40 protein-coding genes (1 of these 40 running past the window's edge) are annotated in these 57671 nt (G+C 66.4%); 4 read left to right on the plus strand and 36 right to left on the minus strand.

All coding sequences use genetic code 11. The features are described 5' to 3' along the window. Nucleotides 1-603: 603 nt before the first annotated feature. From RF650_RS05465 to RF650_RS05550, 18 genes are all read right to left on the minus strand, one after another. The gene (locus RF650_RS05465) at nucleotides 604-828 is read right to left on the minus strand and encodes a hypothetical protein (RefSeq protein ID WP_368814319.1); all 225 of its coding nucleotides are present in this window, start codon (nucleotides 826-828) and stop codon (nucleotides 604-606) included. A gap of 392 nt (nucleotides 829-1220) precedes the next feature. After that, nucleotides 1221-3332 (minus strand): glycosyltransferase family 2 protein, encoded by a 2112-nt coding sequence (locus RF650_RS05470; protein WP_368814320.1) that lies wholly within the window; start codon nucleotides 3330-3332, stop codon nucleotides 1221-1223. Between the two features lie 1319 nt (nucleotides 3333-4651). Further along, entirely contained in the window at nucleotides 4652-5902 is a 1251-nt protein-coding gene (locus RF650_RS05475) for a hypothetical protein (RefSeq protein WP_368814322.1), read from the minus strand. 11 nt (nucleotides 5903-5913) lie between these two features. Next, nucleotides 5914-7122, minus strand: a complete 1209-nt coding sequence (locus tag RF650_RS05480) for a hypothetical protein (protein WP_368814324.1) — start codon at nucleotides 7120-7122, stop codon at nucleotides 5914-5916. Next, entirely contained in the window at nucleotides 7119-8228 is a 1110-nt protein-coding gene (locus RF650_RS05485; protein WP_368814325.1) for a heparinase II/III family protein, read from the minus strand. Before RF650_RS05485 ends, RF650_RS05480 begins: the two co-directional genes overlap by 4 nt. A gap of 117 nt (nucleotides 8229-8345) precedes the next feature. Then, entirely contained in the window at nucleotides 8346-9047 is a 702-nt protein-coding gene (locus RF650_RS05490) for a heparinase II/III family protein (RefSeq protein ID WP_368814327.1), read from the minus strand. Between the two features lie 5 nt (nucleotides 9048-9052). Further along, nucleotides 9053-11767: a glycosyltransferase gene (locus tag RF650_RS05495; RefSeq protein ID WP_368814329.1), complete on the minus strand. Its 2715-nt coding sequence runs from the start codon at nucleotides 11765-11767 to the stop codon at nucleotides 9053-9055. After that, the gene (locus tag RF650_RS05500; RefSeq protein WP_312918583.1) at nucleotides 11758-12114 is read right to left on the minus strand and encodes a hypothetical protein; all 357 of its coding nucleotides are present in this window, start codon (nucleotides 12112-12114) and stop codon (nucleotides 11758-11760) included. Before RF650_RS05500 ends, RF650_RS05495 begins: the two co-directional genes overlap by 10 nt. Next, nucleotides 12111-16544, minus strand: a complete 4434-nt coding sequence (locus RF650_RS05505) for a glycosyltransferase (protein ID WP_368814331.1) — start codon at nucleotides 16542-16544, stop codon at nucleotides 12111-12113. The genes RF650_RS05500 and RF650_RS05505 overlap by 4 nt, the downstream gene beginning before the upstream one ends. Before the next feature lie 98 nt (nucleotides 16545-16642). Beyond that, the gene (gene wecC, locus RF650_RS05510; RefSeq protein WP_368814333.1) at nucleotides 16643-17890 is read right to left on the minus strand and encodes a UDP-N-acetyl-D-mannosamine dehydrogenase; all 1248 of its coding nucleotides are present in this window, start codon (nucleotides 17888-17890) and stop codon (nucleotides 16643-16645) included. An 88-nt stretch (nucleotides 17891-17978) separates the two neighbouring features. Beyond that, nucleotides 17979-19904, minus strand: a complete 1926-nt coding sequence (locus RF650_RS05515; RefSeq protein WP_368814335.1) for a glycosyltransferase — start codon at nucleotides 19902-19904, stop codon at nucleotides 17979-17981. After that, on the minus strand, nucleotides 19901-20863 hold the full coding sequence (locus RF650_RS05520) for an ABC transporter ATP-binding protein (RefSeq protein WP_368814337.1): 963 nt from the start codon (nucleotides 20861-20863) through the stop codon (nucleotides 19901-19903). The genes RF650_RS05515 and RF650_RS05520 overlap by 4 nt, the downstream gene beginning before the upstream one ends. Beyond that, nucleotides 20853-21755, minus strand: a complete 903-nt coding sequence (locus tag RF650_RS05525; protein ID WP_368814338.1) for an ABC transporter permease — start codon at nucleotides 21753-21755, stop codon at nucleotides 20853-20855. Before RF650_RS05525 ends, RF650_RS05520 begins: the two co-directional genes overlap by 11 nt. Further along, nucleotides 21748-23724: a glycosyltransferase family 4 protein gene (locus RF650_RS05530; RefSeq protein WP_368814340.1), complete on the minus strand. Its 1977-nt coding sequence runs from the start codon at nucleotides 23722-23724 to the stop codon at nucleotides 21748-21750. The genes RF650_RS05525 and RF650_RS05530 overlap by 8 nt, the downstream gene beginning before the upstream one ends. Then, a complete protein-coding gene (locus RF650_RS05535) occupies nucleotides 23721-25004 on the minus strand; it encodes a glycosyltransferase family 4 protein (protein ID WP_368814342.1) in 1284 nt (427 codons plus the stop codon). The genes RF650_RS05530 and RF650_RS05535 overlap by 4 nt, the downstream gene beginning before the upstream one ends. Before the next feature lie 122 nt (nucleotides 25005-25126). Then, nucleotides 25127-26149, minus strand: a complete 1023-nt coding sequence (locus RF650_RS05540) for an LCP family protein (protein ID WP_368814451.1) — start codon at nucleotides 26147-26149, stop codon at nucleotides 25127-25129. A 143-nt stretch (nucleotides 26150-26292) separates the two neighbouring features. Next, nucleotides 26293-27357 (minus strand): lipoate--protein ligase family protein, encoded by a 1065-nt coding sequence (locus tag RF650_RS05545; RefSeq protein WP_145004617.1) that lies wholly within the window; start codon nucleotides 27355-27357, stop codon nucleotides 26293-26295. Next, the gene (locus RF650_RS05550; RefSeq protein WP_368814345.1) at nucleotides 27358-29292 is read right to left on the minus strand and encodes a hypothetical protein; all 1935 of its coding nucleotides are present in this window, start codon (nucleotides 29290-29292) and stop codon (nucleotides 27358-27360) included. It abuts the gene before it with no gap. A gap of 150 nt (nucleotides 29293-29442) precedes the next feature. On the opposite strand from RF650_RS05550, the gene RF650_RS05555 reads away from it, so the two are divergent. After that, nucleotides 29443-29703 carry a type B 50S ribosomal protein L31 gene (locus RF650_RS05555; protein ID WP_035962003.1) on the plus strand — a complete coding sequence of 87 codons (261 nt, stop codon included), beginning with the start codon at nucleotides 29443-29445 and terminating at the stop codon, nucleotides 29701-29703. Between the two features lie 259 nt (nucleotides 29704-29962). Continuing rightward, entirely contained in the window at nucleotides 29963-31900 is a 1938-nt protein-coding gene (locus RF650_RS05560) for a S8 family serine peptidase (RefSeq protein ID WP_368814347.1), read from the plus strand. A 353-nt stretch (nucleotides 31901-32253) separates the two neighbouring features. Here the strand turns inward: RF650_RS05560 and RF650_RS05565 are convergent, their stop codons facing one another. The 5 genes from RF650_RS05565 to RF650_RS05585 form a co-directional block, all read right to left on the minus strand. After that, nucleotides 32254-33084, minus strand: coding sequence for an RNA methyltransferase (locus RF650_RS05565; protein WP_338136579.1), 831 nt, complete (start codon nucleotides 33082-33084; stop codon nucleotides 32254-32256). Nucleotides 33085-33179: 95 nt separating this feature from the next. Then, nucleotides 33180-34085, minus strand: a complete 906-nt coding sequence (locus RF650_RS05570) for a sulfite exporter TauE/SafE family protein (protein ID WP_368814349.1) — start codon at nucleotides 34083-34085, stop codon at nucleotides 33180-33182. Between the two features lie 9 nt (nucleotides 34086-34094). Next, nucleotides 34095-34877, minus strand: a complete 783-nt coding sequence (locus RF650_RS05575) for an ABC transporter ATP-binding protein (protein WP_131332912.1) — start codon at nucleotides 34875-34877, stop codon at nucleotides 34095-34097. Between the two features lie 66 nt (nucleotides 34878-34943). Next, nucleotides 34944-35873, minus strand: a complete 930-nt coding sequence (gene serB / locus RF650_RS05580) for a phosphoserine phosphatase SerB (RefSeq protein ID WP_368814351.1) — start codon at nucleotides 35871-35873, stop codon at nucleotides 34944-34946. Nucleotides 35874-36027: 154 nt separating this feature from the next. Beyond that, complete coding sequence (locus RF650_RS05585) at nucleotides 36028-38259, minus strand: MMPL family transporter (protein ID WP_368814352.1); 2232 nt, start codon at nucleotides 38257-38259, stop codon at nucleotides 36028-36030. 178 nt (nucleotides 38260-38437) lie between these two features. Here RF650_RS05585 and RF650_RS05590 point away from each other — a divergent pair, with 178 nt between their 5' ends. Beyond that, a complete protein-coding gene (locus RF650_RS05590; protein ID WP_368814353.1) occupies nucleotides 38438-39193 on the plus strand; it encodes a TVP38/TMEM64 family protein in 756 nt (251 codons plus the stop codon). 412 nt (nucleotides 39194-39605) lie between these two features. On the opposite strand, the gene RF650_RS05595 is transcribed toward RF650_RS05590, so the two are convergent. The 5 genes from RF650_RS05595 to RF650_RS05615 are packed head-to-tail and all read right to left on the minus strand — an operon-like array spanning nucleotide 39606 to nucleotide 42593. Continuing rightward, the gene (locus RF650_RS05595) at nucleotides 39606-40019 is read right to left on the minus strand and encodes a hypothetical protein (RefSeq protein WP_368814354.1); all 414 of its coding nucleotides are present in this window, start codon (nucleotides 40017-40019) and stop codon (nucleotides 39606-39608) included. A 2-nt stretch (nucleotides 40020-40021) separates the two neighbouring features. After that, nucleotides 40022-40237, minus strand: a complete 216-nt coding sequence (locus tag RF650_RS05600) for a hypothetical protein (protein WP_368814355.1) — start codon at nucleotides 40235-40237, stop codon at nucleotides 40022-40024. A gap of 1 nt (nucleotide 40238) precedes the next feature. After that, on the minus strand, nucleotides 40239-41624 hold the full coding sequence (locus RF650_RS05605; RefSeq protein ID WP_368814452.1) for a M23 family metallopeptidase: 1386 nt from the start codon (nucleotides 41622-41624) through the stop codon (nucleotides 40239-40241). A 58-nt stretch (nucleotides 41625-41682) separates the two neighbouring features. Then, the gene (locus tag RF650_RS05610) at nucleotides 41683-42063 is read right to left on the minus strand and encodes a hypothetical protein (RefSeq protein WP_368814356.1); all 381 of its coding nucleotides are present in this window, start codon (nucleotides 42061-42063) and stop codon (nucleotides 41683-41685) included. Further along, nucleotides 42060-42593 carry a hypothetical protein gene (locus tag RF650_RS05615; protein ID WP_368814357.1) on the minus strand — a complete coding sequence of 178 codons (534 nt, stop codon included), beginning with the start codon at nucleotides 42591-42593 and terminating at the stop codon, nucleotides 42060-42062. The genes RF650_RS05610 and RF650_RS05615 overlap by 4 nt, the downstream gene beginning before the upstream one ends. A 72-nt stretch (nucleotides 42594-42665) precedes the next feature. Here RF650_RS05615 and RF650_RS05620 point away from each other — a divergent pair, with 72 nt between their 5' ends. Further along, nucleotides 42666-43841 carry a hypothetical protein gene (locus RF650_RS05620; RefSeq protein WP_368814358.1) on the plus strand — a complete coding sequence of 392 codons (1176 nt, stop codon included), beginning with the start codon at nucleotides 42666-42668 and terminating at the stop codon, nucleotides 43839-43841. Nucleotides 43842-43847: 6 nt separating this feature from the next. On the opposite strand, the gene RF650_RS05625 is transcribed toward RF650_RS05620, so the two are convergent. The 8 genes from RF650_RS05625 to RF650_RS05660 all read right to left on the minus strand — a co-directional run. Then, on the minus strand, nucleotides 43848-46217 hold the full coding sequence (locus RF650_RS05625; protein ID WP_368814453.1) for a glycosyl hydrolase family 28-related protein: 2370 nt from the start codon (nucleotides 46215-46217) through the stop codon (nucleotides 43848-43850). A gap of 133 nt (nucleotides 46218-46350) precedes the next feature. Beyond that, entirely contained in the window at nucleotides 46351-48372 is a 2022-nt protein-coding gene (locus RF650_RS05630) for a glycosyl hydrolase family 28-related protein (protein WP_368814359.1), read from the minus strand. 9 nt (nucleotides 48373-48381) lie between these two features. Further along, complete coding sequence (locus tag RF650_RS05635) at nucleotides 48382-50256, minus strand: hypothetical protein (RefSeq protein WP_368814360.1); 1875 nt, start codon at nucleotides 50254-50256, stop codon at nucleotides 48382-48384. Between the two features lie 439 nt (nucleotides 50257-50695). After that, nucleotides 50696-51520 (minus strand): hypothetical protein, encoded by an 825-nt coding sequence (locus RF650_RS05640; RefSeq protein ID WP_145012306.1) that lies wholly within the window; start codon nucleotides 51518-51520, stop codon nucleotides 50696-50698. A gap of 3 nt (nucleotides 51521-51523) precedes the next feature. Beyond that, a complete protein-coding gene (locus tag RF650_RS05645; RefSeq protein WP_368814361.1) occupies nucleotides 51524-56254 on the minus strand; it encodes a hypothetical protein in 4731 nt (1576 codons plus the stop codon). A gap of 60 nt (nucleotides 56255-56314) precedes the next feature. Further along, on the minus strand, nucleotides 56315-56611 hold the full coding sequence (locus RF650_RS05650) for a hypothetical protein (RefSeq protein ID WP_368814362.1): 297 nt from the start codon (nucleotides 56609-56611) through the stop codon (nucleotides 56315-56317). A 62-nt stretch (nucleotides 56612-56673) separates the two neighbouring features. After that, nucleotides 56674-57081, minus strand: coding sequence for a hypothetical protein (locus RF650_RS05655; protein ID WP_368814363.1), 408 nt, complete (start codon nucleotides 57079-57081; stop codon nucleotides 56674-56676). 104 nt (nucleotides 57082-57185) lie between these two features. Then, nucleotides 57186-57671 carry the 3' portion of a hypothetical protein gene (locus RF650_RS05660; protein ID WP_368814364.1) on the minus strand. Its footprint extends 90 nt past the window's final position, so the window shows 486 of its 576 coding nt (coding positions 91-576); the start codon falls outside the window, past its right edge; it ends in the stop codon at nucleotides 57186-57188.

A 57671-nucleotide genomic window follows, 5' to 3' on the forward strand; every position in this document is an offset into this window, starting at 1 on the left:
ACTACATAGCCCGCGCACTCCTCGAAGCCGGCGGATTCAGACCACACCTACACCCCGAATTGTGAAGAGCCCCATTACGCGCCGCCAGCAGTGCGGCGAGAAAGTGCGCAGCTGGGAACATAACGCGGGAACGGATTCTCGTGTACGGGAGGCCGCAAGGCCATGCGGCCTCTAGTGCTCGAACCCCCGCTGATACGTATGCGGCCAGCACGCTCCAATTCGAAAACGTGGGCGGTACCTGCACCGAGAATCGATGCCGCACATAGGGTCGAACAGCCTCCCATAAAGAATCATCTAAGTCACGGATGGAGGAGAGGTCTTGAACCACGACATCCACGAGTTCACCCGCAGCTATAATCCGTTTCATTGCTGTGACGGCGCTGGCATCATTGAATGGGGGAAAATTCACTGCTACGACTAGGGTGTGAACTGGTAGAGACTTGACAATGTCATCAGCAAGAGATGGGTTGACTGCCATTAGTCTGCTCTGCACCTGCGCGGCCAGAATTGCATCGTCGCCTACTGCTTCAACGACGCTATTCATCGCATCGGCGGACCCAGATATCAACGCGACATCGACGAGCTCTTTCAGGGCCCCGGATATCATACGATTTCCACCCCTATTCCCCCACAAGCCAGCAGATCCTGAAGGCGATGCTGTTCACATTCTCGGAGATTAATCCCAGAAATGCGAAATGTATCCACACCCAATTGTTCCGAAAACAGCACTCCCAGGGCCAGGTGCGGAGCCCAAGAAAACAGCGAATCAGATTTCCCTGTCTCGAGCATCCAAGCGTTCGAAGCCAGTTCGACCGTGTTTTCGTGCATGGCTGAGGTAGGCTGTATCGCAGCGGGGACAGATCTGATAACTGGTGCGTCCGGGTCTCGACGAGGTGTAGTGCCTCGTTCAAGGTTAAATACGTTGGTCCCCCGGGGAATGGGTAAATTGGCAGGATGCACGGGAAATGCATGCAGCCAGCGATCTGGAGCCCACGTTGACAATCTCTGAGCAGTAAGCGGAGACACTTGATCTGGGAAGGTCAGTTGCCCACTGCACCACCGTCCGAATGCCAGGATCGAGGCAATAGCAATGCGATCGGACGACACGTCGCCTACTTTGCGATCAGATCGCAAGGCCGCACTAACAGGCCAAGCGTCCAAGTTCTCTGGAACCGCTCTGAGCTCAGTGCTGTCGTTCTCGGTATGCATAATGTTGAACTTCACTTCTCGACCGCTTTCGACCGGGTGTTCAGCACCGCTATTTCCTTTTCCAACTGTCCTGGCAGGCTTGACTGGGAGATGATTTGGACCAGTTCCAAGCGAGACCCCGGTGTATTGCGACGACGTACGAGCTCCGTCCAGCTTTCTTTTACTGCCGACACTGCCGATCCAGGCACCAGCAAAACATGCAACTTGATTTCATCGGTGACTATCGTCAAAGCTCGCACGGTTTGGCCCTCGAGGGTCAGCATCAAATCCTCTAGGTCTTCACGCTCCTGGGACGCGGCCACGAGCACCTGATGAGTAACAGAGGCGCGAAATATTTCGGATACGAGAGATCCGATTATCTCCGTGATAGGGCGACGGCGAGAGACGGAATCACCTCTTTCATTGGCTGCCCATTCTATCAATGGCTCGAACCCGGGAACGACTTGCCGAATCTGGGCCAAGTCCCGTCGCGAGAGGTCATCAAAACGAAGGGTAGTCTGGCTTTGCCCGGCTCGCCAGTCCTGCTCGGTCCAGATTCTAACCTTAGCGGAGATTCCCGACAGCCAGGCATCTGGGTCCACCCCGGGTGGAAGTTGGACAGCGCCGCTGCGCCTAACTTCCGATGCTGGGGACAATTCAAGCAATTCACGTCTGCCCGCAGGAAATTGTTCATCGTCACCCTGAGTTCTGCCGGCCCATGTGGCCCTAAGGCTTGCGATGGAAGCATGTGAGACGACCTCAGCTTCGACAGACTCATCGACCGTGGCAGCCCAGACTCCGACTAACGCTTGCTGGGCACGGCTTAGGTTGAGGCCCGCTGCCGCGACTACTTCACCAAACTGCGCGAGTGCAACTTTGCCTCCCAGGGGTTCCAATGCGCGACGAAGTAAGTCGGTTCGAAGAAACAGAGACGCTGCGGCCATACCGTCGACCCAGCTTCGCGAGGAGCCCTCTAAGGGAGACCGTGGCAGTACCCTTTGCCCGGCTCTAGCTTCAACGTCAATGACGGCGATTCCAGACCAAGCGCCGGCCTCGCCACCTCGAATTATTCCTAGCAAGGTTTCAACACGGTCGCTCATGGAGGTCGTCCCCGGTGGTTGCATAGCTACCCAACGACCACGTGCACGTTTTATGGCCTCGGCATACATAACCTCGACGGGTGTCCCGGCTGGCACCACGACATCGACGATGCCAGAGATATTCGCGAATACAAGATCAAGAGGGACGTTGTCCGGATGCACAATGAGGCATTCCACACTGTCTACTGTTTGCCCCAAGGCTGAAAAGACTGTGTCAGGCAAACCTGCTGCGGGAGCGTCCATGACCGTGACAAAACTTGCCAATGGCTCCGTTATCGATCTGGTGGACCCTCGAGTGACGTTACGAACCCAGCTCTGGTCTTCCTTGAGAATGAGCTGGTTTTCTCTAACTGCCTCATTGCCGCCTGTCTGCCTTTTTATGACTGCATGAGTCGAAGGATGCCAGACGTGATACATCCTGACGCGTCGATCCTCGATCCAGGTCACGGGTGCGCCAGAGCGACGCACGCGGAGTGCGAAATCCAAGTCCTCTCCCCCGTAGGTATGCATTCGTTCGTCATATCCGCCGACGTCATTGAGGGTGTACCGGGACACTCCGAACAGGCCGCCCATTCCCCACCGAGGACGCAACTTTGCACGCCGTTCGAACTCGTCCCAAAGCAGACCACGGTCTCTTACGACTTCGTGTGAGTGGCCTGCGGGGAGGTCCCGGCACTGCAAGACAGCTGCGTGCCCAGGATGGCTCTCCAGCCACTCAACCAAGGCGGGAAACGTCTCCGGGGTGAACAGCATGTCAGCGTCCGTAGTGAAAACCCATCGTCCCGAAGAAGATCGGATTCCAGCATTAAGCGCTCGTGACCTGGACCATTCCCCGTCGGTCTCGGTCCGAATGCACCGTGCGTTCAATCGCTCCGCGACTTGCCGAACCGACTCGCCATCCACAGACCCGTAGTCCGACACGATTACCTCGCCACGGAGTTTACCAGACAAAGACTTCTGAATCGTCTTTATGGACAATTCGAGTCGCTCGAGGCCCCAGTCCTTAAATCCAATGATTATCGACAGATCCAAAGAATCATCCATTATTGATCGTCAACCTTTCGTGACGCTCGCTCCATTACCGCCCATAGCTCCCGACCACCAGTCGAAGTCGTGAATGGCTCGATCCACCGAACCCATGGGTCTAGCGATTCAAGACTCGATGTTTTAGAAGCCTGAGGCAATGCATAAACGAGAATTTCGATTCCCGCCACCGGTGTATCAAATTTTATCGTGGGTGCAATCCATCGTGCCCCGTTGGCGATATCCCCCAAATAGACGTAGTAACCATCCAACATATTTGAATAACGCCAGGTAGACTCGGGACGAGGTTCTGTTCTGGACCCATCCGGTTCTAGGGCATGTACCACGACCGCGTACTCTTTCAGCCCTAGTGCACGCCCTCGTAGGTCAAACGCTATGTCAAAGGCCATTGCCATGCCATGACAAGCGACGGACCAGCGGCATCCACTGGCGACGGGAGCCCAGTCGTCATGCACATCTAATCGTTTCGGGACTTCAGCGGGAACAGAGGATGTCATTTGCTCGCTCCCGTTGACGGGGTTGTACTTTCATGCGTCCAGTCATTTGGAACCATGAGGGAACCTCCGATTTTCTGTTGAAGCCTTTGAAGATCATTGCCCCCGCTTTCGACGACAAGCCACGAGTCACCAGCCAATACCCTGCGCCCGTCGTTGAAGAATTCCCCCCGTTTGCGTTCGAAGAGTGCTGGATCATCATAGAGTGCAATCGACATAGTTCCGGAGCAGGTAATCGAGGTCGCTGCCTCCGATTTGACCACTCGGTTTCGATTGCAGTTCAAACCTGCATCCTCTACGGCTTTTCGAAAGGCCCCTTCATCACTGAAGTGAGTCGGCTCCGGACCGGGTTCGGCGGAGTCGCTTGGCGATGAACATCCGACCAGTCCTATGGCTACCAGGGATGCAATTGTCAATAGTGATTGCTTTGATTGCATGGCACACTCTCCGATATTGCGCGCGCTTAGCAGCGCGAACGCAGGTGATGGGGGATGGGGTATGGTTTAATCAAACGCCTATTCGTAGACACCCGGGGTGTTCAAGTGATGATTGAGGGTCTCAACATGAGTATGCAGTTTATACTGTAGTGGTTTGTTCGGTTAGATTCGGTGCGGGTTACACACTTTGATCCCTGATTGGGTGCAGAGTGGCGGGCGGTGCCTCGTGATGTCGTGGTAGCGAGGCTTGCGAATGACTGACGCATTTGTGCATACTTGCTATGCATTATGTCGTGTTTCAGATGATGCTTACCTCCTTAAGACAGCGGGCGCTTCGGGCGAACGGGGAATTCTTGGCCACTCGTTCTCGTAGCGGTCGCGGTGTAGCTCATGGGCCATGAAAAAATGTGGTGGTGAAGAGCGGGTTGCCGAACCCGTCGCCCACGCTGACTTCGACGTCACTCCAGTCTGGAAGGGCAGACAGGACAAGGCGACTCCCGAGGAGCGCGGAAGTTTCCTTTAGCGTGCGTTGGCCTGCGCGCACTCGATAGCGAAACATGAAGGCTTTGGATTTTGCAGGAACACCTGGGATGGCCGGGCACAGAGATCCACCATCTCCACTACCCCAGTCTAGGGCGCGAGCCACCGCAGCTTCCCGTCCCAAACCCCAGAAGGGGAACGAGCTGATGTCTTTCTCGGCAGTCAGTCCGAGATCCTCCAGCGTGCCGACCGTCTGCCGCAGGGTCCCGCCCTCCGCCCACAGTGCCCCTAGGAGCTCAACGATGTGCGCCGGGGTGGGCGGCACATGGCCTTCGCCCAAGTTGCGGATCCAGAACGCATGCTCGGGCCCCGCCTCATAGAGATTGCGACGGACGGGAGAGGCTCCGTATGCACGCATGAGTGGTGCCAGATGAGCCTCCACATGCCAGTCGTTCCAGTTCTGCAGTACCAGCATGCGACGCGGCCGGTGCCCCTTGCGTACCTGCGCCATGATGGAATGCTGCACGCCGGCTCGTTCCAGCGCGCCTGCCCATCCCCGTGGATGGTCAGCTGGCTCGCCGGTGGCCACCAGTTGTGGGAACGCCTGTTCGAGGTAGGGCCTGACGAGTGGGGGCGAGTACTCCAGAAAATCCGTTTGGGGGTTCCAGACGAGGACCGAGGCGTCGTCGCCGAGAAGATGACCGTAATACAGGGCGGCGAAACCGCCGGCCGAGCCCCCGACCAACCACAGGTGCTTGCCGGTCCGCTCGGCGATCGTCCGCAGTGCTCGCAGAATCGCATCTTGAAACTGGCCGTCCTGGTATCCCGCGTACCAGCCGATATTTAGATCCGGGGAGAGCGCCAAGGACGTGTCGGCTACGGCCACGAACGGACCGTCGAGTTCACGGCCGAGGTTCATGCCCGAGAAGAACGGGGGCTTGCGCTCCCCTCGTTTGGATACCGCGCCATTGAAGGTGACGAGGATGTAGTCCTGGTTGCTTCCCAGGACGTCATTTTTGAAGAGGAGGTCCATGTGGTGCGTGGGAAGACCGACGCGATGGATCCCGTCGGCCCATCTCGGAGCGGAGAAGAATTCGCCAGTGCCGGACCACTCGTGCACGTCCGCCTTGAAATATGAGTAGTCGAATTCTTCGAGCATGGATTTTCTCCTCACACCGTGTAACCGGTCGTCTTCGTTGCCACCACACGGTCCCCTAATCGAACGAAGACCTTAACCCGCACTCGTTCGTCCTCGAGCTGCACTTCACCGATGTGAGTGCGGGAATACGGCACGGCGTGCACACGGTCATTGCCTTTGAAGAAGTAGTACGCAACCGCGGCGTCGGGCCCGTGGGTATACCGGGCGTTCGTCGCATACTTGATTGCGCCCGACTCAAGTCGTCGGGCCGTCACGGTGAGTTCCGCCGGCAACAGCTCAGTACCCGTGGTGGTGCCCACGGACGACGGCTGTGGGCACTGTCCAATGAAGTCGACGCCGCGAGTCGTCACGAACCGGCTATGCTCGAGCTGGACATATGCATCCTTATCGGAGACGGACAAGTTGCGGCCTCGTCGGACGTAGCCGAAACTCGGTTGGTTGCCGCGCACCCGGGTCAGGGTGGTTCCCATGCGTCGGAAGGTTTCGGCACGCCCGGTATCGAAAGTCTCCGGGAGAGACCATACGGATTGCTGCCAGGGGTCGAACACCGCGCCGCCTCGGTGGGCAAAGAACTTGTTACCGCTCATGCAGCGGATGAAGTCGACGTCACGAACCAGATGACCGTCCGGATCCGCCCGAATCAGGTAACAGCGTTCGAGGCCCACCGCCAGGACCTCGGTCGGGTCGGTCGATCGATCTAAGAGATCGGTGGCCACCCCCAGGACATTGCGGATGTGCCACGGCGCGAACACGTCGTCGTCATCGATGCCCATCCGCACCACCAGATCGTATTCGGCGAGATGCACGTTCTCGTGGGCTCGGCGGGACATGGCCTCGCGGCGAGGCCATTGTTTGTTGGGCGCCATTGCCATGTCCACGTGCGAGGTGGAGAGATGTCCGTAGCCGCCGGTGGGATGGGTATAGATGAATACGCTCACCCGCAGACCCGCTGGCGCCCCCACCGCCGCGACTTCTGCCTCGATCCGGCGGGCGATGTGCAGCTTGTCCGAGGAGACGTAAACGGTGTGGAGGACGTCCACCCCGTCCGGTATGTCCTGGGCGAGGATGCTGCGGAGGGTGGAACGGTAGCGCTGGAAGTATTCCTCAATGCGCCCAGTTACCGTCTCTACGTCACAGAACACCGTCTCAATCGTCACCAGGATGGAGGTGTGGTCGGGAGAGGCCGGCGACATGGGATCGGTCGTGGAAATCAGGGTCATGCCGCTGTCACCATCCTGGCGTTGATCGTCTTCGTCTCATCCCGGGAGAACACGCGAATACGGCACGATTCCGTGTCCTGGGTGTGGAACGTGCGAGACGCACGTCGGCTGTAGGGCGCCCGTTCGACGGAGCCATCCGACCGCACGAGGTAGAACGCGTAAAATGGCCCGCCACCTCTGACGACGGCCCGTACCAAGCCGCGTTCCGTGCGGGATACGGTGACCTCCATCCCGGTGTTGTCCTGGGCGTGTTCGACGACTGAAACCGTGTGATCCCGTGCCAGTAGCGCGGACGGGATCACGTCTTCGACCGGTCCGTGCAATGCATCAGGCGTCATGCGGGAGCCGAGCACGTCAACCACTGCCTCGTCCCACGGGCCGATCAGAGTCGAGAAGAAACACGAGGGTCCCTGCCCGGTGACGGCCACCTGATCCACGGGCGCAGCTTTCCGCCATCCCGTTGACGTCCAACCCGCCATGGGACCCTTCACGCCGCGTCGAATTTCCGTTGTGCCACCGCTCAAGGTAGTCACGTGAATGCTCTTGTCCTGGTGGCGCAGAATGAAACCCGTGCTCAGACGTTGCGCGGCCACACTGCGACCGCAATTCCACCGCTGTTCCACCATGGTGGCCTCCGGGGTTTCCACGGAGTCGAGGACGAGGAGTTGACACCGGGCCTTGAGGTAGATGAGTCGCCGAAGGATTCCGACGTCGTCGTACCCGGGATCGCTGAACGTCAGGTCTACGTAGTCACTGGTTTCCGAGTGGCCGATTAAGGAGACCTCGGTGTCCCTCCGGTACGTCTTTCCGGGCACGACGACGGCATTGTGACTTTCCCGGCCCACCACGTAGTCCCGCATGGGGCTTTTTCCGTAGTAGTACTTGCCGGAGTCATCGATCCACTGCACACCATCGGTAGCAAAGGTCACCGAACCACCGTCGCGGTGACCGTGGACCTTGTCCTGCCGGCCCCATACCGCCGTGACGAATGTTTCATCCTGGTAGGGGCGATCTTCTCCCCAACCGCTGCGAAGGAAGGCGTAGCCGGCGTCGTAAATGGCGGTGGTCGAATCGGGCTTGATTCCCTCTCGCCCTTGAGTGACCACGAAACGAGTGAGCGGGTGGTTGATCCTGCGGGGATTGCCACCGTCGGTATCCCCGATCCGGGCAAACCGTCCCAGCGGACTCGTCGCGTGGGCCAACAGCTGCGGTGCCAGGCCGAGTCAATGCGAGAGTTCCGGGCGGGGAATCCCCTCCAGATCCAGGCGTCTCAGAGCATCGTTCCACCACTCGTAGTTTTGCAGGTGGTAGCCGAGAGAACCCTCTTCATTCGCGCCCTGTTCGTCGTAGGCCGCCGCGAGCTGGTCGAAGAGCCGCTCGAGCGCGAGTTCGGTCACCTCAGGATCTTCCAATACCACGCCCAGTACGAACAGCCCCACATGTTGGTGGAATCCGTGATTACCCCGTTTGAGATGGGAGGGTTCGGACAGCCAGGCCACATGGTCGTGGAGAGAGCTCAGGAGCCATTCCTGCTCCCCCACCACCGTGAGACCGTGACATAGTTCCATGGCTCGAATGCCGTCGCTCATGTCAATCCACGACCACCGCGTCTGTCCCGCGCCCGGTGGGTTGGCGGTGATCCACGAATGCGCCAAGAATTCCCACCGTTGCGCCGCCTCGACATCTCCGCGGTTGGCGGCGCGCCGGAGCGGATCCAGCCACCGCAGCATGTGGTATTGGAACTGCCAGTTGTTGTCCTGAAAAGGGTTTTCCCGCCAGGTGGGTTCTTCCGGGAGCGACCACGCTTTGTGCGGCGCCATGGTGAGACGGCCCGCCTTGAGATCGTTGACCTTGGCGTCCTCATCGGCTGATGGACGGAAGTGGGTGCCCAGCGCCTGTCGCCGAGCCGCGTCGAGGTTCACCATGAGGGTCAGTTCTCCGCGCCGACGAGGGCATCCGTGGGCGCGAGTTGTTCCTCCGCGGGCCGGGGCACAACGCGCAGTGGCGACGCCGGCTCCTGCGGGTCGTCGTGTGTGAGTTCAACCTCGTAGAGCGCGCACAATTCGTCCAGCAACGCGCGACACTCGGCCTTCTGCTCCGCGGGCACGAAACGGTTGAACTTGTTCACGAGCCACCCGTCGAAGAATGCGTCCACCCGGGTATGGCAATAGGCGTCGTACAGCCCCTCCCGTCGGAGCCACTCCACCCGGTAGTGCTCCAGGGGTAGGTATTTGCGGAACAGGCTCGGCCCCACCGTGTTGATCATCGAGTTGGACACGGCCCCGTAATAGACGTGGATGGGCAGGCGGACCGTAGCGATCCGCCTGGCCCCGTGGAGCATCTGCTGGAACGCCAGGGAATCCTGACCCAGGGCACCCACCGGTTGATACAGACCGATGGCGCGCAACCATTGCGTGTCCGCCACGAGTGCCTGGATGCTCATGGGCTGGAAGTTAATCCGCTGCAGGGCGTCCTCCGGGACCATCAGACCGCCCGTGGGATCCTCCGGTAGGTTCTTCGTCAGGATTTTGACGTTCGGGACGTGCCGGCGGTACGAGGAGAGCTTGATCATGTCCCCGATCGCGAATTGCACTCCGAGCTCGCGGACGGTCTCCAGCAACACGCGGAACCCATCGTTGAGCGCTTCGTTGTCCGGGTCCAAGTACGTGATGTAGGGCGCCGTCGCGAGTTTCAGTCCCTCGTTTCGCGGCCGGGACGCGCTGCCCGATCCGCCTGTCTCGAAGAAGTGGGCGCGCACGTTGTCATACCGCGCCGCGAGTTCGCGCACCGCGCGCACCGTGTCGTGATCGGTGGAGCCGTCGTCGATGAGCAGGATCTCCATGTCCCTGAAGATCGTGGAGCGTTCCAGGGAGCGGAAGCACTTGGAGACCAGGTGTTTGCCGTTGTTGAACACCGGGACCACCACGGTCAACTGTGGGGCGTCGGTGAGCGTGACCTCGATGCGCTCGCCAACCCGGGGCCCCGCGCCGAACGGCGCGGTGCTGTAGGCCCGCCCCTCGATCCGCCCGGAGTCGAGCCACGTCTGCAGCACCGGGGTGTCCGCCTGGACGCGGAGGCCGCTGCGAGCACTGCTGCGAACCCGGCCCGTGAGCTCGTGATCGTCGAGGCTCGTGATCCCGCCGTTCGTCTCGAAGCCGTTCTTCGTGGCCACGTCCACGTCCGCGTACCTGAATACGTTGAGCAGGTCGCGCACGTGGCCGCTCGCGTAGTCATGATCGGCGGACACGGGCACGACGACGTCGAAGTCGTCCCGGCGCTGCGCCAACTCGCCCCGAGTGAGGACGCTCACGAGTGCTGTCTGCGTGTCGGCGATCTCACGCGCGTGGTCGATCGTGGTGTCACCGTCCGGAACGACCGCCACTCGTTCGTGCAAGGACGCGACGGGGGCACCCACGGCGGAGAGCATGTCCGACATGCGCTGCCACGCCGTGTCGTGTTCCCACACGCGGCGCAGACCGTCCGTCTGCGCACGGTAGAGCCGCTCCCCCGTCATGCCGTCCAGGATGAGGGGTACCTCCCGCGGTCGGTCGATCAGCTGGACCTCGGGGTAACGATCGTTGACGGCGAGCGAGTAGTTGGAGAGAACGAACGCGCCCATCGCCTGCAGCTCCACCACTCGGTTGGCGTACATGGTCCCGGAATTGGTGACCGAGTTGAGGTTGAGATGGACGTCCACGCTGCGTTGGACCTTCATGAGTTCACGGTGGCCCAGCCCTGGGCCCACGTGGTCGACGAACTCCCGGGGGTAGAAGTACTTGGGATCGCCCAGGGACGAGTTCCGATCCACGATCAACAGATCCCGTCCGGCATCCAGGACGCCCGAGAACAGGAACCGCGCCGCCGATTGTCTTGCGGGGTACTTGTGAGAGAGCCAGGACCCGGCGAACAAGATTTCGGAGTGGCGTACCCGCCGGGATCCAACGGGCGTGTGCAGTAGGGGGTTGACACCGAAGGTCAGGGGGCGGATGTCCCCCACCTCGGGGCAATCCGCGGCGTAGCTCGGGATCATTTCCTGTGCGGAGGTGAAGATCACGTCCGCTTCCTGGGCGAGGGGACGGAACCGGGCGTAATTGGGCGGGTCTTCTTTGGAGTAGAAGATCACGGGCACATCGCGTGCGCGGAAGGCCGGGATGACCTCGGAGCGCACGAGCCCCGCGGACGCCGTGGTGCCGTGCCAGTCCTCGAACCGGCCCCGCCACGTGGATGTCAGGATGAGCACATCGCTGGTGCGAGCCACGTCCCGGAAGTTCTCCGGTGTCACGTACGTGATGTTCGCCGTGCCCTCGTACGTCTCGTACAGGAACGTGTCCGCGATCATGGCCACCCGGGCCGGGTGCGGGGTCAAGACACGGGTACCGGCGTGATCGGGCAGACCCGCCACGGATTCCACGAGGTCGCGGACCTGCTCTGCTCGCCCGTTGTGTGACAACCACTCGGGATACTGCTCCTGCGTTATCACCGGGTTCAACCGGTCCGCGCGATTACGGCGCGCGTAGTCCTTGAACGCCCGGGAGCGGAACCAGTGCCGGTCCGTTGCAGCCGTGGCTTCCCTCAACTGGAGTTCCTTGATCCGCGTGCGAACCTTCGCACGCCGTCGCTTCACCTGGTCCATGTTCATCGCCATGACCGCACCGCCTTCCGCAGCTTCCACACGCGTCGTTGCAGCCTGAAGGTGCGCGAGGCCCTGGTGCGCTCCCACTGTTCGCGGGCAGTGTCCCGCTCCTCACGCGTTTTGCGGAGTTCGGACTCCAACCACCACACCTTCTTCAGGTAGGCCCGTTCCTGCGTCTTCAGTTGCTCGTCCCGGGACTCGAGGTTCTGGAAGAACCGGATCTCCTTCTCGTAACTGGCCACCAGTTCCTCGCTCAGTCGGCGAATTTCCTGCGCTTGTTGGGCCAGAAGGTCACTGAGGACATCGACCGCGTCGGCGTGGTCGGCGGCGGCGCCCACTGGGGTCGGGTGCGCATTCATGATCGTGGGCCTCCGATGGGGGCTAGGGCGCGGTCCAACTGCTCATGGACGGCGGCGGCGTCGAACGTGGATGTCGTGAAGTCGTGTGCGTTGTGGCTGAACGAACGGCGCGTCTCCGGGTCTCGAGAGAGATCCAGGATGCGTTGCGCCATCTCGTGGACGGACGGGACCAGCCATTCCCTGGGATAGATGAGATCCGCGCCGGGCCAGTCCAGGGACACGGGAACACCGCCGGATGCTGCGACATCCGGGAGGGTCAGGTGGAATGACTCGTGGTCGCTCACCGAGATGCCGTATCCGACACCCCGGTACCACTCGGCCATGTCGTTGCCGTGCGGGTCGAAGCGGATGACCTCCCGGCCGGCGCGTTGATTGAACTCGTCGACGCGGCGGTAGCACGTCCGGTACCACTCGAGTTCCTCGGGTCGCTTGTGCATCCACTCGTAGTCCTCGGGACGCTTACCCTTGACCCGCAACGAGAACTCGGGATCCACGGCCACGAGCTGCTCCATGAGATCCACGGCGCGGTCGAGCCGTTTCAACTGAGGGACGATCCCCACGAACCCCACGGTCTTCAGCGCGCTCTCGTGCTTGTCACGGGCCAGGTCCGCCGTGCGGACCACGTTGGGGATCACCGTGCACGTGGCGCGAGGAAGCCCGTGACTCGTGATCGCGGCCTCGCGCATGAGATCACTCACGAACACGTACTGGGACACCTGCTCGTGCCGGATCCGGCGCAGGTAGGGCCCGCGCAATTCCTGCGCGTGAACCCGCACGATCAGCCGCTGGTGGTCGTTCACGTGTTCCGAGTACCAGATCGCATTGCCCAGACCCCATTCGCAGAACACCACGTCCGCTTTCGCGAGCAGCTCCGCGGAGCGCTGTTCATCGTGATGCGCGTGGTTGTCCCACTGATCCACCAGCACTCGTGCCCCTGCGGCACGAAGGTGATGCAGCCACGAGGAGATGAACTTCAGGTCGTGTCCCGCCACGAGGATCGTGCCGGCACGCTCCACCGCACTCTCACCGGACGGGGTGGCCACGAGCTGACGCGTGGGCTCGTCCGATGGCGGAAGCGTCACCGTGAGGGTGGCGGCCGAGTCCACGGCACGGAACGACGTGTCCGGGTCTTTCACGAGGGTCGCCCGAAGCATTCCCCAGGCATCGTGCGTGTTCGTACCGGGAACCGCGAACACTCGAGCATCCTCGTCCGCCCCGCGCGAGCGCCCTGCGATCTTGTCCCAGTATCCCCAGCGCGTGGTCTGCAGCAGGTCCTCCGCCCATGTCCGTGCAGGGTCCTCGGGCGGGTACGCCCAGAACTCGACGTCGTGGGGATAGGGTTCGCGATAGCCGAGCACGCGTACGCCGTGCGCCTCGAGCGCGGCGCGGGCAGCGGCGTCGTCGTCCGTCAACCGCACCGTGCTGGGCAGGACGGATTGACGCAGGATCCCCGGGACCTGTTCGGGGCGCGCGGTGAGACCCCACCGTGGCAGCGAGAACGCCTCGACCGGTAGACCCGCGGTACGTGCGAGGATCACAAGGGCTGTGTCCACCGTGTGCGCGCGCAAGACCGTGCGCAGCTGCAGCCACACCTCGCGCAACCGCTCTTCCGGATCGGCGCTCCATGCCCCCAGAAGAGCCTTGGCGTATGCCGCGTTGTTGGTGCAGGGAATGCCACCGTCGAACGTCTCGGTGATGCCCCGCGCCCAGCTCGAGAGGACCGCTCCCCCACACGCCGCGATCTCCACGACCCGGCGGGAGAACATGGTGGGTGAGTACGGGGCGGAATTGACGTTGAGGCTGGCCACGTGCGCGCGGTAGCTGTCGATCACCTCGTCGTAGGGCAATGCCCCCCGCACCCATTGCTTGAACTCGGGTGGGAATCGGTACGGTGAGTCCGGGATGGCCAATTGCCGGTCGTAAATGGCCAGCCCGTACGGCTTGGCCGTGCCGAGCAATTGCTCGAGCTGCTGGGAGCGCTCGGGGTATCGCTGCCCGTAGTAGGTCCCGGCATAGGCAATGGTGTCCTCCGGCGCCCGTGCACCCGGGAGGGGGTTATGGATCGCGGGTTGGGCATAGAAGGGCAGGGAAGAGGACGTAACGGCGCGACCGCCGCTCAGGAAACGCGCTGTGTGAAGATACTCCGGGATCATGTCTGCGTCCGTGGTGAACACGTGATCGCACAGCGCCCCGGTCCTGCGGAACCGGTTGATGTGCACCGGATCCTCTTTGTTCCAGAACACGGTGGGGATCCCGGCGTGGCGGCATCGCGCGAGGAGGTCCCGCAGCTGCGTGTGCTCCTCGTCCGAGTAGTACCCCACCCTGTGGTGCCATACACCGCCGTTGCCCGACCACGCCGATTCGACGAACACCAGGTCCAGGTTCTCGCCGGCCAGTTGCTCGGCGTAATCGGCCGGGCCCAGCGGGATGATCGTGGCCGAGCGGCGCAGGGTCTCCGTGGTGAATTCGTCCGCGATCAGACCGATCCGCAGATCCTTGAGGGACCGGCCACCGTGTGCCAGGGCGTCGTGGTCCGCCGTGGCCTGGGCATAGACCCGGCGGACCACCGGGCCGAGGTTCCTCCACTGCCGCTCGTCCACGGCCCACAGACGGCCGGCTTGCCCCTGCGACACGCGCAGTTCAGGATCCTCGATGAGCTTCTGCAGCGCGTTCGCGAGGGACTTGGGGTTCCCGGCTCGGCTCAGCAGACCGCGCGGCCCGGCGCTCTCTCCCTCCACGGCACCCACGAGTGCACGGTGCGGTGAGACGTCCGAGAGCACCACCGGTTTGGCTGCGCTGAACGCCTCGAGTGGCTTGAGCGGCGAAACCATCTCCGTCACGGGCAAGCTGGCGCGGGGACACGCCACGATGTCCACGCAGCTCATGAACCGGGCGATCTCACTCGCGGGCCGCCGGCCCACGAATTTCACTCGCGACTGCAGCTTGTTGCGGACCTGATAACTCTTCAGGTCGGGGTACACCCCACCGGAGCCGGCGATCACCACCTGGAAGTCCACCTTGCGCCCGCGCAGGATGTTGGCCGCTTGCAGCAGCGTGTCCAGACCCTCGTAGGCCACGAGCGAGCCCGCAAACCCGATCACGGGCACATCCGTGCGGATCCCGCGTTTCGCGGCGTAGCCGGTATCCCGGGGCAGCGGCAGGAATTCATCCGTGTTCACACCATTGGGCAGCAGCGTGATCTTGTTCTCGGACACCCCACGGCGCACGAGCTCGTCCGCGACCTCTTGCGTGATGGCCAGCACGGCATCCGCCTCACGAGCGACCAGGGTCTCCATGGCTGCCTGGTTCACATACCGCTGCGTCTCGTCCCATCCCGGTTTCAGAGAGGCCTCCGTGACCTCCCACAGACCCCTCACCTCGTACACGAACGGCACACCGAGCCGCCGGGCGGCGACCAGCGCCGGAAGCGCGTTGAGGTAGTTCGACGCCGCATGGATCACGGACGGGCGCAGCAACCGGGCCTGCCGCACCACGGCATCGGCCGCGACATTGACGTAGACGTCCGGCGCGAGGTGGTTGATGTTGCCTTCCGGCACGTGCACCCAGTCCACGCCGTTGCGCGTTTCCACGTGGCGCCGCTTGCGAGGCTTGGCGCGCGCCGTCGAGATGTCCCACGGATAGCCCGAGCGCCCCATCACGGTCACGTCAGCGCCGGCGGCCTTCAGCCCGGCCACCACTCCCTCGGTGCGCACGCTGTACCCGTTCGAATGGAAGATCGGCGTGGAGTACGCGCAGTACAGGATGCGTTGCCGCTCGGGCAGGTACGCCGCACCGCGGGAGCGCGGGGGCACGAGTCGCGCCGCCGTGCGGTCCAGTGCCACGGTGCCCAGGATGCGGTCGGTCAAGTAGCGCTGTTTCTCGGTGAGATCCGGCAGCAGGCCGCGGTGGCGGTCGACCAGTTCCGCCGCACGTGCGATGTCCCCTTCGCGGTACCACAGCCGGTTAAGGGCAGCGGACAAGTGCGCCGCGATGGGCTCGGCCTCCAGGATGGCCAGGACGTCCTCGAGGGAGGGCTCGACCTCTGCGGTCGGTTCGGTACCGGCCCACGACGCGTGGGGCGTCTGGTTCGACGGGCCGGTGGCCGCGGCATCGTCGTGAACCCGGGTTGCCGGGCTCGTGGCGGCCGCCGACGTACCGTCCTCGACCGGGGCCCCGGTTCCGTCGCCGGCGGGTTCCGCGGCAGACTCCGACGCCCGTTCCTCCGTAGTCGTCGACGAGGCGGCCAGTGTGCGGTTCTGCGCGGTGAGCTTCTCGATCCGAGACCGGGCCGTGGCGGCCGCGGCCTCCAAGGACCGGATCCTGCGTTGTGCTGCTTCCAGCTGATCGAACGTGCCACGCGGATCCCGGGCGACCTGGCGGTACACCAGTTCCCGCAACCGGGCCGGATCGCGGCGTTCGTCTGGATGCATGGGGGTGCTCCTGGGGGATACGGCGCGCCGGGGGTGCGCGCGAGAAGACGATGCGGGGGCGGCGGGGACGGTGCTCCCACCGCCCCCGCCTCAGTGACTCAGCGCCACAGACCCTTGGTGTCCACCACGGCCTTGCCCTTGAGCGCGGTGGCCGGCAGGGTCTTGAACTCGTCGTGGTCCACGAGCAGCAGGATCACGTCTGCGCGCTCGATCGCGTCCTGGTAGTCCGCGAACTCCACATTCGCCAGGCCTTGCAGACCCTTGGGCAGCTCGGAGACATTCGGCTCCACGGCCAGGACCGTCGCGTGGCTCACGTGCTCGGCCAGGTCCTTGGTGATGTTCATGGCCGGGGATTCACGCAGGTCGTCGATGTTGGCCTTGAACGCGAGGCCCAGGGCTGCGATCACCGGGGACTCCACGTGGGAGCAGGCTTCCTCCACCTTGGAGATGACCCACTTCGGCTTCCCGTCGTTGACCTCGCGGGCGGTGCGGATCAGGCGTGAGTTCTCCCGGTCCGCGGCCACGATGAACCACGGGTCCACCGCGATGCAGTGCCCGCCCACGCCGGGGCCCGGCTGCAAGATGTTTACGCGCGGGTGGTGGTTGGCCAGCTCGATGAGCTCCCACACGTCGATGCCCAACGTGTCCGCGATCAGGGACAGCTCGTTGGCGAACGCGATGTTCACGTCACGGAACGAGTTCTCCGTGAGCTTGGACAACTCCGCCGTGACGTCATCCGTGGCGAGCAGTTCACCCTGACAGAAGGACGCGTAGACCTCCTTGGCGCGGCGCGCGGCCTCGGGGGTGCTGCCGCCGATGATGCGGTCGTTGCTGATCAGTTCCTCGAGTGCTTTGCCCGGCAGGATGCGCTCGGGGCAATACGCGAAGTACACCACGGGCTTGCCGTCTTCCCCGTCCAGGGACAGGTCAGGACGCAGCTCCATGATCTTGCGGGCCAGGGTCTGCGTGGTGCGTGGCGGGGAGGTGGATTCGAGGATCACGGTCTCGTCCCCGCGCAGCTGCGGAGCGATGGATTCGGCCGCGGAGAGGATGTAGGACAGGTCGCCCTCGTAGTTCTCCTTGAACGGGGTGGGCACCGCGATCACGAACGCGTCACCGTGCTGCATCTCGGTCGTCGCGGTGAGTTGGCCGCTGTCGATCGCCTTCTTGAGCTGCTCCTGGAGCCCCGGCTCCACGATCGTGACCTCGCCGCGCTGGATCCGCTCCACCGCGGAGGCGTTCACGTCCACGCCGTGGACCCGCACCCCGTGATTCGCCATGACCACCGCGGTGGGTAGACCGATGTACCCCAGCCCCACGAACACGACTTCCAACGGCTCACTCATTGACGCACCTCACCACGCGTTTGCTGGTTCGTTCCGATTGACCGGAACTTCCATTCATTTTCAACGTAAACATGCAGAATCCTTAGGATCATATCGTCACATGACGGGTGCTGTCCCCGAACATGACGACACGTCCCGAGGCCAGCGCAGCGGCGTCGGACACCTGCCACGTGTGGCTGTCCGAGCCGCGGAACTGGACGAAATTGAAGCGGTCCGCCGAGTAGATGACGTAGCCGGCTTCGCGCACCGCGGCCAGGAAGGACGTGTCCTCCCCCGTGCTGCGCCGCTGGAACGGGATCTGCCGGAAGACCTCGCGGTAGCCCGTGATCGTGGGCCCCATGACGAAGTCCGTGTATCGGTGCTCGCGGTGTGGGAAGCGCACCAGGGTGGCGTCCTGGGACTCCACGTACATGTAGTGCCCCTGCTTGCCCACCACGTCCGCGTTCGCGTAACGCAGGGCGTCCAGGAGGTCGGCGAGGTAGCGCGGGGCGTAGTAGTCGTCGTCGTCCATCTTGGACAGCACGTCCCCGGTGGCGTGCTCGACCGCGAGGTTGAGGCACTCCCCCAGCGTGAGGGACGCGTCCGCGGCCACGGTGGTCACGCGCTGGATCCCGCAGTCCTCGACGACGCGCTGGACGTCCCGCGCCCGCGGGTCGAAGCCGTGGGCCACGAGCACCACGTCCAGCTCCACGTCCACCTGGGCCGCGATCCCGCGCAGGGCGTCCGGGAGTCGATGCGGGCGGTTGGTGCACAGCAACACGGTGACGCTGGGCCGGGTGCGGGCGACGGCGAGCTGCGGGACGGCGCGTTCCACGATCGTCTCCACGCGGTGCGTGTAGGTGTGCTGCGCCCAGATCTCGCGCTGCGCGCGGTGTACCATGCGATCTGCCAGTTCCGGGCTGCGCACGAGGGCACGGATGACGTTCGCGGCGTGCTCGCGGTCCGCAACAACGGACAGTTGGTCGTGGGAGAAATACCGTCGCACGGCCTCGGAGGGCGTGGAGACCACGGGGGTGCCGCACGCGGTGATCTCGAAGATCCTCCGCGCGCACATGGACGGGGAATCCACGACCGAGTTCACGTTGAGGAAGACCCGGTACGCCTTGTAGGCGGTGAGCATTTGGTCGTAACCCAGCGAGCCCACCACATGCTGGTCCAGGGGCTCGGGGAACTGGTAGCGCTCGTCCTGGCCCAGGTAGCGGGAGAAGATCTCGAGCCCCCTGTCAAGTTTCGCCGAGGCATCATGTGCGCCGCCGAGCAGCACGTCCATCTGCTCGCGCCGCTCGGGGAACTTGTGGGCGAAGTACATCCCCCCGAAGGCCACGTCCCGCTCGTGGAACCCGTTGCGGGGCCGTGCGGGGTTGTGCACGGCGGGTTGCGCGGCAAAGGGTAGCACCCCCACGCGGTCGTGGCCCAGGTCCCGGTGGTAGTCGGGGATCTTGTTGACGTCCGTGGTGAAAACGGTGTCGAACAGTCGCGCGCACTCTAGGAAGTCGTCGTAGTGCGGCGGGTCCTCCTTGTTCCAGAACACCGTGGGGATTCCCTGCTCGCGGCAGTAGGCCACGAGCTCGCGCATCGACTCCTTCACGCCCGAGGTCCCGGTGAGTTGGTACTGCCACTCGTCCGCATTGCCGTGCCACGCGGACTCCACGAACAGCAGGTCCACGGGCTGCGCAGCCAGTTCGGCGCGCCAGTTCCGCCGTGTGAGCACCACCTGGTGCCACTCGTAGTGGAAGGCACGCAAGGAGAAGTCGTCCAGGATCACCGCGGCGGTGAGGTCCCCGCGCACAGGTTCGCGCTCGGGCCACTCCTGCGCCGCGAACGAGACCGTGCGCTGCGCGCCGTCGTTCCCGGCGGAGGCGGCGTCGCGGCCGGCTCCGGTGACGACGGCGCTCGCGGACGGTCCCGCGGGCAGTCCCGCCCGGCGCCGGTAGGTCCGCCACTGGGACACCCCGCCGTGGCGCAGGTGCCACAACTGGGTGCGCAGATCACCGGTCGGCGAGCGGGGACTCACGCGTGCACCTCCCGCAGTTCGGTGCGCACGAGCCGATCCATCAGCTCGAACTTACGTTTGTGGGCGGCCAGGTTGTTGCCGGCGGCGAGCTGCTTCATGAACTGCTCGTACTCCTCCGTGACGGTCTCGGGGTCCCCGTCCATGAGTGTGTCCCCCTGATCCAGCCACACCACCCGGGTGCACATCTCCCGTACCTCGTTCATCGAGTGGGACACGAACAGCACACACCCGGCTTGTTCGCGGATCTGGGCCATGCGGGCCTGCCCGCGTTCGCGGAACTGGGCGTCCCCGGTGGACAGAGCCTCGTCCAGGATGAGGATGTGCGGGTCTGTGGCGGTGGCCACGGCGAACCGCAAGCGCGCGGCCATCCCGGAGGAGTACGCCTTCATGGGCCAGTGGATGGCTTTGCCCAGCGCAGCTACCTCCACGAGCTCGGGCAACAATTCGTCCACCCGGCGCGGGTGCATACCCTGCGCCAGGCAGCCCAGGCGGATGTTCTTCTCCCCGGACAGCGCCGGGACCAGGGAGACGTTGACCCCCAGTTTCACAGGGGTGTCCACTGAGTAGACCCGCCCCGACGTAGGATTCATCTGCCCGGCCACGATGTTCATGAGCGTGGACTTCCCGGACCCGTTGCGCCCGATGAACCCCACGAACTCGCCCTGGTGCACCGCGAGCGTGACGTCGTGGACGGCCAGGTTACGCACGATCGGGGGCCGCCCGAGCGCTCGCCGGGCCCATCGCACCGGCGCGGAGACCGGGACCTCGTCCCCACCGCCCGTGGACGTGACGTTGTAGATCATGCTCACGTGGTCGATCACCACGGCGGGCCCGGCGCCGGGTTCCCGCGCAGGTGCGGGAGCGCCGTTGCCGGGGGCGGGCACACCGCTGAGGCGCTGCGCGGAAACGCCCGACTTACCCGGGGTGTGCGACGCGACGTCGTCGTGCCTAGCGTTCATCCGCGTAGCTCTCCTCGTTGCGCCAGAACACGAGGAAACCGATGATCAGGATCCCGAGGGATGCCGTGACCAACACGGCCCACGAAGACCAGCTGGGAACCTGCGCGCGCAGCACCAGATCGCGGCTGATGTAGAGCACCTGGTACAGGGGGTTGAAGTGGAACAGGGCCAGAATGCGCTCGTCGTCCACGAAGCGGGAAGGGTCGTAGAAGATGCCGGACGAGTACATCCACAGCCGCATGACGAAGGACAGGATGTTGGAGACGTCCGGGATCCGGTGCACCGCCGGGGCCAGGAGCATTCCCAGTCCCCAGTTGAAGATGCTCTGCAGTACGAAGACGGGGATCAGCAGCAGCCACGTCCACGAGATGGGCTCCAGGGGCGGGACGATCAGCAGGAACACCAGGATCGCCGCGAGAGCATAGAGCTGTGTCATGGCATCCCGCACCACGATGGACAGCGTGAGCGCGGCACGCGGGAACATGAAGCCACGCACAAGCGCCTTGGCGGAGGTCATGGAGCGGGAGACGGAGACGACGGAGCGGGAACTGTACAAGAACATCGTGAGTCCGAGCACGATGAACGCGACGAAGTTGTCGATTCCCCGGCCGGTGCGCAGCAGCAGCCCGAAGATTAGATAGAACGTAAAGCCCAGTAGCAGTGGGTTGAGCACGATCCATGCCTTGCCCAGCAGGGTGTGGTCCTGGCTCACGGCCAGGCGGACGCGGGCGTCGTAGAGGATGAAGTGACGGGAGCCCCACAGGTCCTGGAGGTACTTACGCAAGGGCGGGCGGGCGCCCACGGCGTGCATCGCGGTGGGGTCGAAGGTCTCGACCGCGCGATCCTCTGGTTGCCCGTGTCCCCCGCTGACCTGGGCGGTGCTGCTAGTCATGCTCCGGTCTCCTCGGGGGGTAGATCGCTGTCCGGGGGACGTCTTCATTCAATTCACCATACCGCGTGGATGCCTGCTGGGCGATCACCCGCCACGTCCTGTGTGCGACCACCCAGTCCCGTCCGGCGTTCGCGAGGCGTTCGCGGCGCTCGGGGTCCCGGGCCAGGCCGAACAGTGTCTCGGCAAGGGTGTCCGGGTCCTCGGGCGGTGTGAGCAGCCCGGTCTCGTCGTGGCGCACGCTCTCGCGCAGGGCGGGCAGATCACTTGCGACCACGGCGGTGCGCGCAGCCATGGCCTCGACCGGCTTCAGGGGGGTCACTGCGCGGGTCACGGAGCGGTCCTTGCGCGGGATCACAAAGACGTCCAGGGCCGCGGTGTACTGCGGTGCGAGGGCTCGGTCCACGCGGCCGGTGAAGGTCACGACGTCCTCGAGACCGAGCTCGCGGGCCCACCGCTGCAGGGTGGGGCGGGCCACGCCGTCCCCCACCACGAGCACCGCCAGGGACGGTATGTGCGGGCGCAGTTGGGCCGCGGCGCGCAACAGGTCATCAATGCCCTCGTAGTCCACCACGGAGGTCACGGTGCCGATCAGAAACGTCTCCTGGGCGAGGCCCAGGGCGGCGCGGGCGTCGTGTCGGGACGGTGCGTTCTCCACGAGGGCCCCGCCCACGGCGTTGGGGGCCAGGTCCACGCGCAGGGGGTTTTCGGAGGCGGATGCCGGTGTGGGCAGCTCCTCGAGTCGCCGGGCCATTTCCGTGCCCAGCGTCACGGTGCGGTCCGCGGTGGTCATGGCCCACGCCTCGCGAGCCTGGAAGCGCTCGTAGCGCTCGGATGTGAGGGCCTCCGGCGGGCGGGTCGCGGCCCACGTGTCCGCGAGGAGTCCGCGAACCTCGTAGACCCACGGAATCCCCAGGGCCTCGGCCACCGCGTGTACGGCCAACGCGTTGACATAGTGGCTCGTCGCGTGCAGGACAGCGGGCCGCGTGCGCAGCGCGAGCTCCAGCAGCGCGTGCGCGTGTTGCTGCACGCGTCCCGTGGCGGTCGCGGACAGCCGCCGCGGGAGCACGCGGTGGTACGGGATGCCGTCCACGACGTCCGTGTGGCGGGCGAGCACCTTGCCCACCTGCACGGGGTACCCCGGGCGGGTCATGGCGTGGACGTCCCACCCCTCGTCCCGCAGTGCGGTGAGGTACGAGTGCGAGCGCTGCGCGTAGCCGCTCGCGGTGTGCGGCAGGGAGTTGGTCACGGCGTAGAGCACGGTGCGGTCCCTGGGCCGGTAATCGCGTACAGGTTCCAGCCGCGGGAAGAAGTCGCCCAGCAGGTCCCGCTCGGCGGCCAGGCGGCGCGCGAGGGCTCGTTCACCGCGGGTGGCCCGCCGGAGGGCCTCGGCGTCGCCCAGCACCTCCACGGCGCGGTCCACGTTGCCGTGGTACCACTCGAGGCGCGCGCGGGTCGCAGCCGCTCCCGGATGGTCGGCGGGGAGTGCGGCGAGCAAGCTCGCGGTGAGGCCGGTGTCCCCCATGCTCAGGGCCACTTCCGCTCCGCCGCGTAACGACGCCGATGTGTCCCCGTTCCTGCTCCCCCGCGCCAGGGAGCTCAGCGCCGTTCTCGGGCGCGGCGGGCCCGGACGCGTCTGTTCCGGCCCTGCATGTTCCCGGTGCTCGTGACCCGGGTCCTGCGTCGTGAGCTCCGAATCCCCTGCAGAGGCGAGGGCGCGGGAGAGTGCGGCGCGAGCGGCGTCGTCGTCCCCCAGGACATGCAGGGCGGTGGCCCGGGCGGCGAGACAACGCGGGCCGGGGACCCGTGAGAGGACGCGGGCCGCGGGGGTGACCCAGCGCCGCGGCAACCGGCGGGAGACCTGCAACCAGAAGACCACGGGGTCGTCGGTGACGTGCTGGCCGATCGTGCGAGCCGTGAGCCACGCGTTGACCGCGAGTTCACGGGACCGTTCGCGGCGCCGTGAGCTCATGGGGCCATCCGCTCGACGCCACCGAGGCTCCCGCCCGCGACGCCGCGCGTGACGGCACGCAGCACCCTGCCCAGGCGGGGCAGCACGCCCTGACCGCACACGCGGGAATACTCGCGGACGGTGGCGCGCAGGTGCTGATCGTACTGCACGGACAGGTCCGCGTAGTCCGCGTTGTGCCGCACCCATTCCCGGCCGGACCCACTGGGGACCAGTCGCGAACGGTCGGACTCGAGCGCGCGCCACAGCGCGGCGATCTGCTCTGGATCGGAGGCCACGATGTCCCCCTCGCCCGCGTCGGTGAGCACGTGGGCGGCCTCGCCACGAACGACCGCGGTGATGTGCCGGCCCACGGCGAGCACCTCGTAGGTCTTGGAGGGGATGGTGTCCTCGAACGACTTCCAGTCGTCACGCAGGGAGATCACGACCGAATCCGCGTCGCGATAACGCTCGAACACGCGCTCGCGGTACTCCGGGGGCAGGAACTCCACGTTGGCGCCGAGCCGGTGCGCCAGCTGCTGCAGTGCGGGCTTGCGGCTGCCGTGACCCACGAGTGTGAGACGGACCGAGTCCCCGGCCAGGTGGGCGGCGCGGATGAGCCGGTCCAGGGACTGGGACTCGCCGTGGTTGCCCAGGTACAGCACCCGCAGCCCGCGCCGTCGTGCCGGAGGCGGGGGCAGCTGCGGTGTGCGCTCCAGGAGGATGCCGTTGCGCACCGTGACCACGTTGTTCACCCCTCGTTCGCGCAGGGTGCGCGCGAAACCCTGGGTCACCGTGACCACGAGGTCCGCGCGGTTCTGCACGTACACCACGGCGCGGTTGACCACGGACTTGGACCCGCCGCGCACCAGGGAGGCGTCCTCGGCCAGGTTGGGCCACGCGTCCCGCATCTCCACGACCAGGGGGATCCCCTTGACGCGCGCCACGAGCAACGCGGACGCCAGCAACGGTAACGACGGCGCCGTGACCACCACGACGTTCTGGCGGCCCGTGAACAGCCCGCGCGCCACGGACGCGGCCGCGCTCACGAGCTGGTCCAGCAACTTCCCGGCACGATTGTCCCCGAGGAACACGTAGGGCACCCGGTAGATGTGTTCCCCCAGGAACCCCGCCTGCCGCCGCCACGCCCGACCGCGCGTCTGCGTCGAGTAGTCCGGGCCCGCCCCGTAGTGCGCCACGGGACACACCACGGACACGGTCCACCCCCGCTCCCGCAGGTGGCTCACGAGCGAGTACCACCGCCGCTGGGGCGGCGAGTGCTCGGGCCAGTAGGAACTGGCCATGAGCAGCACCCTCAACGGAGGCTGGTCACCCGGTGAGGTACCGGTTGCGGGGGGTTGTGTGCGGTTCATGGGCCTCTCGCGGGGGGGGTCACGAGTCGGGATGGGTGGGGGTGTTCGAGCGGTTACTGGCCTTGCTGGTCCAGGGACGTGGCGTACTGGTCCAGGGTGCCGTCGGAGATGGCCTTGCCGATCCGTTGCATGGCGTCGGTGTCCGCGACGATGATCGACTGGCCGTCCGAGGAGGTGCCCACGCCATTGTTGGGCACCGTGAACATGTGGATGTCACTGCTGCTCAGGCCCACGAGCTTGGGGGCCTGTTGGGCGATCCACCCGGAGGTGAGGCCGTCACTCACGGTCAGGTACGGGGAGATCTCCTTGACCACCTCGTTGAGTTTCAGCGGATTGGTCAGGGTGCCGGCGCTGACGAGCTTGTTGATCATGGCCTGCAGGTACGCGCGCTGATTGCGCACCCGCTGGTAGTCACCGTCCGAGAACGCATAGCGCTCCCGCACGAACGCGAGCGCCTGTTCCCCGCTCAGCTCCTGGGGCCCGGCCTCGAAGCGGTGTCCGTCCTGGGAGGTGAAGGCCTCGGGGACGTTGACCGTCACCCCGCCCAGGGCGTTGGTGAGGCCCTCGAAGCCCGCGAAGTCCACGAGCGCGACCTCGTCCACGCGGGTCCCGAAGTTCTGCTCGATGGTCTCGACCATGAGCGGCATCCCGCCGTGGTCCAGGGCGGCGTTGATCTTGGACTCCCCCACCCCGGGGATGTCCACCCACGTGTCGCGCATGATGGACATGACGTACATCTGCCCCCCGTCCTCGGGGATGTGCAGCAGCATGATGGAGTCCGCGCGGGAGCCGGTCACGTTGGGGTCCACACCGTCGGGGCGCTTGTCCGAACCCAGGAGCAACACGGTGGTGCCGGCGTCCAGGGCGGAGCCCTTGGCCGGGCGGGCCGACTCCTCGGGGAACGCCGATTCCAGGGTCGAGGCCCCACGATCGAAGTTGCGACCCAGGTTCCACACGAACAGACCGGCGACCACGCCCACCACCAGCAGGAGGGCCAGCACCGTGAGCAGGATGTTGCGTCCGGTGTGTTTTCCGCGCGGGCGGGACTGTTCTTCGTCGAACTCGAACTGGTTCATGGACACGTGGCACTCCGTGGGTGGGGGGTCGGAATCGAGCGACACTCACCGGACAGCGCTGCCGCCACGGCGACGCTGGGGATCCCGTCCCGGGGGGCGGGCCGTCGGTCGGCGGAGCCGTTGATTGCTATCGCACATAGTACCTACGGCACGCGGTGAATCCATCCCTCGGTCCCGAATTTGTGCTCCACCAGCTCCCGGGCGGCGGCGAGTTCGCTGTCTGAGACCTTACCAACACCGGCCGAGTAGCGTTGCGTGAACGTGCGGGTCAGCGCCGAGATCACGTCCCGGCGGGCCAGCCCCGTCTGGCGTCGCAACGGGTCCACGCGCTTCTTCGCGGAGCGGGTGCCCTTGTCCGAGAGCTTCTCCTTGCCGATGCGCAACACGTCCGTCATCTTCTCGGCGTCGATGTCGTAACTCATGGTCACGTGATGCACCATCCCGCCGTTGGCGAAGCGCTTCTGCGCCGCTCCCCCGATCTTGCCCTGGGGCGTGGCGATGTCGTTGAGTGGTACATAGAACGCCTCGACCCCCAGGTCCGCGAAGGCCTGCATGACCCACGCGTCCAGGAACGGGTAGGAATCCGCGAAACTCATCCCGTCCACCAGGGTCTGCGGCACGTACAGCGAGTACGTGATGCAGTTACCGGCCTCCATGAACATGGCCCCACCCCCGGAGACCCGGCGTACCACCTGTATCCCGTGACGCGCGGCCCCCTCCGGGTCCACCTCGTTGCGCACGGACTGGAACGATCCGATGACCACGGCGGGTTCGTCCCAGTCCCAGATCCGCAGCGTGGGATGGCGGTGTCCCGCGCCCACCTCCTTGGCGAGAACCTCGTCCAGTGCGAGGTTCTCGAGGGTGGGGCGCACCTGCGCGGGGATCACCTCCCACGCGTGATCGGACCAGCTCGTGGCCCGGTCCAGCGCGCGGCGCACCGCGATCACCACGGCGCGTGCGTCGAAGCCGAACAGCACGGCGTCGCGCGGCACGGCCGCCTCGATCCGCTTGACCATGTCCTGCGGCGACGTGTCCTCGGCCAGACCGGTCAGAGCCGCATTGATGTCCGCGAGCGCCTCGTCCGGTTCCAGGAAGAAGTCCCCGTTGATGGACACGTTCTCCAGGTGTCCGTCCGTGACGTCGAAGTCCGCGACCACCAGTTTCCCGCCGGGGACCTTGTACTCCCCGTGTGCGCTCGTCGTGTTCATTCACTGACCTCCGCTGCGTGTGGTGGCCCGGGGCACCCCCGGTGTGGCCTTCGGGGTGGGGGTCCCGTCCCCGGAGGGCGACGCGGTGGCGCTCGGCCGGGCCGTGGCGTGTTCCGTCTCGATGGTAAGCACTGTGGTGGTGCCGGCGGGCAGCGAGACCGCGAACGACGTCGCTCCCGACCGCACCCCAGCGACCTCGGGTCGGTCGGCGGGCGGGGTGATAGGCAGGCCGTAGCCGTCCACGCTCACCGCACCGTCGGCCGAGGAGCGTAGCGCGTTCTCCACGCTCAGGTGCACGCGCGGGTCCGCGGGGTACGACGACGTCGCCCCCGGTGCGGCGTCGTCCGTCGCATGCTCCCCGGCTGTAGCGCCGTCGGGTGAGCCCGGGGCGTCCGCGGCGTCGCCCACCGGAGCGGTGGCGCGCCACGAGCCGCCGCGCAACTGGGACTGCGTGACGCGCTGCACCGGCCCGGGCGTGGCGACCGTGGTGGTGCGGGGGCCCGCGGTGGCCGGGTCCCGGAAGTCGGAGAGCACGAGCGAGGTGCTCCCGTCCGCGTGGGTCACCGCGAACGCCGTGAGGTCCTCGGACCCGGTGCGCGCCGGAGTCATGGTGCCCTGCGGAATGCTCGCGATCAACGCGAGCGCGAGGCCATTGGCGCGCAGTCCGAAGCGTTCGCCGGGCGAGCCCACGGTGCCGTCCGAGCACAGCGGGGACATGGGCGGGCCACCGTGGCACGGGCCCAGGGACGAGTGCGCGGTGACCCGTTCCGCGGCGAGCGCCTGGACCCGGACGGAGTAGTCGGCCTGGTAGACGGCGGCGGCCAGGGTCTCCGTGATCTGGTTCCCGCCGGGGCACGAGGACAGCGAGGTCTCGGTGATCCACAGCGGTACGCGGTGCTCGTCCGCCACGGAGCGGGCGCGGGAGACCAGGGCGTCCACGCGCTCGCGGGTCTGCGGGGCCACCGCGTTGGTCACCGTGGGCTTCTGCCGGGTCCACCGCGTCCCGCACTCGGAGAGGGGGTATTGGTGCAGTGCGAGCGCGAAGGGAGCCGTGCCCGGGGCCTCGGCGGCGACTTCCCACCACGGATCGGAATAGGCCCCCGGTGCCACGATGCGCAGGTGCGGAACCTTCCGGTGCACCGCGCGGGCGTAGGCGGTGAGTTGACGAGCGTAGACCGCCCGGTTCCACTCCGGTCCCTTGACGTTGAGGGGATCGTCCGAGCCCCGGTGAAACCCGTTGGGCTCGTTACCGATCATCAGCCCCACGAGCCGGTCCCCGAACGCCGCACGCGCGTGCGCCGCCAGATCTGCCGCCCGGTCCGGGTCGTAGCGGGCCAGGTTGGCGCTCAGGATCACGGACGTCCCCGTACGGCGGGCGAGGGCCGCGACGCGTTCCAGGTCCGTCGGGGTGACCTTCGTGATCTTCTCCCCCTTGGCCAGGGGCCAGTCGGTGGGGATCGGTTCGTCGGTCGAGGTGAAGAAGAAGCGCCGGTCCGTGGAGTTGCCCCCGAAGCGCAGGGTCGGTTCATGGAGGGACTGCAGGATCGAGACGAGGTCGTGATTGTCCTCCTCCAGCCGAGGGTCCGCCAGATCCGTGGACTCCAAGGACAGCCCCACGGAACCGTGCCGGTAGTCCTCGTCCCCGGGACTCGTCCGGCCCAGGGTCACCCGCACGGTGGGATCGTTCGTGCGGGGTGCACTCCCCGGATAGGTCTCGGGGATGTCCCGGGCGGCCGCCACGAGACCCGGGTCCACGGCATGCAACGGCGCATTACGGGCCACCCCGGGAACGGGTCCGGTGGGCTCGGGCGCCGACGACGCGGACGGGCCGGGCTGCGGTCCCGCGCAGGCGGTCGCGCACAACAGGACGGTGCTCAGGATGGCGAGCGCGCGGCGTCGTACCGGGGTGACGGGAGGGCGGGGGGAGGTCCTCACGGGCCCAGCGTACCGGGATGCGCGCGGCCCGGATCGACTGTGCGTCGCCACGGGCGTACCATAGTGCGTTGGTGTGCCCACGTTCGGGTGCGCCGCATCCGAGCAACGCCGTGCCTGGCAAAATCCAGACACCTACAGAAGGTTGACACCATGAAGGCTGACATTCACCCGGATTACCACCCGGTCCTGTTCCGCGATCTCGCGTCCGGCAAGGTCGTGCTGACCCGTTCCACCGCCACCTCCTCCAAGACGGAGACGTGGGAGGACGGCAACGAGTACCCCATCATTGAGGTCGAGATCTCTTCCGAGTCACACCCGTTCTACACCGGCAAGCAGCGCATCATGGACTCCGCCGGCCGTGTGGAGCGCTTCAACCAGCGGTTCGCGAACTTCGGGAAGTCCGGCAAGTAAGTCCGAACTTCTCCCCCGACGCCCGGTCCACCCTTCGGTGGGCCGGGCGTCGTCGTGTGCGGGCACGTGACGACATGAAACATGCAATCGTCATCAAAATGTGATCTCTCCCCTAGGATGGTCGAGGCTCTATCCCCCCAGGTTCCGGTGCTCCCCCCTCCTTCGTGCCGGGACCACCGAAAGGTCTCCCCCACCTATGAGTTCTGCACACCTGCACTCCCCCCTGCCCTCTGCCACAACTCCCCCGTCGACTGGTTCCATGGGCGCCTTGGTTCGCCGCGCGGTCCTGCCTCTCGCGGTCACCGCCGCATTGGCACTGACCGCACAACCCGCCGTGGCCGCACCCACCAACCCGGCCGCCGGCCCGGACGCCCCCGCCGCCACGGTGCCCTCCGATCCGCCCACCGAATCCGATCGCGTGATCGTGAAGTTCCGGGACACCGCGGCCCCGGAAGCCGCCAAGGAGAAGGTCGTGGACACCGCCGCCCAACAGGCGCTGAGTGACACCAAGACCCCCGAGGTCGAGGAACACGTCAAGCAGACCACCGCGCAAGCGGACGTCCTCAAACTGGACCGCGAGTTGGACGAGTCCGAGCAGAAGGACCTCGTGCGCGAGATCGAGGCCAACCCCGCCGTCGAATACGCGGAAGCGGACCGGCTCGCCTCCGTGTCCTGGGTGCCCAACGACACCTATACCCAGTTCCAGTGGAGCCTGCTCCCCCAGCAGGGCGGCGTGAACTTCCCCGCCGCGTGGGACATGTCCCGCGGCAACGGACAGACCATCGCCGTGCTGGACACCGGGATCACCCCGCACGGGGACCTGGACTCCAAGGTGGTGCCCGGACGGGACTTCATCAACGACACGAACCTCTCCCGAGACTACGACCTGCGTGACGCTAACCCCCGCGACGAGGGCGACTGGAGTGCTCCCGGCGAGTGCTCCGCTGGAGCCCGCAACTCCTCGTGGCACGGGACCCACGTGGCCGGTCTCGCCGCCGGTGTGACCCACAACGGTGCGGGGATCAGCGGCGCGGCACCCGGCGCCAAGATCCTCCCCGTGCGCGTGCTCGGCAAGTGCACCAACGGGTGGGTCTCGGACATCGCGGACGGCATCTCGTGGTCCGCGGGTGCTCCCGTGGCCGGACAGTCGGCCAACCGCAATCCCGCGTCCGTGATCAACCTGTCCCTGAACTACCCGGGCCAGTGCGGCACCACGATGCAGAACGCGATCAACACCGCGGTCAGCCGTAAGGTCCCCGTGGTCGTGGCCGCAGGCAACAGCTCGGTCAATGCCGGTGGCACGGCTCCCGCCAACTGCGCGAACACCATCGTGGTGGGCGCCTCGGACACCACGGGCTACACCGCCGGCTACTCCAACACCGGTGCGGTCGTGGACATCCTGGCCCCGGGCGGGACCGCCGCCAACCCCATGCTCTCCACCTTCAACTCCGGCACCACGGCCCCGGGTGCTCCTACTTACGGCAACCTCTACGGGACCTCGATGGCCACCCCGCTGGTCTCCGGCACCGTGGCGCTCATGAAGCAGCGGGACCCCGGGCTCACGCCCGCGCGGATCGAACAGCTGCTGACCTCCACCGCGAGCGGCCCGCTGGGTTCGCTCAACCTGGACCCCGCCGCCGCCGTGCGCGCCGTGACGCCCCGCACGACCGTCCAGGCGTCCTACACCGCCGCGGGTGGGATCGGTTCCAAGTGGCGTGCCACCGGTGGCGCCGCCACGTGGGGCAACCCCGTGATGAACGAGGCCAACGCCGCCAACGGTGGTCGCTACCAGGAGTTCGTGAAGAACGGACGCAAGACCACCATTTACTGGAGCCGCTCCACGGGCGCCTACGTGGTGGAGAACCCCACGGCCATCGGTTCCAGGTTCATCTCCGCCGGCCGTGAGCGCGGCTACGGGTACCCCAGCTCGGACGAGCGCCGGGTCCCCGGCGGCGCCTACCAGCTCTTCCGCAACGGGTCCTCGCTCACCAAGGTGCTGTGGACCCCCGCCACGGGCCCCAAGGCCGTGAAAGAGACCGGCGGGATCGGTGGCGCGTGGAAGCGCGCGGGCTTCGAACGCGGATGGGGTTGGCCCGTCACGGACGAGTACCGCAGCGGCGGCGAGGTGCTCCAGCGCTTCTCCAACGGCGTGACCGCCCACTGGACCCCCCAGCGCGGGGTGTGGACCACCCGCTGACCCCTCCCCCGGTCGCCCCTCCCTCGTGAGGGACATCGACAACGCCGCAGGGCGGTTCCCTTCCCGGGGAACCGCCCTGCGGTCATTCCCGGCCCGTATCCGCCGACGGCGCACTGCCACCTCTGCGCCTCGCGCAGCTCCCAGCTACCGCCGCGCCGTCCAGCAACTCTGAGGCACTCCGAGGCCACCTGGGCAATTCCTAGGCACTCCGAGGCCACGAAAGACCCCCGCGAATGGCCTCGGGGTGCCCAGAGACTCGTGGGTGGCCTTAGGATGCCTGGACGTTCATGGGTGGGCATGCGGTGCGGGGCAACGAGATGGTCCAGGGTGGCACCCGGACGAAATCGCGGCGGTCACCCTCGCGGGCGGGTCTCCCAGAACGCCACCGCGCTCGCCGCGGCCACGTTGAGCGAGTCCACGCCGTGGCTCATGGGGATGATCACGTGCCGCTCGGCGTGATGCAGCGTGGCCGCGCTCAGCCCCTGGCCCTCGGTCCCGAGGATCAACGCCAACTTCTCCGGGTGCTCGGCCGCGAGCTCGTCCACCGTGACGGCGTCGTCGGACAGGGCGAGGGCCGCCGTGAGGAACCCCGCGTCTTTCACTTTCTGCAGATCCGCGGTCCAGTGCTCCAGGCGCACCCACGGGACCTGGAACACGGTTCCCATGGACACCCGCACCGCGCGGCGGTACAAGGGGTCCGCACAGCGCGGGGTGACCAGAACGGCGTCGACGTCCAGGGCCGCGGCGGAACGGAAGATCGCGCCCACATTGGTATGGTCCACGATGTCCTCGAGGATCGCCACACGCCGTGACCGTGCGAGGACCTCGGTGAGCTCGAGGGGCTCGGGGCGCTGCATGGCCGCGATCGCGCCGCGATGCAGGTGGAACCCCGTGATGCGCTCGAGCACGTCATCGGAGCCCACGTACACCGGAACGTCGAAGCGTTCGAGCACGTCGCGCAGCCCCTCGAGCCACTTCTCGGCCATGAAGAACGAGCGCGGTCGGTGGCCGGCGTCGAGCGCTCGGCGCAGCACCTTGGAGGACTCCGCGAGGTAGAGCCCGCGCTCGGGTTCCAGCCGACGCCGCAGGGCCACGTCCGTGAGGCTCGTGTAGTCGGCGACGCGCGGATCCGCGGGGTCGGTCAGCGGGACGATGCGTTCGGACAGGGGCGCGGAAGTGCTCACGGACATCCTGGGGCTCGGAGGAACAAGGTTCTGGAGGAAAAGGGGTGCGGCGGAACGGGGCCCGCGGAACGACGGCACGATAAAACGGGTAACGGTCAGAACAGCTGCGAGACCATGTTGGTCAGCGCCACGAGACCCAGGACCACGATCACGGTGCGCAGCGCCACCGGGGACAGCCGCTTGCCGATCTTGGCGCCCAGCCACGACCCCAGAGTGGAGCTCAGGGCGATGAACACCACGACCCACCAGTTGATCCGGTCGAACGCGAGCAGCACGTAGGACACCGCCGCCACGATGTTCACCGCCGCGACCAGGGCGTTCTTGACCGCGTTCGCCGATTGCAGCGGGGCCAGCAGGAACACACCCAGGATGCCCACGAGCAACACGCCCTGCGCGGCCACGAAGTACCCGCCGTAGATGCCCGCGAAAAATACGAGCACGTATAACATCAAGGGTTGCTTGGACCGGTCCACGGCCTCGGTGTCCGTGGCCGTCTTCCCCGCCTGCGGGGCATCCAGGCCGCCGGCCGCGGCGTCCCGGGCCTGACGTTCCTTGCGCTCGCGGACCTTGGCCTGGAGCGTGGGTTGGAACACCACGAACAGCAGTGCGACCACGATCAGCACGGGCGCGGCCACACCGAAGACTTCCTCGGGCAGGTGCAGCAGCAGGGAAGCGCCGATCACCCCGCCCAGGATCGAGCACGGCAGCAGTTTCAACAGCGTGCGGGTCAGCCCACGCAGTTCACTGCGGTAGCTCCACGCGCCGGTGAGGTTACCGGCGATCAGCCCCATGGCGTTGGACATGGACGCCGTGACCGGGGGAACCCCCATGGTCACGAGCACCGGGAACGTCACGAGCGTGCCGGACCCCACGATGGTGTTGATCGTCCCGGCCCATAACCCGGCCACGAGGATCAGCAGCACCTGCCACCACTCGAAGCCCACGGTCCCGCCGGAACCGAAGAACTCCGCGGGGACCATGGCGGAGGACAGTGTCAGCATGGAGGCGGATCAGCGGGCGAACGCCGCGTAACGATCGGCCACGCGCACGAGCTTGAGGGGCATGTCGAAGGTGTGGGAGAGATTCTTCTGCGTCATCACCTGCGCCACCGGACCGGCTGCCACGATGGCACCCTCACGCAGCAACAGCGCGTGGGTGAACCCGTCCGGGACCTCCTCGAGGTGGTGGGTCACCATGACCGTGGCCGGGGCGGCCTCGTCCCGGGCGAGTTCATCGAGGCGCTGCACGAGCTTCTCGCGCCCGCCCACATCCAGACCGGCGGCGGGTTCGTCGAGCAACAACAGTTCGGGGTCGGTCATCAGGGCGCGGGCGATCAGAACACGCTTGCGCTCGCCCTCGGACAAGGTGCCGTACGTGCGCTCGCGCAGGGCCCCCAAGCCCCAGGCCTCGAGCAGTTCCTCACTGCGCTGGACGTCGGCGTCGTCGTACTCCTCGCGCCAGCGCCCCGTGACGCCGTAGGCCGCCGTGAGCACCACGTTCGCCACGGTCTCCGCATGCGGGATCTGACCGGCCAGGGGTGCGGAGCTCACACCGATCCGCGGGCGCAGCTCGAAGACGTCCACCGCGCCGAGGATCTCGTCAAGGATGTCCACCATGCCGCGCGTGGGGTGCAACCGGGCGGCGGCGATCGACAACAGCGTGGACTTACCCGCGCCGTTGGGGCCCAGGATGACCCACCGTTCCCCGTCCCGCACGGTCCAGTTCACGCCGTCCAACAGGGTCTTCTCGCCGCGGACCACCGTGACGTCCACCAGATCAAGCACTGAACTCATGACGGCAACTCTAATGCCCCGCGCGCGCCGGTTCGCGGTCCGGCGCTCCGTGGCAGCCCGGCTCGGTCACAGATCCAGGAAGAAGCGCAGGGCGTCCAGGTTGGGGATGCTCACCTGGGTGTCCGCGACCTCCCGCAGCGCGGGCTTGCCCCGGTACGCCACGGACAGCCCGGCTGCGCGGGCCATGTCGATGTCGTTGGCGCCGTCCCCCACGGCCATGACGTCCTCCGGTGCCACGCCCAATTCCTGGGCCCATTGCCCCATGACCTCCGACTTCATGGCGCGGTCCACGATGCGCCCGGCCACGCGTCCCGTGAGCACGCCGTCCTGGATCTCGAGCTCGTTGGCGGCCGCGCGGGTGAGTTCCAGGTGCGCCGCGAGCGGGTCCAGCACCTGGCTGAAGCCGCCCGAGACCGCGGCCACCGCGTGTCCCTCGCGCAGCAGGGTCTGCACGAGCACCTTGGCTCCGGGCGAGAGCCGTACGGCGGCAGCGACGTCGTCGATCGCCGAGGCGGGCAGTCCCTCCAGGACGGCCACGCGCTCGCGCAGGGACGCCGCGAAGTCGATCTCACCGCGCATCGCGCGTTCCGTGACCGCGGCGACCTCCGCCTCGCGGCCCACGTGGGCGGCGAGCAGTTCGATGACCTCCTGGCGGATGAGTGTGGAATCCACGTCCAGCACCACGAGCTTCTTGCGGGACTGGTCGAACCAGGTGTGCGGCACCACGTTGAGGTCGATCCCCGGCAGCAACTGCCGCTGCGGGTCCGGTTGCAAGGCGCGGCGAAGCTGTTGCGGGTCCTCGGTCTGCACGCGCACGGTCAGGGCGTTGTAGCCCTCCACGTCCGCAGCCTGCCCGTCCGACGCGGTCCCCGTGACCCGCACCCAGTTGTGCGTCTCGACCACGGCACCGGCACGTTCCACGGCGTCGAGGACGGCTTCGGTGGCACCGTCCTCCGGGGACACGGCCAGGGCGACGACAGCACAGTTCTGGGACATGGTCGCAGTTTATCGGCCCCGCGGAAGCGCGCACAAAGAAGGCACCGGCACGACGCCGCTCGGACCACTCCCGCGGGCCGTTCCACCGCACCGACGACGTCGCTCGGCCCGTTCCCGGGCCGCGGGCACGTAAGCCGTGCGGCGTCAGGAAGGCTCAGCGCGGCGTCGTCGGCAGGGCGCGGTGCTTCCCGGGGGTGCCCACGCGCGAGGGCCACCACGAGCGGGGGCCGAGGTCCAGGGCCAGGGCGGGCACCAGCAGCGAGCGCACGATGATCGTGTCCATGAGCACGCCGATCGTCACGATGATGGCCAGCTGCACCAGGAACAGGATGGGCAGCACGGCCAGTGCGGCGAACGTCGCGGCCAGCACGATGCCCGCGGAGGTGATGACCCCGCCGGTGGTGATGAGTCCGGCCAGCACGCCCATGCGGTGGCCCGCGGTGACGACTTCCTCGCGCACGCGGCTCATGAGGAAGATGTTGTAGTCGATCCCCAGCGCCACGAGGAACACGAAGCTGAACAGCGGCACGGTGGGGTCTGCCTGGTTGATGTCCATGAGGTGGAACACCAGGGTGGCCACGCCGAGCGCGGAGAAGAAGGACAGCACGGTGGTGGCGATCAACAGCACGGGCATGAGGATGCTGCGCAGCAACACCATGAGGATGAGCAGGATCACCGCCAGGATGATGGGGATGATCAGCGCGCGGTCACGTTCGGACGCGGCGATCGTGTCCACCTGCACGGCGGTGGTCCCGCCGATCTTCGCGTCGGGGGTGATCCCGGCGAGATCGTCGCGTAAGCGGGTGACCGTGGCCTGGGCCTCCTCGGAGTCGGACGCGTAGGTGAGGGTCGCCTGGATCAGCACGTCCCCGTTGCTCACGGTGGGTCCCGCGTTCGCCAGGGGTCCGCCCTGCGGCGTGGGATATGGCAGGGTCCCGTTCGGGGAGTCCTGGGCGGTGAACGCGACGGACGCGACGTCGTCGTCCTGGGACAACCGCTCGGCAACCGCCTGGGCGTCCTCCTGCGGGGCCAGGACGTACACGGGATCCCCCGCGCCGCCCGGGAAGTGACGCTCGATGACCGCCAGACCGTCGCGGGCCTCGGACTCCCCCAGCACGAATTCGGACTGCGGGACGCCGTCCGCGTCGAGCTGGCTCGCGCCCACGGCGGCGGCGCCCAGCACGACGGCGCACACGAGCCACACCGCGCGCGACCTCCGGTCCACGAGGCGCGCCACGGAGGGCCACAGCCCCTTGTGGTCGTAGGGGTTCATGGCCTGCTCGTGGGTCTCGGGGTTCTCGTCCACGCGCGGCATCTGGGGCCACAGGGCCACCCGACCGAACAGGGCGAGCAGCGCCGGCAACAGCGTGAGACCGGCGAGGATCGCGAAGACCACGCCCATGGCGGTGGCCGGACCCACGCCGCGGTTGGAGGTCAGGGCGGAGAACAGCAGGCACAACAGACCCGCGATGACCGTGGTCCCGGACGCCAGCACGGCGGGCACGGTGCCCTTCCAGGCCATACGGGTCGCGGTCCAGCGCGACGGCGTGTGGTGCAGGGCCTCGCGGAACCGCGCGGTGTAGAGCAGCCCGTAGTCGGTGGCCGCACCGATCACCACGATCGACATGATCCCCTGCGTCTGCCCGCTGAGATCGATCCAGCCCTGCTGCGCCAGGAAGTAGACGGTGATGATCGCCCCGCACAGCGCGCCCACGCTCGTGAGCAACACGAGGAACGGCAACAGCGGCGAGCGGTAGACGATCACCAGGATCACGAGCACCGCCACGAGGGCCACGATCAGCAGCAGCCCGTCGATACCCGCGAACGCCGCCGAGAGGTCCGCCACGAGTCCCGCCGGACCGGTCACGGCCACCGACAGTCCCTCGGGGATGTCCTCGGCCAGTCGCTCGCGCAGGTGTTCGACCACGGTGCCGGTGTCCGCCTCCGAGCTCACCAGGGCGATGATCTCCACGGCCTTGCCGTCCTCGCTCGGGATGGGCGGGGAGACCTCCAGGACGTCCTGGAGCTCACCCAGGGCCTGCGCGTTCGTCCCGATCGCGCGTAGTTGCCGCGGCGTGATCTCGTTCTCGGACTCCATGACCACGATGGCCGGCACACCGTCCGAGTCCTGGAACTCCCCGAGCCGGTCCTGGACCTGTGTGGCCTGCGAGTTCACGGGCAGGAAGTCCGTCTGCGAGTTGGACACCACGTCCGAGAGCTTGCCGAACGTGGGTCCGCCCACGCCCATGACCCCCAGCCACGCAAGCACGAGCACCACGGGGATCAGCCGGCGCACCCACCCCGGCCGCTTTCCGCCCGCGTCCGGGCCGGCGCTCTTGGTGTCCTCCGCGTGCTCGGGGACGGGGCGGGTGGGGCTACTGGGCATGTCTCACCTGTGGGGTCTCGGCGCGGGGGGGGTCACCGGTCGTGCCCGCGCGGGGCCGAGTCCGACGACGCTGCGCTGCGGGCAGCTGCCCCCATCGTAGGGGTTACACCCGTCACCTTCGCGGTCATCGGGGGCCACAAACGCCCGCCCGTGGATGCTGGTCGTACAGTGGGTGCCCGTGGCCACCCGTTTCCAGCCCGAACCCTCCCCGGACGACTCCTCGACCGGGGAGGCGTCGAGCGCACCCTCCGGCCCGGACGACGGCGACTCGATGAGCAGCTGGGTCACGTGGGCCCGTAACGCCGCACTGATCCTGGTGCTCGTGCTCATGGTGTGGCTCGCGTTCACCGTGCACCTGCCGAGCCAGGCCGAACTCGAGGCCACGATTAACGGCTACGGCTGGGCCGGCTGGCTCGTGTTCATCCTCATCTACGCGATCGTGGCGATGACCCCGATCCCCGTGACGATCATGGCGGTCACGGCCGGCGTGCTCTTCGGGGCGACCCTGGGCAGCGTGTTCTCCGTCGTGGCCGCGCTGATCGGCGGCTGGGGTGGCTATTGGCTCGCGCGGGGACTCGGGAAGCAGGCGACCCGCAAGATCATGGGCAAGCACGCGGACACCGTGGAGAACTACCTCACCGGGGCGGGCTTCGAGGCCGTGGCCACGCTGCGATTGGCCCCCGGGATCCCCTATTGGCCGGTCAATTACGGATGCGGTGCGTTGGGAATCCCCCAGAGCGTGTTCCTCTCCGCGAGTGCCCTGACCGTGATCCCCGGACAGGTGGCCCTCGTGGGGCTGGGGGCGCTGGCCACGGAACCCACGTGGGCACACCTGATCGTGTTCGGTGTGGCGTGCCTGGTGAGTGTCGTGGCAACGATCATCGCGTTTCGCCGCTGGCGCTCGGTGGCCGCGCAGAACCGCAGAGGGCACTAGCCGGCGGAGGGCACCGCCGACGCCTGACCGGGTCCGCCCCGGCCCACATACATCTGTGCCCCGATACGGCAGGTCCACGGCTGATCTGGTGCGGTTTCGGGCCTCAGATGTACTTAGCGCACCCCGCCCCCGAGACGCATCCCGCCCCGGGCTTTCGGGCGGGCATGCGAAAAACCCCCGACCCGGAACTCATGTCTCCGGATTGGGGGCTTCCCGAATCGTGTGCGCGAGGGGGGACTTGAAAACCGCTCAGCGGGGTCTCCGGCTCTTATCCTGTGCGGAACGGCGCGGTCCGACGCCGCTGAGGTCCGGTGCCACCCGCCCACATGTTGACCGTGTCAACGCGCCTGGGGAGCCCTCAAAAGACGAAAGCGCCCCCACCGTGATGGTGGGGGCGCTTCGTTATGCGGGGTCAGGCCGCACTGGATCCACCGCCGGGGTTTCGGTCGAACTGCGCGAGTTCGGCCTCGAGCTGCCCGGCGTCGTCGGGCTCCGCATGCTCAGTGGTGGGGGTGAGCGAGTCGTCAGCCGGAGGCAGGGGCGGGGTGACCTCCGATGTGGGGGCCACCGGCAGGATCGCGGCGGTCGCCTCGGAGCCGATCGCGCGCAGCCGGTCACCCTTCAAGTACCCGGTCGCGGTCATAGCGACCGCCTGCAGCGCGAGCGCCAGGGGCACAGCGAAGGCACCCGCGCCGCCGAGCATGTCCGGGGTGACGGCGGCCAGGAACGTGCCGAAGAAAGTGAGGACTAAGGCCACCACGAGCGGCCAGAACACCTTGGGCGATACGGTGTCAGGGGCGGAAACGAGTTTCGAGTTAGCAGCCATGATCAGGCTCCCTTCTGGTTGTCGTGCTCGGCGTCGAGCGCAGCCCGAACGGCGGCGTCCTTGCCCTCGAGGATCTTGCGTAGCGCCGTGGTCTTCTCCGGCCCGTCAGGGAGCAGACCGTCCAGCTCGAAGGCCAGCGAGTGGAACTTCTGCGAGACCTCTAGCAAGGGCTCGGGTAGGTGGGAAAACCCGAAGTACTTCAGGATTGGGGCAGCCATGTCAGGCTCCCTTCTGGGTGTCGTCGCGGGCCTCGGTCAACAGCTTGTACGCATCGGCGTCGCCGTTGACCTTGGCGTTCTTGTAGCCCCACACCGCGAGCGCGATGGTCGAGGGGCGCACAGCCTGAGCGATTGCCCCGAGCAACTTCTCGGCTTTCTTGGTGCGGAAGACCCAGATCTGGTTGAGGGTCTGCTTCTTCCCGTTGATGTCTGTGAACTCCGCATGCTGGAGGTTCTTGCGGATCTCTTCGCGCACGATGCGCCGGAGGTCAGCTTCTGTGGCCATGTCGAACCAGTCCTTTTTCTTCGAGGCCGAGCCTTTACCCGTGGTGGGTGAGCCCTGCCAGGTGGTGTAGGTGAGCGGCGCGTACCGCTCCTTGATGTACGGTGCGGGGTCGATGGCGCCGAAGTAGCCGTTGGAGAAGTTCGGGTTCGGCGGCAGCAGCGACAGGTGCAGGTGCGGTCCGGTGGACGATCCGGTGTTGCCGGACCAACCAATGATCTGACCCTTCTTGACCTTGTCCCCGGGGTTGAGGTTCGTGCGGGAGAGGTGGCACTTCCACCAGTGGGAGCCGATCATGTTCACCCCGGCGACCGCGATTCCCCCGCCGGTGCGCGTGTCCCCCGGCGCGGGTTTGATCTGGTAGTCCCGCATAGCCCAGTCGTTTGGGCCGCCCTTGAGGTTCCACGCCCAATCGGCATGAATGATCGTCATATCCTCCGGGGCCAGGACGGCCGTACCAACGGGTACGCCGTAGTCAATCGCGCCGTGCCCTGCGCCGTAGTTGTAGATCGTGGCGTTGGCGTAGAAGGTTTGCGTGACCGGGTAATTCTCGGGCACGGGTCGCATCGCACCGCTCATGCCTTCCCCTCCTGCCTGGGCAACCCCCCAGGACTGCTTCGAGTTGTAGATCGCGGGTTCCAGCTGCGGGGGTCCGCCCCACTGCTGGTCACCACCGGTGGTGACGTGTATATGGTCCGAGTGCGGGGACGCCCCGGTGTACACCTGCCACTTCCACCCGGTGTGGAACCCCGCGATCCTCGGTGCCGGGGTGGTGGTCGTGGACAGGTCATGGATCAGGTAGCCGCGCTTCGAGAACGGGTGCTGCCCGCCGGCGCCTAGCGCGCGGAGGTGCTCGGTGAGCGCGAGTGCGTCGGCTGGGAGGAGTCCTGTCCCGTCGGCTTCGATGTCGACGCCGATGTCCACGGCATGGGTGATGCCGTGGCGGTCGGCGAAGTGGCCGCCGGTGGATCCGGCGCGAGCGTCTGCCATGTACCCGGTGACGAATCCTTTGTTCTGGGCGCGGGTGCCGTAGCGTGCGCGGACTTCGTCCCAGAGTTGTTGGGACATGCCGTCTGGGCCGCGGTAGGTCACCGTGAGGTCCATGCCGACCACCCCCTTTCCTGCCCCGTGTGGGGCATGAGAAAACCCCGCCGGGGCGGGGTCACTGGTTCTTGATGATCGGCTCGGGTGGTGGGTCTTCTTTTAGGCGCACGACGTGCCATTGGCCGCGGACGTCGCGGATCCATTGCCACAGTTGGCCGTTGATCTCGGTGACCCGGTCGGCGCGGGCGGATGCGCGGTCGGCTTTCGCGGATGCCTCGGCGGCTGCCTCGAGCGCTTGGCGTGCGATCCACAGCGCGTCACGGTCAGGGGCCGGTGCGGTCACCGCCTCCACCACCTTTGCCTGCTCTTCCGCCGGGACCTTGGTTTTACGGCGCGACGTCGCCCACGTGATCAGAGCTGCGATGATTCCGGCTGGCCCGAGCACGGCGGTAATCACCGCCGTCGGGTCAGAGGAGCCAGCCCACTCCCAGAAACTCACCCCTGATCACCTCGCAGCCGTTGCAGGTTCTTCTTCGTGCGTGCGGACGCCACGAGCTCGGCACGCGCTTGACGCTCCAACTGCCACAGCAGCAGCATCTTGAACAGTGCGCCGAGCGCGAGACCGGACACGATGAGCAGCGATAGCGTGGACCCCATCCGACCGTTGCCGAACACCGCGACTGCGGTAGTGCCCCACCCGAAGGTCAGTAGCAGCCAGCCAATTCGCTCCGTCAAGATCGTGGTGAGCGGTGCGATCTTCTTACCGCGGCGCGCGCGGACGAGCACCCCGTGGGCAGTGACCAGACCGCCAGCCGCCAGCAGGACAGCGATCACGACCTGCACCCACACAGGAATTGTGGCCAGCGAGTAGGACGCCAGCCACCTCCCATCCGGGACCAAGGCATCGACCGCGACCAGTGACCCGCCGACCACAGCCAGCGCGGAGTCTCGCAGAGACAGCACGTTCAAGCGGACACGGTCCCGCCGGCCGGGAGGCTCGCTCAGGGCGCGGGGCTGATGGTCAGGCATGATGGGCTCCTTCGGAACACGGGTCGAACCACTATGCGGGGTGGTTCGCAGTTGGGTTAGTACCCTCTTGCTATGGCAGCAATCTCATTCGATGACATCGAGATCACGGACGATCAGCGGCTCGATGTTTCCGCTCGGGTCACCCACGAGGGCGGTGAACAGACGCACCACCTGTGGTTCGAGACGAACGCCTCTATGCTGTGGGACCTGGATCGTGTCGCGATTGCCCTGTCCACGCTGTGCGGCAGGGCGTACGAGCAGGTGCACTTCGACCTCCCCCTGCAACGAGAGACACGAGACCGTCTAGTTGCATTCACCCAGGCAGAAGTCACATGCCACAGCCACCCCACTGCCGATGGGTGCACCGCGCAGAGCGGAGCCGTTCTGAACTTCTCGGGCGGCTTCGACTCTCTCGCCGCCCTCGCGCTGATGCCCGAAGACACTCACCTAGTGTCGCTGGACTTCGGTGGGCGGTTCTCTCGGGAACGGGCCTACTACCAACGCTTCGAGCCCACGATCATCTCCACCAACCTCACTGAAACGCCGCTGCGGGCAAACTCTTGGTCCTTCATGGGCATCGGCGCAATACTCACCGCAGCCCATCACCACGCCCGATACATGACCTTCGGATCGATCCTGGAAGCCGGGGTGGACAACATGCGCACTACCCCGGTCTCGACGACCTCGGGCACTTTCCCGCCGTTCGCTGCAGCCGGGTACACGAACGCCCCCTACGTGGCGGGACTCACCGAGATTGGCACCGTGATCGCCCTGGCCCACTACATGCCCGAACAGATCCCCGCCTCACTGACCTCGCTGGCCTCACCGGGCGAGGAGAAGCTGTACCGCAAGTACCTGCTCACCAAGGTTGTCGCCAATCGCCTCGATACCCCCGCCACTGCCGCCCCGGAGATCCAGGCGCCGGGCGCACCGCACTACCAGTGGGGGCAGAACTTCGCCACTGACTTCCTCTCCCTCTACGTCGCCAAGCACGCCGGGCCTGATGCCCGAGACACGATGGTCTCCGACACCCCACCTGAGGTGGACGCCGCCGTGGCTGACCTGACCCTGACCTTCTTCGAGAAAGCAAACACGACGGTCTATCAGGCCATGCCCACGCCACTGCTCGGCGGCCTAGTAGAGAAGCTCACTGACGCAGGAATCGGTCTCTATACCGAGTCTGATTGGGACGAGTACCGGGCAGTGCGGCAGCTACTGGCCCCGTACTACCCTGCTGTTCTTTCCTGACCAGGGCTACTTACCGAGATACTCCATCCAAACCTTGCAGTAACCGGCCGAGGTTTCCAGGGCCAGATCAGCGCCTGACGTCTGATACGCCTCGACGGACACTGCCTGCGTGCCGTCCAACCGGATCGGAGTGGACAGCGTCAGGCTCACACGTTGACCGGAGGAGGTAGGCGCGGGAAGCTCGCACAGATCCGCCACCGTCCCACCAACCATGATCCGAGCGCCCCTTCGCCCGGTAAACCCGGGCACGAAACTGATCACCCCGCCGATCAGCCAACGCCCTGAGCGAGGTCTCCACGTCCCCGTCTCCGGGTTGAATGGGGCACGCCGACCCGTTGGTGTGCGCCACGCCGTGACGGTAGTCCACGCCCCCGAGGGAATAGCCTGCCCGGTCGTTACCCCGGATGAGGACGAATAGGCACCCTCTACGTCCTCGAGCTCCCCGCCGAGAGCCCCACCCTCAAAGACCTCTTCGATGTTCCAGGAGTTGTAGCCGCCGGAGATCTTGTTCCACTTCGCACCGGACTTGTACAGAACCCGGTGCGGGCCATACTCCCAACGACAGTTCAAGAACTGGTTGTATGTGCCCGACAACTGCACGGAATGCAACTGCACATTCACAGACTCGAACGAGGTGCCCACGAACGTGTTGTTGTTGGGGCCCAGGAGCTGGTCATCCGTGGAGACCATACGCACCTGAAACGCTTCGGGGTCATCGGCCGTTGCACCTTTCTGAGCGGCCTTCTGCAGCCTTCCACCCAGGAACAGGTTCTGGTTGACGTACCCCGTGGAGTTGCATGTCAGATCGAGGTTCCCACGACCCTCCCACAACGCCCCCAATCGAACCGTGGTGTACGCAAATCCGGCGCCCTCGCCATGGCACACCAAGTTCCGCTCGAAGTCCTGCACGAACGGTACGTACACCTCGCACGTATTGAGGTTGCGCAGCAGCAGCCCCACAGATCCCGAGTCCCACCCGGTCACCCGGTTGGCTTTCACCACCCGCGGCGCCCGGAACGCACGGCGCGCGGTCACCCCACCAGGATCGGAGCCGATGATGACGGCCGTGCCCGTGCCCGTGTAGCGGATCTCAGCCTGGTCCGCGTCAAGGTCCCAAGGAAACGTCACCGTCCCCGTGGTCTTGTAGGTCCCTGCCGGGATCAGCAGTCGAGCCTTTTTGGCGTAGGCGTACGCTGCAACCGTGTTAAGAGCGGCCGTGTCATCCGCCACACCATCACCCTTTACACCGTAGTCCAGGGCGTTGATCACCAGACGGTCACGGGTGACAACTCCCCTCTCAACGAGATTGGCGGGAGTGACGCTCTGCGCATCAGCGAGCATGAGCTGATACGGAGAAAGAACCACGAGCTCCCCTGCGTCGCGCTTAGCCACGATGTGGTCCAGGATCTCGGTGATCTTGGCAGTGGTCACCTTGTCCGGCTGATCCACTGCAGACGGGTGCAGCAGCAACTGCAGGCCCGTGACGTTGGTGGCCGCGAGATTGATCTGGTACTGAGCTGCAGTACCGGTCACAGCGTCGAGCGTGTAGTGGCTCATGCCCTGACGCACCGTACCGTCAAGCACCCTGTGCACCGTGCCTGGGATGGCACCGGTCGCTACCGCGTGATGAGCGAGGATCAACCGACCAGCCTCCGTGGACGTGAACACACCTGTGTTCCCTCCACCGTTGAACCCGTTGTAGTTGGTGCCCCCTACCCCCGGAACCACCCACCCGTCGATCTGGGCGGAGGGTAACTGCGCGCGTAGCTCCGCCAAACCAGTGACGATCGTGTCCTCAAGCTCGGCGCGGGTTACGGCGTCGGAGTGGTGGGCGCCATGGTTCCAGATCTCCACAACACCTTCACTAACCCAGCCATCAACCTCCGCCGCGGTGACTCCCCCATTCTCTGCCAGACCCCAAGAGCGGGAATTCAAGGCCAAGGACGCTTTCAGTCCGCGAGCGCGTAGCAGGGGGAGGATCTTGTCGCGGAAGTTCCCCAGGCCGTGGTCGAAGCGTAATGCGACCGCACCTTTGCCGTTAGTGTTCACCGGGCCGCGTCGTCGGGTGAAGTCCTGTACGAGCAGGATGTTCGGGGTGGCGCCGATCAGGGTGTCGGTGACGTCGGCAAGGTTTACCCATGGGGACCATGCTGTGGCACCTGTCTGGGTGTGTACGTGGATCGTGCGGTACCACATGCCCTTGCCGGTTGTGTAGGGCATGTACAGCTGGGAGGCCAGGTTGGTGGTGCCGCCGGCCCAGCCCATGACCTTGAACTGGCCGGGCAGCCAGCCGACTGGTGGCGCGGTGCCGGTAAGGGTGTTCACTGCGGGGGCCAGGGGCATGTCCCATTCCCCGGCCCAGTCCGGGCCGCGCATGGTGTCCACGTTCGTGGCCGAGGGAATGACCCCGCGTACCTGCACGCCCTTGGTCACCAGCCCTTCAACCCACTTGCGAGAGGCGCCCGTGAGTGCCCCATTCTCATCCACGGAGGGAATACGTACGGGCATATCAATCTCCAATCAGGTAGGCGCCATCCACGGTCGGATCGGGGCGGAGAGACACGGTGCCGCCACCACCAGTCCCGGTGGGCGGTACCTGCACGACACCGGAGGGTGTGACCACGGTGTTGGCGGCCAGAGCGATCGTGCCGTTGGCGGCGTCTGGCTGGGTCTGGTACAAGGTGGCGGCGGTACCGGTGACCGTATTGGCGGTGAGCACCGGGTCCTTCGTGTTCTTCCCCACCCGTATCGGCACCGGGCTCGAGCCAGTGAAGTGAAAGGTGTTGGACGTGACTGCGGGGGCCCGGGTAGAGGCCGATCCGTTATCCAGCTGCACCCCGCACGCACCGTCCAGCCGGGATACGATCTGATTCCCGGCCACCGCGAGCGCGGAGAAGATCGAGGGGTCGGAGTATGAGGACTTGCGGACCAGTACACCGAAGTACGTGTCGGTGATGTTGTTGCTGGCGATGAGGTCGTGCAGTTCGCCGTGGCGTTCTGCGGGTTCTCCGCCGTCGCTGATGCCTACGCCGATGTCGAATCCGGTGATCTGGTTGCCGGTGATCTGGCAGTGGTGGCCGCCTCCGTCGTAGAGGTGCACCCCGTAGGAGCCGCTGGAAACGAACGGGTCGCTGGTGCCGCGGGAGGGGATGCCGGCGACGGCGTTGCCGGTGACCAGGGAGTACGGCGAGCGGATGCCGATCCCGTTGGCGGATACAGCGTCGTTGCCCGCGCGGAACTCGTTGTCCACGATGATCGTCCCCCACGTGCCGGGGTGGGTGGTGACCGGGTTGTCGTCGAAGCCGGTGAACAGGCAGCGGCGGATCACGCAGGCAATGGACGGGATCTTGTTGGCCTGAAGGTAGGTGACGTCCACGACCTGCCCACCACCGTCAGCGGTGCACTGGTCCACGACACAGGCCTGGGAGGACACCAGCTTGTACAAGTTGCGCTGGTAATAGAGCACGTCCGCGGGCTTGGTGCGCAGGTACTGGGCGTGGCATCCGGTGACGGTGCACCGGTAGCAGCCGAGCATGCTCACCGCAGCCCCAGCGGTGCTGGTCCGCTCATCGCGGACGTTGCGGATCACGGCGTCACGGCAGTAGGTCATGCGCACGGTGTTGGACGTGCTCGCGCGGATCGTCAGATCTTCGATGAGCGTGCCGGTGTGCCAGGTGATCCGGTTGAGCGTGGTGCGCGCCCGTGCCTCTGGATGCGTCTCTGCGGAGGCGTCGGCGCGGTACCCGTTGAAGATCAGCCCCGTGCTGGCCAGCACCTGCCGGGCGGAGGTCACCTCACGCACGGTCAGGTACTCACCGACCCAGGGCCCGCGGGCGTTGCTCGTGGCCATGCCCAATCGGTCGGCGGGGGGTGCGTCAATCGAGGCCGCCTGGCGCTGCCCCACGATCCGGAACGTCTCGCCCACGGACAGCCCGTGGTCCGTCTCCGTGGTCAGCAGTGAGTCCCCCGCGCCGTAGGTACCCACCAGGGGAACCTCGACAGTGGACTCCGTGCCGGTGAGGGAGAACAGGGAGGAGAGCGACCCGCTGCCGACGATGACCGCGCCATGTCCGTGGACCCACACACCAGAGGGCACCACGAGTGGGGCAGTCACTCGGTAGGTCAGGCCTGGTGCGAAGTGCACCGGCAGGCCATCCGTGTTGTTCAGCGCCGCTTGGATCGCGGCGGTGTCATCTTTTACCCCGTCGCCCTTGGCGCCGTACGCCTTGACGTTGACACCGTTCTCCTTGCGGTTCGCCCACGCCTGAGACGAGAGCACCCGCTCGACAGCCGCATCGATCTGCTCCGATGACGAGCCCTCCAGCCCGGCCCCGGCCAGCGCTAAGTCGACGTATTCGCGCGTACTGGCATTGGATTCCATATCGAGCTCGGCCGCCCACGCGCGTGTGGCCGCGTTCGCCACACTCACCGCGTAGTCCGTCGTCGTCGCCAGGGTCTGCCACCACGCCGCGGACGGGTGCTTATCCGAATTGGTGGGGTACGTGATGCCCAGAGGTGTTGTGGCAGGCATGCGAACTCCTTAGCTGCGAAGCGGTTGCGCGTCGCGTTGTGACAAGGATTCCCCCTTGAATCGCGTATCCACGGCGGAGAGGGTCATGCCGCTGTAGAAGGCGTCGAATTCTTGGAGGGTGACGTTTGATGCAGTCACTTCGGTGACGATCAGGTCCAAGGTCATCTCATGACGCCCGGCCTCAATCGCCTGTTCGATACGTCTGACGACTCCGACGATGGACAGCCCGGTGCGGGCGGTATCCGTGACACGGATCTTGTCCCCCAGCTGGATCCGCGGATCCGGGAGGACCGCGAGATCCGAGATCCTGGGCTTGGGTTTAGCGAGCTCCGCTGCGATGAAGTCGGCCAATGTCTTCGCGCGCTCCGCGTCCTGGATATGCCATCCGACGTCGTGCTCGAGATCGGGCGCCCACCCCGGGCCCACCACACTGGAGGAAGCCTCCGACGGGGCGGCCGTAGCGACCCCCATTGCCCTGAGCAGTGGCAGACCGCGGTCCCGGTACGCAGGTTTGACGTTGGAGTATTCTTCGGCGCTGGTCGCGGTCCGGATCCGGTCAGCTCCCGTGGGCAGCGACTGCACATCGAGAGTCCACTTCCAGGCGTCCGGCCCGGTGGGAGCGAAACCCATCTCAGTTTTCCCGCTGCCAGCAGTGAGGATCTCCGTCCCATCCGCTGACAGAGGCGTGAACCCCTGGTAGCTGCCCTGGCCGCTGTTCAGCAAGCCAGCACCGACGTCGCCATATACGTCACGGGGGGTGGAATCGACCTGCACCCACTGCTGGGTGTCAGGCGGGTTGATGATGACCTCAGCGAAGTCGCCCTCGAGGTACTCATCTTTTGAGCCCTCGTGCACCACGATCGACGACCGGCGTGATGTGCGGGTCGACCAGGCCATGTACTTCACTGTCACCTTGCGGCGGACATCTTGCTTGTCCATCTCGAGGCGAGCATCCGCCAACTCCGAGGACGTTAGCTCACGAACAACGGCTCTGGACTTCATCCAGGTGTCGCCCTGCCACTGCAGCACACCATCCTCATCGATCCACACGCCGGCGCATTCCGCGGCGGCCTGTTGGCGAATGAGGTCACCGGCGGTGACGGAAACCAGTGCCGGCATCACGCTCAGGCTGCGCAGAGGGGTATCCGGCCGGTACAGGAACGTGCGGCGGAACGTCTCCGCTTCCGGGGGCTGTGATGTGTAGTTGATCTGCACCCCATTGATCCCGCATCCCTCGGGGACATACACACGCGCTTCGTCCCACATCCTGTCGCGCATCACGGTCCCACCGATCTCCGTGCGCAGAGTCTTCACAACGCCGGTGTCCGTGGTGATCTGAAACTCCAGAACGTTTGTCGACATGCGACGGACCCGCAGCGTCGCGCACTCCCAGGGCCCAGCGTCGCCACCCGTCAGCATGGCGACGGTGGTGATCTCCCCCTCCATCACGATCTGGGCGACGATCGAACGCTGACTCGTGACCGCCAACCGGATCTGCCGGTCATAGGTGGAACCCGACCAGCGGCAGGCCACATACGACGACGTCGCCTGCCCCTGCCGGGCGCACAGCGTGATCGACAAGGGCCGCTCAGCGGTGATCCCACCGGACCACGGCATGTTCCACCGATCCGGTTTGTAGGTGGCGTAGCACTGGGTCACGTACACTGTGCCCGGGCCGCGTTCCGCGTACGCACCGGGCTGGTAGCGACCCCACCCACCGACGTTCCTTGCCCGGTAGGACTCGACCAGCACCCCCCGCTCGGGCCACGTAGAGCCCACTAGCGGCACGGATAGGAGACAGTAGCCGCCCATCGCCGGGGTGTTGTAGAACCCGGCCGCCCGGGCCGCCAAGTTCACCACGTAGGCGTTGATCAGACCCGTCATACGTTGACGCTCGGACCCATCAGTGCTTTGCGGGGGCATCTCACGGAACAGGGGACGGTGGGATACGGGCACAGACAGCGCGTCCGTGTCGTCCACGAGGGGGACCGTGATTTTGCTGTCCGCCAGGCTCGAGTTCGTCCCGTCGACAGTGCCCGTGAAAATCCGGTGAGAAGTGGACCCATCGATGACGTCTATCGATGACGCAGAACCGGGGTTGGGCCAATCGCGCCGAGTGAACGGGGTGCCGCCGCGAGCGCTCACCGCGCCGGCTGGTAGTACCTCCACGGTGGCGGTGGCCGCTGACTGGCCGCCGACCGCTGCTGCCTGACCGGGCATTGGGGAGGGCACGTCCCGGGACACGGTCACAGACGTCCCGTCGCCTGGCACGCCTGTGATCTGCGCGGAGACCACACGGGTGGGGCCGGTGGACCACGTTCCTTCACGCACCTGATCCCACCTCCGTCACGGTCGCGGAATAGGACAGCCGCTGTCGTCCGTCGCCCCACGGTGAGGCCTGCTCGATGTGTTCCTGCAAGCTGTGCACCACAACCTGGGTGGCACCACGGCCGGGTGACCACGGCATAGGGCCGGGCGTCCAGGTAATCGCCGGGCACGCGATCGTCACGGTCGAGGCCGCATCGATACGCAAGTCCACCTGTGCTGAGTCGGCATTGGGTACAACGGTGACGTGGACCCACGCACCCGTCGGCACGGCAGCACTCGTTGCCTTGGCGTTACCTGTCCAGCCCCCAAACGCGTTCAGACATTGGGCGGTCACGGTGACCGGGTCAGGGCAGACAACCCACGCTGACACGGTGACCGGGCGGCCCGGCCGAACCGGAGTCCCGGTCCCGATCCGCCTCGTCCCGGACAAGTTCAGGATCGAGGGCATGTCCCCGAACCCGGGCACCTGAGTGCGTGTATACGCCGCGGAGCCACGCGAGAGGGATCCGGGATCCAGCAGGGACTGGCGCGGCGTCAGCAGGTTCGTGACCTGCGCCAGTGGATCACAGAAGGCGAAGGGCCCTTCCCCGTAAGCCCCGACGCACAGCGCTTGGAACGCCGCGGCGTGACGAGGGCGGGCCTTCGTCATGGACACTTCCCACTCGCGAAGGGACTGCCCGATCCGAGGCTGCACGAACGCAGTACGGCTGCCGTCCAGCCCAGTGAAGAACGTCGGGTCTTGCCCCGTCTTCACTGACTGGCTCTCAGCCCACTGAGTTAGCTCGATCAGGTTCCCCAGGGATCCGATAAACGCACCCACTGCCTACCTCCTTCGCGAACGTCGATCGGACAACAACAGAGCTTCCGACACCCGCCGGCCGTCCAGGGTCATGCCCGATTCCAGAAGGTCGCGGATCTCTTGCAGCAGGCGCGCCAGCTGCTCATCGAAGCTTTCCTCCGCTCCCCCGCCCTGCGCCGTGACCGGCCGCGGCGCGTTCACTGGCGGAGGCGACGCCAGCAGCGAGCGCAGCTCGAGGTCGGCGAGGTGGGCGTTGTCCCGTAGGCCCTTGGCGAAGCCCTCGGCGGAGTAGCGGCCTTGGATCGCCATCACCCGTGACGGGGAGTGGATGCCCAGGCGCCGGCGGACCGTGCCGACGAGTCGGTCTGCGAGGACCTTGGATGCGACGTCGACCGCTGCGAGTTGGGAGCGCAGCCCGTTGATCAGCCCGTTGGCCGCCTGGATGCCCGTGGAGTACATGTAGTTCGCCACGAGCTTCCCGGCGCCGGAGGACTGCTTCTCGAGCGCGCGGTACTGGCGTCTCAGCGCGTCCTGCTGTGCGCGTGAGCCGCGCAGGATCTGCTGTGCGACCTGGTTGGCTTGGCGCGGGTCCATGGCTGAGAGGTCGTTGATCAGGTTCTGGGAGAACCCGCGTTCCTTCAGCTTCCAGATGTTCACGCGCATCTGGTGGATCGCGGCGGCCGCCTGCTGGGCGCCACGGATCATTCCTTGGATCCCACCAGCGGATGCCTTCTTGAGGTCGAAGGACCCCATGAGCTGGTCGCTGATGGACGCGGCCTTGTCGTTGCGCTGCTTGTACAGGTCGTCCAGTTTCTTCTTCTGGTCGTCCAGTCGCTTGAGCAGCCCGTCGCGTTTGGACGCCAGGCGCTGCAGAGCGTCCGTGGAGGCCCGTGCGTAGGTGTCGTAGAACGCCTTCGCCTGCGCCTTCGGGTCGCCCAGGATCGACTTCTTCTTGAGTCGCTTGCGCTGTGCTTCGGCGTTCTTCTGGTAGACCTGTGTGATTCCCTTGGCGAGATCCGCGGAGGCCTTCTTCGCCTCCGAAGCCTTGCCCGTGAGCCCCTTGGTCAGACCCGCGACCGTGTACTCACCGATGCCGCGGAAGACTCGCGACGGCGAGTGGATGCCGAGTGCAGCCTTGGCGGCGCTGATGGCTCCGCTGACGACGCCCTTGATAGCGCCGACCACGGTGGCCGCGCCGCCGCTGATCGCCGAGGCGAGGCCCGCGATGATCTGCCCGCCAATGGAGGCCGCTTGCCCGATCATGCCCGAGAGGACACTGATCGCCGAGGACACCATGGAGCTGAAGCCCGAGACCACGGATGCGGCGCCGGATGCCACTGCAGAGACGATTCCGGACATCGCCGACGACACTGCGGAGAGAGCGGCGCTGAACCCGGAGGAGATCGCCGAGACCGCACCGGAGACCGCGCTGCTGATCGCCGAGGTCACGGATGCCCAGATCGAGGACACCACCGAGAGGATCCCGGACATGATCCCGGAGACGATCGACAACGCCGCCGACATGCCAGCGGAGATGACGGCCTGGACCGTGGAAATGGCAGAGGACACTGCCGAGGTGATCGACGCCCATGCGGAGACGAAGAACGAAAGGATCCCCGCCATGATCCCGGAGACCACGCCCTGCACCGCAGAGAGACCACCAGAGACGACCGCTTGCACAGCGGAGATGGCAGCCGAGACCGCTGCGGTGATGGAGGCCCAAACCGATGTTGCGATCGCGACTAGCGCGGTCCACGCCGCAGTCCATACTGCTGAGACCAGGGCCAGGCCCGCTTGAATCACGGTCTGGATCAGGGTCATAGCCGTGGTGATCGCGGTCGTGATGATCGCCCAGATCGTCGTCGCCGTCGTGACCAGCAGATTCCAGGCCGCCGACCAGATCGTCGTGATCAGGGTCAAGCCGGCCATGATGATGGCCTGCAGGATCGCGATTGCCCCGGTGACGATGGCGGTCAGCAGCGCCCAGACAGACTGCACGATCATGACCAGGCCCTGCCAGACCATCGACCAGTTGCCCTGCAGGAGCCCCAGGAACACGGTGAGGATGCCCTGGATGATGCCGATCGCCGCGGTGATGATCGACGCGATGGTCGAGAACACTGTGGTGATGACCGGCAGCAGTGCCTGGAACACCGGCATGAGCATGCCCAGCACGAAGGTGACCAGCGTCGTCAGGATCGTGATCACCTGCGTGATGATCTGGATCACCAGCGTGAACACCGGGACGAGCGCGTTGACCACGGCCATCAGTGCCGGGAACACAGCGCCCGCCAGGGAGGTCAGGATCGGCATGAGCGCGCCGGCCACGGTGGCCACCAGCCCCATGAACGCTTGCGCGAGACCCATCACAGCTGCCCGGAAAGGCTCTGAGGTGGACCACGCGTAGGCGAACATCGCCGCGAGCGCGGCCAGGCCGGCGAGGAATACGGCGACGACTGCGCCCACCGCGGCGATGACCGGGCCCAGGGTGGTGAACACGGTGCCGAGCACCCCGGCGATCGCGGCGAAGCCACCGAACGCTCCGATGGCCCCGGCGATGGTGGTGGCGAACCCGACGATTCCGGAGATCACGGAGACGAGTACGGGGAGCAGCGCGACGACGGCGGCCGCGACGACTCCGATCACGGCGGCGAGCCTGGGGAACGCGTTGGTGAAGTTCGCGATCCCCTGGGCGACGGCCACGAGGATCGGTGCGAGCGCGGAGATAGCGGAGACCAGGGCCTGGCCGAGCACGGGGATGATCGGCTGGATCGCGGCCATCAGGGCGGTGAAGACGGGGGCGAGTGCCTGGATGGTGGTGCCGAGCACGGGGCCGATGGTGGAGGCCAGTGTGCCGAGCACGGACATGAGGGAGCCCGCGGCCGCGCCCAGGGCGGGGAAGGCCGGCTGCAGTGCCTGCACGCCGGTGAGGATGCCCTGGAACAGGGCGGTCGCCCCGGACTGAAACACGGGGTTCTGCAGTGCTGCCCCCAAGCCCTCGAGCAGCGCTGATCCAGCCTGCCCGGCCAGGGTCATGACCTGGGCGATGGTCGGGGCCAGGGAGAGGAACGCGGAGCCCAGGGCAGAGACCCCCGGTGCGAGCGCGGCCATGGCATCGTGGGCGCCCTGGAACACAGTGGTGAGGGCGCCTTGCCACACGGGCCCGTTGATAGCGGCGTTGACGCGCTGCAGGCCGTCTGCGAGCGCGCCAAGCGAGGCACCGCCGGCGTTGGCTGCCGCCGTGGCGAAGCCTCCGAGGATCCCTGCGGTGGATCCGATGACGCGGCCGAGGTCCTGGAGTGCTGAGACTCCCCCGGTGATCCACCGGTGGAGAGACCCGTCCCCTGCGGACTTGGTGATGAACGCGTCGAACTGGGTGGTGAGCTTGGTGAACCAGCCCGCGAGCTGCGGCAGGTAGGAGGCGCCGGCGGTGCCGAGGGTCATGATGGCGCGCACGAGCGGCTGGGCGGCGCCGGCGGCGATGTCGATGGACGACTTGAGGTAGTCCATCTGGGTGCCGAGCTGGCCGAGGGAGAGCTTGGTGTTGAGGCCCTTGGCGATGCCCGCGAAGAACGTGCCGATGGACGAGCTCACCCCGGAGAGCTTGGACTCCAGGAGGGGCAGGGCTGAGGAGGCGAGACTGCGGATGGGCCCCTCGGCCTTGGCCCAGAACGAGGAGCTGATGGATCCCTGCAGCGCGGAGAACTGCGGGCCCAGGTCTCCGAGGACCTTGCCGGCGTCCTTGAGCGCGAGGATCATCGTCGTCGCACCAACGGCGATGCCCGCGAGGATTCCGGGCACGGCGAGCGCGGCCGGGGCGATCGACGCGACCGACCCGGCGAGGGAGAGGATGTTGGAGGTGCCCGCGAGCGCGGCGGATCCCAGGTTCACGAAGGCCGTGCCGAGCGCGGCCACACGGGGCACGGAACGGTCCAGGTTGGTGAGGACGTCGCTGACGTGCTGGATCGCGTCAGCGGCCACACGGGCCCCGGAGAGACCGGCGAGCGCGGCGGTGACCTTGCCGACCGAGCCGGTGGAGAGCTGCGCGTGGAGCTTGATGATGCGGTCTCGGGCGAGCACGGCGAGACGCGCGGCGGCGACGCCGGTGTCGGCGTTGACGTTGAAGGTGGCCTCGCGGCCGTTGATGTCGTCGTGCAGGTCGTCGGCGTCACGGCGGGCGGCGGCGGTGTCGGCGGCGATCTTGAGCTCCGCGGCGCGGGACTCGATCTGCTCGACCATGCCCTGGACCTTCGCGCGGAACGCCGCGGCCTTCTCAGCGTCCACAGGGATGGTCGCGTTGAGGTTCGCGGTGGCGGTCTTGACCGTCTTGGCGAGGTCGGCGCGCATCCGCTCACCGTCGACGGTGAGCGGGATCTGCGCTTCGAGGCGGGCGGCGGCGGCCTTGACCTCGCGGGTGACGCGCTCCTGCCAGCCCCGCTCGGTGTCGATGTCCAGCGGCGCCTTGATCGGAGCCTTCTCCGCGACAGACTGGGCCTGTCTCTTGGCGTCGGTCACGGCCTGGCGTACGCCCTTGGAGTCCAGGGCGGTGGAGAGGGTGACCTTCGCGGACTTGCCCGCCGCAGCGGCCGCGCGCTTTGCTTCACCGGCGAGACCGGTCGTGTCCAGCGCGGTCTTGATCGTGACCTTCGCGGTGCGCTCGATCTGCTGCAGCTTGCGCTTGAGCTCGGCCCCGAAGTTCGTGGAGTCCGGGAGGACGCGGATCTGTACGCGCCCGACTTCCTTGCCGCCGGCCATCGGTTCCCCCTCACATGGGTATGCGAAAGGCCCCCGCGGGTGCGGGGGCCTTTCTGTGTGTCAGGCGCCGGCCATGATCGCGTCGACCTCTTCCAGCGTGGTGGGGCTGGAAGAGACGTCGGGGCGGTCCACCGGCGGCGGGAATCGCGGCTTCTTCTTCGACCCGGACACCGCAGTGATCGCGGCGAGCTGGCCGACCCGGTCCACGACGTTGGCCGTCATGTACGCGGTTGGGGTCCAGTCCACGTGGGCTGTGCTGCCGAGTGTCTCGGCGCGGGCCACGGAGCGGGCGTCGCGCCCGAGACGCGCTACGAGTGCCTCGAGTACGAGCAGCCGGTCCGAGTCCCCATGGGTCACGGCGTCGAGCGGGTCGAAGCCGTAGAGACCGACGAGGTCACCGACAACGGCGGGCTCCGAGATCAGCCATTCTCGGAGCCGTCGCCTTCCCCCATCTCACCGGCGTAGGCCATGCACAGGTTCATGGCACGTTCCATGCCGCCCCGGCCCGCAGTGAACGCGGCGAACTTGACCGGGTCCACCGCGTAGCGATCCTCGACCCAGTCGATGAAGTCCGCGACCTCGTCCAGGTCGAAGTTCGAGACGTCGACCTCCTGGTCCACGTCTTCGATGGACTCCGCGCCGAGCAGCTTGAGCATGCGCGCCATCATGCGCGCCTGGTCCGAGCCCTTGATCTTGGAGAACGGGATCAGCAGCTCGTGCCCCTCGACGTCCTCGAAACGTTCCTGCTTCGCGGCGTCCACGGACGCCTGGGTGGGCTTGCGGTCCTGCGGGGTCTTGCGGGTGCGGGTCTGGGTGGTCGTAGCCATGTGAGCCTCCTGTGAGCATGTGCTGTCGGTGTGAGCCTGTTGGTGTGGGTGGAGCCCCGCCCGCCCGTGGCCGGCTCACGGAGCCACGAGCGGGCGGGAGTGTGTCACGCGGCCGCGAGCGCCTTGTACGGGCGGGTGGCGAACCAGCGGAACCGCTTGCGGGTGGTCTGCGAGGACAGCGCCTGGATGCGCAGCTGCAGCTCGAAGAACTCCTCGACGTCCAGCTCGGGGGCGTCGCCGAGGGTGATCTGGCCGCGGGGCATGTAGAACCCGGCGCGCTTGTCGCCGGGGGCAAAGATCACGAGCACGGCGCGCTCGACGGTGCCGATGTTGCCGACGTCGTAGGACTGGGTGGCCTCGTCCCATTCGCCACCGGGGAATGCGAGCTCGAAGGTCGCGCGGTCCATCTGCAGCGCGTTGACGGTCGAGGACCAGGCGGTCGGCTCGTAGACGGCGTCCAGGCCCTCGTCCTCCCAGGAGCCCTTCTGCTCGGCGTCGCCGCCGTCCTTCTCCAGGGCCACGGAGTTCTCGCGCGACGTGTGGCCGAGGGAGTCCCAGCCGGTGTAGGTCTTCTCATCGCCGATCACGAA

Source organism: Kocuria sp. CPCC 205297, assembly GCF_040981035.1.
In the GTDB taxonomy this organism is placed as follows: Bacteria; Actinomycetota; Actinomycetes; order Actinomycetales; family Micrococcaceae; genus Kocuria; species Kocuria marina.

What these genes read in the sequence shown, in the direction of transcription:
- RF650_RS05465 (WP_368814319.1), bottom strand. Translation starts at nt 828, where the DNA reads ATGCACGAAAACACGGTCGAACTGGCTTCGAACGCTTGGATGCTCGAG.
- RF650_RS05470 (WP_368814320.1), bottom strand. Translation starts at nt 3,332, where the DNA reads ATGGATGATTCTTTGGATCTGTCGATAATCATTGGATTTAAGGACTGG.
- RF650_RS05475 (WP_368814322.1), bottom strand. Translation starts at nt 5,902, where the DNA reads ATGCTCGAAGAATTCGACTACTCATATTTCAAGGCGGACGTGCACGAG.
- RF650_RS05480 (WP_368814324.1), bottom strand. Translation starts at nt 7,122, where the DNA reads ATGACCCTGATTTCCACGACCGATCCCATGTCGCCGGCCTCTCCCGAC.
- RF650_RS05490 (WP_368814327.1), bottom strand. Translation starts at nt 9,047, where the DNA reads ATGGTGAACCTCGACGCGGCTCGGCGACAGGCGCTGGGCACCCACTTC.
- RF650_RS05495 (WP_368814329.1), bottom strand. Translation starts at nt 11,767, where the DNA reads ATGGCGATGAACATGGACCAGGTGAAGCGACGGCGTGCGAAGGTTCGC.
- RF650_RS05500 (WP_312918583.1), bottom strand. Translation starts at nt 12,114, where the DNA reads ATGAATGCGCACCCGACCCCAGTGGGCGCCGCCGCCGACCACGCCGAC.
- RF650_RS05505 (WP_368814331.1), bottom strand. Translation starts at nt 16,544, where the DNA reads ATGCATCCAGACGAACGCCGCGATCCGGCCCGGTTGCGGGAACTGGTG.
- wecC (WP_368814333.1), bottom strand. Translation starts at nt 17,890, where the DNA reads ATGAGTGAGCCGTTGGAAGTCGTGTTCGTGGGGCTGGGGTACATCGGT.
- RF650_RS05520 (WP_368814337.1), bottom strand. Translation starts at nt 20,863, where the DNA reads ATGAACGCTAGGCACGACGACGTCGCGTCGCACACCCCGGGTAAGTCG.
- RF650_RS05525 (WP_368814338.1), bottom strand. Translation starts at nt 21,755, where the DNA reads ATGACTAGCAGCACCGCCCAGGTCAGCGGGGGACACGGGCAACCAGAG.
- RF650_RS05530 (WP_368814340.1), bottom strand. Translation starts at nt 23,724, where the DNA reads ATGAGCTCACGGCGCCGCGAACGGTCCCGTGAACTCGCGGTCAACGCG.
- RF650_RS05535 (WP_368814342.1), bottom strand. Translation starts at nt 25,004, where the DNA reads ATGGCCAGTTCCTACTGGCCCGAGCACTCGCCGCCCCAGCGGCGGTGG.
- RF650_RS05540 (WP_368814451.1), bottom strand. Translation starts at nt 26,149, where the DNA reads ATGAACCAGTTCGAGTTCGACGAAGAACAGTCCCGCCCGCGCGGAAAA.
- RF650_RS05545 (WP_145004617.1), bottom strand. Translation starts at nt 27,357, where the DNA reads ATGAACACGACGAGCGCACACGGGGAGTACAAGGTCCCCGGCGGGAAA.
- RF650_RS05555 (WP_035962003.1), top strand. Translation starts at nt 29,443, where the DNA reads ATGAAGGCTGACATTCACCCGGATTACCACCCGGTCCTGTTCCGCGAT.
- RF650_RS05560 (WP_368814347.1), top strand. Translation starts at nt 29,963, where the DNA reads ATGGGCGCCTTGGTTCGCCGCGCGGTCCTGCCTCTCGCGGTCACCGCC.
- RF650_RS05570 (WP_368814349.1), bottom strand. Translation starts at nt 34,085, where the DNA reads ATGCTGACACTGTCCTCCGCCATGGTCCCCGCGGAGTTCTTCGGTTCC.
- RF650_RS05575 (WP_131332912.1), bottom strand. Translation starts at nt 34,877, where the DNA reads ATGAGTTCAGTGCTTGATCTGGTGGACGTCACGGTGGTCCGCGGCGAG.
- serB (WP_368814351.1), bottom strand. Translation starts at nt 35,873, where the DNA reads ATGTCCCAGAACTGTGCTGTCGTCGCCCTGGCCGTGTCCCCGGAGGAC.
- RF650_RS05585 (WP_368814352.1), bottom strand. Translation starts at nt 38,259, where the DNA reads ATGCCCAGTAGCCCCACCCGCCCCGTCCCCGAGCACGCGGAGGACACC.
- RF650_RS05595 (WP_368814354.1), bottom strand. Translation starts at nt 40,019, where the DNA reads ATGGCTGCTAACTCGAAACTCGTTTCCGCCCCTGACACCGTATCGCCC.
- RF650_RS05600 (WP_368814355.1), bottom strand. Translation starts at nt 40,237, where the DNA reads ATGGCTGCCCCAATCCTGAAGTACTTCGGGTTTTCCCACCTACCCGAG.
- RF650_RS05605 (WP_368814452.1), bottom strand. Translation starts at nt 41,624, where the DNA reads ATGGACCTCACGGTGACCTACCGCGGCCCAGACGGCATGTCCCAACAA.
- RF650_RS05615 (WP_368814357.1), bottom strand. Translation starts at nt 42,593, where the DNA reads ATGCCTGACCATCAGCCCCGCGCCCTGAGCGAGCCTCCCGGCCGGCGG.
- RF650_RS05620 (WP_368814358.1), top strand. Translation starts at nt 42,666, where the DNA reads ATGGCAGCAATCTCATTCGATGACATCGAGATCACGGACGATCAGCGG.
- RF650_RS05625 (WP_368814453.1), bottom strand. Translation starts at nt 46,217, where the DNA reads ATGCGCGGCCCGGACTGGGCCGGGGAATGGGACATGCCCCTGGCCCCC.
- RF650_RS05630 (WP_368814359.1), bottom strand. Translation starts at nt 48,372, where the DNA reads ATGCCTGCCACAACACCTCTGGGCATCACGTACCCCACCAATTCGGAT.
- RF650_RS05635 (WP_368814360.1), bottom strand. Translation starts at nt 50,256, where the DNA reads ATGACGGGTCTGATCAACGCCTACGTGGTGAACTTGGCGGCCCGGGCG.
- RF650_RS05645 (WP_368814361.1), bottom strand. Translation starts at nt 56,254, where the DNA reads ATGGCCGGCGGCAAGGAAGTCGGGCGCGTACAGATCCGCGTCCTCCCG.
- RF650_RS05655 (WP_368814363.1), bottom strand. Translation starts at nt 57,081, where the DNA reads ATGGCTACGACCACCCAGACCCGCACCCGCAAGACCCCGCAGGACCGC.